76 protein-coding genes and 1 pseudogene (1 of these 77 only partly in view) are annotated in these 52,170 nt (G+C 59.0%); 63 read left to right on the top strand and 14 right to left on the bottom strand.

Features of this window, described 5'->3' with window-relative positions:
* Positions 1-89: 89 nt before the first annotated feature.
* Positions 90-266 (top strand): annotated as a pseudogene (locus AM590_RS00165) (Rz1 protein precursor-related protein); the annotation flags it as partial.
* Positions 267-342: 76 nt separating this feature from the next.
* Entirely contained in the window at positions 343-1,701 is a 1,359-nt protein-coding gene (locus AM590_RS00170; RefSeq protein WP_058825676.1) for a serpin family protein, read from the top strand.
* A 27-nt stretch (positions 1,702-1,728) separates the two neighbouring features.
* Here the strand turns inward: AM590_RS00170 and uppS are convergent, their stop codons facing one another.
* Complete coding sequence (uppS, locus tag AM590_RS00175; protein ID WP_058825677.1) at positions 1,729-2,658, bottom strand: polyprenyl diphosphate synthase; 930 nt, start codon at positions 2,656-2,658, stop codon at positions 1,729-1,731.
* Between the two features lie 147 nt (positions 2,659-2,805).
* On the opposite strand from uppS, the gene AM590_RS00180 reads away from it, so the two are divergent.
* The 4 genes from AM590_RS00180 to hemA all read left to right on the top strand — a co-directional run bounded on the left by AM590_RS00180 (position 2,806) and on the right by hemA (position 6,470).
* The gene (locus AM590_RS00180) at positions 2,806-3,204 is read left to right on the top strand and encodes a DUF5778 family protein (protein ID WP_058825678.1); all 399 of its coding nucleotides are present in this window, start codon (positions 2,806-2,808) and stop codon (positions 3,202-3,204) included.
* Between the two features lie 164 nt (positions 3,205-3,368).
* Positions 3,369-4,430 carry an Lrp/AsnC family transcriptional regulator gene (locus AM590_RS00185; RefSeq protein WP_058825679.1) on the top strand — a complete coding sequence of 354 codons (1,062 nt, stop codon included), beginning with the start codon at positions 3,369-3,371 and terminating at the stop codon, positions 4,428-4,430.
* A 1-nt stretch (position 4,431) separates the two neighbouring features.
* Positions 4,432-5,079: a bifunctional precorrin-2 dehydrogenase/sirohydrochlorin ferrochelatase gene (locus AM590_RS00190; RefSeq protein ID WP_058825680.1), complete on the top strand. Its 648-nt coding sequence runs from the start codon at positions 4,432-4,434 to the stop codon at positions 5,077-5,079.
* On the top strand, positions 5,076-6,470 hold the full coding sequence (gene hemA / locus AM590_RS00195; protein ID WP_058825681.1) for a glutamyl-tRNA reductase: 1,395 nt from the start codon (positions 5,076-5,078) through the stop codon (positions 6,468-6,470). The genes AM590_RS00190 and hemA overlap by 4 nt, the downstream gene beginning before the upstream one ends.
* A gap of 81 nt (positions 6,471-6,551) precedes the next feature.
* Here the strand turns inward: hemA and AM590_RS20200 are convergent, their stop codons facing one another.
* On the bottom strand, positions 6,552-7,082 hold the full coding sequence (locus AM590_RS20200; RefSeq protein WP_058825682.1) for a hypothetical protein: 531 nt from the start codon (positions 7,080-7,082) through the stop codon (positions 6,552-6,554).
* Positions 7,083-7,124: 42 nt separating this feature from the next.
* On the opposite strand from AM590_RS20200, the gene AM590_RS00205 reads away from it, so the two are divergent.
* Genes AM590_RS00205 through AM590_RS00215 form a run of 3 tightly spaced genes read left to right on the top strand, consistent with a single transcriptional unit; the run spans position 7,125 to position 8,507 of the window.
* Entirely contained in the window at positions 7,125-7,400 is a 276-nt protein-coding gene (locus AM590_RS00205; protein ID WP_058825764.1) for a 4a-hydroxytetrahydrobiopterin dehydratase, read from the top strand.
* Entirely contained in the window at positions 7,397-7,792 is a 396-nt protein-coding gene (gene lwrS / locus AM590_RS00210) for an LWR-salt protein (protein ID WP_058825683.1), read from the top strand. Before AM590_RS00205 ends, lwrS begins: the two co-directional genes overlap by 4 nt.
* Before the next feature lie 46 nt (positions 7,793-7,838).
* Positions 7,839-8,507, top strand: a complete 669-nt coding sequence (locus tag AM590_RS00215; RefSeq protein WP_058825684.1) for an HAD family hydrolase — start codon at positions 7,839-7,841, stop codon at positions 8,505-8,507.
* 89 nt (positions 8,508-8,596) lie between these two features.
* Here the strand turns inward: AM590_RS00215 and AM590_RS00220 are convergent, their stop codons facing one another.
* The 3 genes from AM590_RS00220 to glp all read right to left on the bottom strand — a co-directional run bounded on the left by AM590_RS00220 (position 8,597) and on the right by glp (position 12,567).
* Entirely contained in the window at positions 8,597-9,343 is a 747-nt protein-coding gene (locus AM590_RS00220) for a response regulator (RefSeq protein ID WP_008095760.1), read from the bottom strand.
* 111 nt (positions 9,344-9,454) lie between these two features.
* The gene (locus tag AM590_RS00225; protein WP_058825685.1) at positions 9,455-11,350 is read right to left on the bottom strand and encodes a molybdopterin biosynthesis protein; all 1,896 of its coding nucleotides are present in this window, start codon (positions 11,348-11,350) and stop codon (positions 9,455-9,457) included.
* Positions 11,347-12,567: a gephyrin-like molybdotransferase Glp gene (glp, locus tag AM590_RS00230; protein ID WP_058825686.1), complete on the bottom strand. Its 1,221-nt coding sequence runs from the start codon at positions 12,565-12,567 to the stop codon at positions 11,347-11,349. The genes AM590_RS00225 and glp overlap by 4 nt, the downstream gene beginning before the upstream one ends.
* Positions 12,568-12,711: 144 nt before the next feature.
* On the opposite strand from glp, the gene AM590_RS00235 reads away from it, so the two are divergent.
* From AM590_RS00235 to AM590_RS00260, 6 genes are all read left to right on the top strand, one after another.
* The gene (locus AM590_RS00235) at positions 12,712-13,080 is read left to right on the top strand and encodes an Hsp20/alpha crystallin family protein (protein ID WP_004975518.1); all 369 of its coding nucleotides are present in this window, start codon (positions 12,712-12,714) and stop codon (positions 13,078-13,080) included.
* A gap of 8 nt (positions 13,081-13,088) precedes the next feature.
* On the top strand, positions 13,089-14,765 hold the full coding sequence (locus tag AM590_RS00240) for an AarF/ABC1/UbiB kinase family protein (RefSeq protein ID WP_058825687.1): 1,677 nt from the start codon (positions 13,089-13,091) through the stop codon (positions 14,763-14,765).
* 57 nt (positions 14,766-14,822) lie between these two features.
* Complete coding sequence (locus tag AM590_RS00245; protein ID WP_058825688.1) at positions 14,823-15,251, top strand: DUF5518 domain-containing protein; 429 nt, start codon at positions 14,823-14,825, stop codon at positions 15,249-15,251.
* 95 nt (positions 15,252-15,346) lie between these two features.
* On the top strand, positions 15,347-15,721 hold the full coding sequence (locus tag AM590_RS00250; RefSeq protein ID WP_058825689.1) for a translation initiation factor IF-5A: 375 nt from the start codon (positions 15,347-15,349) through the stop codon (positions 15,719-15,721).
* A 15-nt stretch (positions 15,722-15,736) separates the two neighbouring features.
* Positions 15,737-16,558, top strand: coding sequence for an agmatinase (gene speB / locus AM590_RS00255; protein WP_058825690.1), 822 nt, complete (start codon positions 15,737-15,739; stop codon positions 16,556-16,558).
* 54 nt (positions 16,559-16,612) lie between these two features.
* Complete coding sequence (locus tag AM590_RS00260; RefSeq protein WP_058825691.1) at positions 16,613-17,374, top strand: Nif3-like dinuclear metal center hexameric protein; 762 nt, start codon at positions 16,613-16,615, stop codon at positions 17,372-17,374.
* A 24-nt stretch (positions 17,375-17,398) separates the two neighbouring features.
* Here AM590_RS00260 and AM590_RS00265 read toward each other — a convergent pair whose 3' ends face one another.
* Complete coding sequence (locus tag AM590_RS00265) at positions 17,399-18,448, bottom strand: methyltransferase (RefSeq protein ID WP_058825692.1); 1,050 nt, start codon at positions 18,446-18,448, stop codon at positions 17,399-17,401.
* A 147-nt stretch (positions 18,449-18,595) separates the two neighbouring features.
* On the opposite strand from AM590_RS00265, the gene AM590_RS00270 reads away from it, so the two are divergent.
* From AM590_RS00270 to AM590_RS20230, 24 genes are all read left to right on the top strand, one after another.
* Positions 18,596-19,675 (top strand): deoxyhypusine synthase, encoded by a 1,080-nt coding sequence (locus AM590_RS00270; protein WP_058825693.1) that lies wholly within the window; start codon positions 18,596-18,598, stop codon positions 19,673-19,675.
* Positions 19,676-19,789: 114 nt separating this feature from the next.
* Positions 19,790-20,479, top strand: a complete 690-nt coding sequence (locus AM590_RS00275; protein WP_058825694.1) for a helix-turn-helix domain-containing protein — start codon at positions 19,790-19,792, stop codon at positions 20,477-20,479.
* 102 nt (positions 20,480-20,581) lie between these two features.
* Positions 20,582-21,982: an APC family permease gene (locus tag AM590_RS00280; RefSeq protein WP_058825695.1), complete on the top strand. Its 1,401-nt coding sequence runs from the start codon at positions 20,582-20,584 to the stop codon at positions 21,980-21,982.
* A complete protein-coding gene (locus AM590_RS00285; protein WP_058825696.1) occupies positions 21,975-23,225 on the top strand; it encodes a M20 family metallopeptidase in 1,251 nt (416 codons plus the stop codon). Before AM590_RS00280 ends, AM590_RS00285 begins: the two co-directional genes overlap by 8 nt.
* Positions 23,226-23,318: 93 nt before the next feature.
* Complete coding sequence (locus tag AM590_RS00290; RefSeq protein ID WP_058825697.1) at positions 23,319-24,416, top strand: hypothetical protein; 1,098 nt, start codon at positions 23,319-23,321, stop codon at positions 24,414-24,416.
* Positions 24,417-25,083: 667 nt separating this feature from the next.
* Positions 25,084-25,446: a hypothetical protein gene (locus AM590_RS20205; RefSeq protein ID WP_157575371.1), complete on the top strand. Its 363-nt coding sequence runs from the start codon at positions 25,084-25,086 to the stop codon at positions 25,444-25,446.
* A gap of 28 nt (positions 25,447-25,474) precedes the next feature.
* Positions 25,475-25,678: a DUF4314 domain-containing protein gene (locus AM590_RS21410; protein WP_394329089.1), complete on the top strand. Its 204-nt coding sequence runs from the start codon at positions 25,475-25,477 to the stop codon at positions 25,676-25,678.
* On the top strand, positions 25,675-26,160 hold the full coding sequence (locus AM590_RS00295) for a hypothetical protein (protein ID WP_058825698.1): 486 nt from the start codon (positions 25,675-25,677) through the stop codon (positions 26,158-26,160). The genes AM590_RS21410 and AM590_RS00295 overlap by 4 nt, the downstream gene beginning before the upstream one ends.
* Positions 26,157-26,801, top strand: coding sequence for a hypothetical protein (locus tag AM590_RS00300; RefSeq protein ID WP_058825699.1), 645 nt, complete (start codon positions 26,157-26,159; stop codon positions 26,799-26,801). Before AM590_RS00295 ends, AM590_RS00300 begins: the two co-directional genes overlap by 4 nt.
* Positions 26,802-26,838: 37 nt before the next feature.
* On the top strand, positions 26,839-27,312 hold the full coding sequence (locus AM590_RS00305; RefSeq protein WP_216635659.1) for a hypothetical protein: 474 nt from the start codon (positions 26,839-26,841) through the stop codon (positions 27,310-27,312).
* A gap of 7 nt (positions 27,313-27,319) precedes the next feature.
* Positions 27,320-27,700 (top strand): hypothetical protein, encoded by a 381-nt coding sequence (locus AM590_RS00310; protein WP_058825700.1) that lies wholly within the window; start codon positions 27,320-27,322, stop codon positions 27,698-27,700.
* Positions 27,697-27,954, top strand: coding sequence for a hypothetical protein (locus tag AM590_RS00315; RefSeq protein WP_058825701.1), 258 nt, complete (start codon positions 27,697-27,699; stop codon positions 27,952-27,954). Before AM590_RS00310 ends, AM590_RS00315 begins: the two co-directional genes overlap by 4 nt.
* 230 nt (positions 27,955-28,184) lie before the next feature.
* Positions 28,185-28,376: a hypothetical protein gene (locus AM590_RS00320; RefSeq protein ID WP_058825702.1), complete on the top strand. Its 192-nt coding sequence runs from the start codon at positions 28,185-28,187 to the stop codon at positions 28,374-28,376.
* A complete protein-coding gene (locus tag AM590_RS00325) occupies positions 28,369-28,806 on the top strand; it encodes a hypothetical protein (protein WP_058825703.1) in 438 nt (145 codons plus the stop codon). Before AM590_RS00320 ends, AM590_RS00325 begins: the two co-directional genes overlap by 8 nt.
* Before the next feature lie 82 nt (positions 28,807-28,888).
* Positions 28,889-29,638 carry a zinc ribbon domain-containing protein gene (locus AM590_RS00330; RefSeq protein ID WP_082677616.1) on the top strand — a complete coding sequence of 250 codons (750 nt, stop codon included), beginning with the start codon at positions 28,889-28,891 and terminating at the stop codon, positions 29,636-29,638.
* A 73-nt stretch (positions 29,639-29,711) separates the two neighbouring features.
* The gene (locus tag AM590_RS00335; protein ID WP_058825705.1) at positions 29,712-30,380 is read left to right on the top strand and encodes a metallophosphoesterase; all 669 of its coding nucleotides are present in this window, start codon (positions 29,712-29,714) and stop codon (positions 30,378-30,380) included.
* The gene (locus AM590_RS00340) at positions 30,377-31,012 is read left to right on the top strand and encodes a hypothetical protein (RefSeq protein WP_157575372.1); all 636 of its coding nucleotides are present in this window, start codon (positions 30,377-30,379) and stop codon (positions 31,010-31,012) included. The genes AM590_RS00335 and AM590_RS00340 overlap by 4 nt, the downstream gene beginning before the upstream one ends.
* Before the next feature lie 6 nt (positions 31,013-31,018).
* Positions 31,019-31,600 (top strand): hypothetical protein, encoded by a 582-nt coding sequence (locus tag AM590_RS00345; protein ID WP_058825707.1) that lies wholly within the window; start codon positions 31,019-31,021, stop codon positions 31,598-31,600.
* Positions 31,601-31,639: 39 nt separating this feature from the next.
* On the top strand, positions 31,640-32,080 hold the full coding sequence (locus AM590_RS20210; RefSeq protein ID WP_157575373.1) for an HNH endonuclease signature motif containing protein: 441 nt from the start codon (positions 31,640-31,642) through the stop codon (positions 32,078-32,080).
* A 6-nt stretch (positions 32,081-32,086) separates the two neighbouring features.
* Positions 32,087-32,293, top strand: a complete 207-nt coding sequence (locus tag AM590_RS20215) for a hypothetical protein (RefSeq protein ID WP_157575374.1) — start codon at positions 32,087-32,089, stop codon at positions 32,291-32,293.
* On the top strand, positions 32,290-32,511 hold the full coding sequence (locus AM590_RS20220) for a hypothetical protein (protein WP_157575375.1): 222 nt from the start codon (positions 32,290-32,292) through the stop codon (positions 32,509-32,511). The genes AM590_RS20215 and AM590_RS20220 overlap by 4 nt, the downstream gene beginning before the upstream one ends.
* Entirely contained in the window at positions 32,508-32,945 is a 438-nt protein-coding gene (locus tag AM590_RS20225; RefSeq protein ID WP_157575376.1) for a hypothetical protein, read from the top strand. Before AM590_RS20220 ends, AM590_RS20225 begins: the two co-directional genes overlap by 4 nt.
* Complete coding sequence (locus AM590_RS00350) at positions 32,938-33,240, top strand: hypothetical protein (RefSeq protein ID WP_058825708.1); 303 nt, start codon at positions 32,938-32,940, stop codon at positions 33,238-33,240. The genes AM590_RS20225 and AM590_RS00350 overlap by 8 nt, the downstream gene beginning before the upstream one ends.
* A complete protein-coding gene (locus AM590_RS20230; protein ID WP_157575377.1) occupies positions 33,230-33,670 on the top strand; it encodes a hypothetical protein in 441 nt (146 codons plus the stop codon). Before AM590_RS00350 ends, AM590_RS20230 begins: the two co-directional genes overlap by 11 nt.
* Here AM590_RS20230 and AM590_RS20235 read toward each other — a convergent pair.
* Positions 33,661-33,798, bottom strand: a complete 138-nt coding sequence (locus AM590_RS20235; protein WP_157575378.1) for a hypothetical protein — start codon at positions 33,796-33,798, stop codon at positions 33,661-33,663. The genes AM590_RS20230 and AM590_RS20235 overlap by 10 nt on opposite strands.
* 21 nt (positions 33,799-33,819) lie before the next feature.
* Positions 33,820-34,002, bottom strand: coding sequence for a hypothetical protein (locus tag AM590_RS00355; protein ID WP_058825709.1), 183 nt, complete (start codon positions 34,000-34,002; stop codon positions 33,820-33,822).
* A 165-nt stretch (positions 34,003-34,167) separates the two neighbouring features.
* On the opposite strand from AM590_RS00355, the gene AM590_RS00360 reads away from it, so the two are divergent.
* The 4 genes from AM590_RS00360 to AM590_RS20245 are packed head-to-tail and all read left to right on the top strand — an operon-like array spanning position 34,168 to position 35,072.
* Positions 34,168-34,389 (top strand): hypothetical protein, encoded by a 222-nt coding sequence (locus AM590_RS00360; RefSeq protein ID WP_058825710.1) that lies wholly within the window; start codon positions 34,168-34,170, stop codon positions 34,387-34,389.
* Entirely contained in the window at positions 34,386-34,610 is a 225-nt protein-coding gene (locus tag AM590_RS00365; RefSeq protein ID WP_058825711.1) for a hypothetical protein, read from the top strand. Before AM590_RS00360 ends, AM590_RS00365 begins: the two co-directional genes overlap by 4 nt.
* Positions 34,607-34,852 carry a hypothetical protein gene (locus AM590_RS20240; protein WP_157575379.1) on the top strand — a complete coding sequence of 82 codons (246 nt, stop codon included), beginning with the start codon at positions 34,607-34,609 and terminating at the stop codon, positions 34,850-34,852. Before AM590_RS00365 ends, AM590_RS20240 begins: the two co-directional genes overlap by 4 nt.
* Positions 34,845-35,072: a hypothetical protein gene (locus AM590_RS20245; protein WP_157575380.1), complete on the top strand. Its 228-nt coding sequence runs from the start codon at positions 34,845-34,847 to the stop codon at positions 35,070-35,072. Before AM590_RS20240 ends, AM590_RS20245 begins: the two co-directional genes overlap by 8 nt.
* Here AM590_RS20245 and AM590_RS00370 read toward each other — a convergent pair.
* Together AM590_RS00370 and AM590_RS00375 are read right to left on the bottom strand one after the other, a co-directional pair.
* Positions 35,069-35,872 carry a hypothetical protein gene (locus AM590_RS00370; protein WP_157575381.1) on the bottom strand — a complete coding sequence of 268 codons (804 nt, stop codon included), beginning with the start codon at positions 35,870-35,872 and terminating at the stop codon, positions 35,069-35,071. The two genes, AM590_RS20245 and AM590_RS00370, sit on opposite strands and share 4 nt — an antisense overlap.
* On the bottom strand, positions 35,869-36,216 hold the full coding sequence (locus AM590_RS00375; protein ID WP_058825713.1) for a hypothetical protein: 348 nt from the start codon (positions 36,214-36,216) through the stop codon (positions 35,869-35,871). The genes AM590_RS00370 and AM590_RS00375 overlap by 4 nt, the downstream gene beginning before the upstream one ends.
* 105 nt (positions 36,217-36,321) lie before the next feature.
* On the opposite strand from AM590_RS00375, the gene AM590_RS00380 reads away from it, so the two are divergent.
* Positions 36,322-36,708 (top strand): hypothetical protein, encoded by a 387-nt coding sequence (locus AM590_RS00380; RefSeq protein WP_058825714.1) that lies wholly within the window; start codon positions 36,322-36,324, stop codon positions 36,706-36,708.
* Here AM590_RS00380 and AM590_RS00385 read toward each other — a convergent pair.
* Complete coding sequence (locus AM590_RS00385) at positions 36,705-37,037, bottom strand: hypothetical protein (RefSeq protein ID WP_058825715.1); 333 nt, start codon at positions 37,035-37,037, stop codon at positions 36,705-36,707. The two genes, AM590_RS00380 and AM590_RS00385, sit on opposite strands and share 4 nt — an antisense overlap.
* Positions 37,038-37,453: 416 nt before the next feature.
* Positions 37,454-38,233 (bottom strand): hypothetical protein, encoded by a 780-nt coding sequence (locus tag AM590_RS00390; protein ID WP_058825716.1) that lies wholly within the window; start codon positions 38,231-38,233, stop codon positions 37,454-37,456.
* A gap of 105 nt (positions 38,234-38,338) precedes the next feature.
* Between AM590_RS00390 and AM590_RS00395 the strand changes: the two genes are divergently transcribed.
* From AM590_RS00395 to AM590_RS00430, 8 genes are all read left to right on the top strand, one after another.
* Positions 38,339-38,701 carry a hypothetical protein gene (locus AM590_RS00395; protein WP_157575382.1) on the top strand — a complete coding sequence of 121 codons (363 nt, stop codon included), beginning with the start codon at positions 38,339-38,341 and terminating at the stop codon, positions 38,699-38,701.
* Complete coding sequence (locus tag AM590_RS00400) at positions 38,698-39,027, top strand: hypothetical protein (protein WP_058825718.1); 330 nt, start codon at positions 38,698-38,700, stop codon at positions 39,025-39,027. Before AM590_RS00395 ends, AM590_RS00400 begins: the two co-directional genes overlap by 4 nt.
* Positions 39,024-39,698, top strand: coding sequence for a hypothetical protein (locus tag AM590_RS00405; RefSeq protein ID WP_058825719.1), 675 nt, complete (start codon positions 39,024-39,026; stop codon positions 39,696-39,698). The genes AM590_RS00400 and AM590_RS00405 overlap by 4 nt, the downstream gene beginning before the upstream one ends.
* 5 nt (positions 39,699-39,703) lie before the next feature.
* The gene (locus AM590_RS00410; protein ID WP_058825720.1) at positions 39,704-40,393 is read left to right on the top strand and encodes a hypothetical protein; all 690 of its coding nucleotides are present in this window, start codon (positions 39,704-39,706) and stop codon (positions 40,391-40,393) included.
* Between the two features lie 563 nt (positions 40,394-40,956).
* Positions 40,957-41,580 carry a hypothetical protein gene (locus AM590_RS20250; protein WP_157575383.1) on the top strand — a complete coding sequence of 208 codons (624 nt, stop codon included), beginning with the start codon at positions 40,957-40,959 and terminating at the stop codon, positions 41,578-41,580.
* A complete protein-coding gene (locus AM590_RS00420; RefSeq protein WP_058825722.1) occupies positions 41,573-42,172 on the top strand; it encodes a hypothetical protein in 600 nt (199 codons plus the stop codon). Before AM590_RS20250 ends, AM590_RS00420 begins: the two co-directional genes overlap by 8 nt.
* A gap of 247 nt (positions 42,173-42,419) precedes the next feature.
* A complete protein-coding gene (locus AM590_RS00425; RefSeq protein ID WP_058825723.1) occupies positions 42,420-43,460 on the top strand; it encodes a hypothetical protein in 1,041 nt (346 codons plus the stop codon).
* A 94-nt stretch (positions 43,461-43,554) separates the two neighbouring features.
* Complete coding sequence (locus AM590_RS00430; protein WP_157575384.1) at positions 43,555-44,229, top strand: hypothetical protein; 675 nt, start codon at positions 43,555-43,557, stop codon at positions 44,227-44,229.
* A 228-nt stretch (positions 44,230-44,457) separates the two neighbouring features.
* Here the strand turns inward: AM590_RS00430 and AM590_RS00435 are convergent, their stop codons facing one another.
* Together AM590_RS00435 and AM590_RS00440 are read right to left on the bottom strand one after the other, a co-directional pair.
* Positions 44,458-45,252 (bottom strand): hypothetical protein, encoded by a 795-nt coding sequence (locus tag AM590_RS00435; RefSeq protein ID WP_058825725.1) that lies wholly within the window; start codon positions 45,250-45,252, stop codon positions 44,458-44,460.
* Positions 45,245-45,595 (bottom strand): hypothetical protein, encoded by a 351-nt coding sequence (locus tag AM590_RS00440; protein ID WP_058825726.1) that lies wholly within the window; start codon positions 45,593-45,595, stop codon positions 45,245-45,247. The genes AM590_RS00435 and AM590_RS00440 overlap by 8 nt, the downstream gene beginning before the upstream one ends.
* A gap of 105 nt (positions 45,596-45,700) precedes the next feature.
* On the opposite strand from AM590_RS00440, the gene AM590_RS00445 reads away from it, so the two are divergent.
* The 11 genes from AM590_RS00445 to AM590_RS00485 form a co-directional block, all read left to right on the top strand.
* Positions 45,701-46,087 (top strand): hypothetical protein, encoded by a 387-nt coding sequence (locus tag AM590_RS00445; protein ID WP_058825727.1) that lies wholly within the window; start codon positions 45,701-45,703, stop codon positions 46,085-46,087.
* 153 nt (positions 46,088-46,240) lie between these two features.
* Entirely contained in the window at positions 46,241-46,687 is a 447-nt protein-coding gene (locus AM590_RS00450) for a hypothetical protein (RefSeq protein ID WP_058825728.1), read from the top strand.
* A 56-nt stretch (positions 46,688-46,743) separates the two neighbouring features.
* The gene (locus tag AM590_RS00455) at positions 46,744-47,388 is read left to right on the top strand and encodes a hypothetical protein (protein WP_058825729.1); all 645 of its coding nucleotides are present in this window, start codon (positions 46,744-46,746) and stop codon (positions 47,386-47,388) included.
* 184 nt (positions 47,389-47,572) lie between these two features.
* Positions 47,573-49,333, top strand: a complete 1,761-nt coding sequence (locus tag AM590_RS00460) for a hypothetical protein (protein WP_157575385.1) — start codon at positions 47,573-47,575, stop codon at positions 49,331-49,333.
* A gap of 47 nt (positions 49,334-49,380) precedes the next feature.
* A complete protein-coding gene (locus AM590_RS00465; protein ID WP_172795727.1) occupies positions 49,381-49,527 on the top strand; it encodes a hypothetical protein in 147 nt (48 codons plus the stop codon).
* A gap of 92 nt (positions 49,528-49,619) precedes the next feature.
* Entirely contained in the window at positions 49,620-49,928 is a 309-nt protein-coding gene (locus tag AM590_RS00470) for a hypothetical protein (RefSeq protein ID WP_058825732.1), read from the top strand.
* A gap of 123 nt (positions 49,929-50,051) precedes the next feature.
* Entirely contained in the window at positions 50,052-50,315 is a 264-nt protein-coding gene (locus tag AM590_RS20255; RefSeq protein WP_157575386.1) for a hypothetical protein, read from the top strand.
* 114 nt (positions 50,316-50,429) lie between these two features.
* Positions 50,430-50,750, top strand: coding sequence for a hypothetical protein (locus tag AM590_RS00475; protein ID WP_058825733.1), 321 nt, complete (start codon positions 50,430-50,432; stop codon positions 50,748-50,750).
* Positions 50,751-50,877: 127 nt separating this feature from the next.
* Positions 50,878-51,240 (top strand): hypothetical protein, encoded by a 363-nt coding sequence (locus AM590_RS00480; protein WP_058825734.1) that lies wholly within the window; start codon positions 50,878-50,880, stop codon positions 51,238-51,240.
* Complete coding sequence (locus AM590_RS20260; protein WP_157575387.1) at positions 51,233-51,544, top strand: hypothetical protein; 312 nt, start codon at positions 51,233-51,235, stop codon at positions 51,542-51,544. Before AM590_RS00480 ends, AM590_RS20260 begins: the two co-directional genes overlap by 8 nt.
* 326 nt (positions 51,545-51,870) lie before the next feature.
* Positions 51,871-52,170 carry the start of an RNA-guided endonuclease TnpB family protein gene (locus AM590_RS00485; protein ID WP_058825735.1) on the top strand. 987 nt of this gene lie beyond the right edge of the window, so 300 of the gene's 1,287 nt are visible here — the first part of the coding sequence; its start codon is at positions 51,871-51,873; its stop codon lies off the right edge, out of view.

Raw genomic sequence — 52,170 nt, forward strand, 5'->3', positions numbered from 1 at the left:
CGAAGGATCATCTTGCAGGGTCGCTGAGCTCATTCCACCTCAGCATTCACCCTGCTCTTTGGTGTGCTAATCGTTCTATGACACCCTCCCTCGAATCGCGTTACGAGGGCTGGCGCTCGTGGGTTCCGACCGCCGCCTACGGCGGGGCGGTGCTACTGTTGGGGCCGCGGTACGAAGCCGAGTTCGTCGCCATCGTCCTCGGGCAGAGCGCCGCGTTTCTGGGATGGTTCTGCTGGCGGACGTTCCAGCGGCGGGTTCGCCGGTAGGGTGACTCGCCGCAGTCTCTCAAACGGCTGTTTGTGCGTACAGAAGATATATTGTTAGACCGCTGAACCTTCCGACATGAACCGCCGCGAGATGTTGGCACTGTCGGGGGCGCTCGCCGCCTCGACGATAGCCGGCTGTACGGGCGACGAGCAGTCGGCCGCGGAGACCGAGACCGAGACGACGACCACCGCGACTGCGACCACGGACGCGCCGACAGAGACCCCGAACGACGAACCGCCGACCGGCGAACCGAGCGTGGACGACGAGCAACTGGCCGCGCTCGCGGCCGGCAACGCCGAGTTCGCCCTCGACCTGCACCGACAGGTCGCGTCCGAACAGGGCGGCAACCAGTTCCTCTCGCCGTACAGCATCTCCGTCGCGTTGGCGATGACCTACGCGGGCGCTCGCGGGACGACTCGCGAACAGATGGAAGCGACGCTCAACTACACGCTCGGGGAGGACGTTCACCCGGCGTTCGCGGACCTACGGGCGGCGCTCGAAGAGCGGGAGACGACTCGGGACTGGGATGGCGGCGAAGCCGACGCCTTCCGACTGGCCGTGGCGAACGCGCTGTGGGGCCGCGAGGGGTTCGCGTTCTCGGACGCATTCCTCGACCGTCTCGAATCGAACTACGGGGCGGGGCTTCGACGGGCCGACTTCGCCGGCGACCCGGACAGAGAGCGAGCACGAATCAACGAGTGGGTCGCCGACCAGACGGAGGGTCGAATCGAGGACCTGCTTCCGGCTGGCTCCGTCACACCCGACACGGTGCTCGTCCTCACCAACGCCATCTATTTCATGGCGCAGTGGGCGCACACGTTCGACTCCGAGGACACCGAAGACGGGACGTTCACCGCACTAGACGGTTCCAAGTCGACCGTGCCGCTCATGCGGCAGGAACTCAAGGCGAACTACGCCGACCTCCCGAACGCGAAGGCCGTCGAATTCCCGTACCTGGGCCAGGAGGTGTCGATGGTGCTACTGCTTCCCGACGAAGGCGAATTCGAGTCGTTCGAGCAGAGTCTGACCGCGAGTCGGCTGTTCGGCGTCTTCGAGGAGATGCGAGAGCGAATCGGCGACGTCGTGCTCCCGCGGTTCGAGTTCGAGACCGAGGTCCAACTCTCGGAGGCGCTGTCGAATCTCGGGATGCCCGCCGCGTTCGACTCGAATGCAGACTTCGGCGGAATGGCCGAGGGCGATGGGGCAAACCTCGCCATCGACGAGGTGTTCCACAAGTCGTTCGTCTCCGTGGACGAGGAGGGGACGGAGGCCGCGGCGGCCACGGGCGTTCCAGTCGCGACCTCGCTGCCGCCGAGTTGGGGCGAACTCCGGTTCGACCGGCCGTTCCTGTTTTGCATCCGCGACCGGCCGACGGACGCGATTCTGTTCTACGGTCGCGTCGTCGACGCCGGGGTTGCGCAGGGCGGCGAATAGCCGCGAAAACAGCTCGGGGCGACCGACTCAGTCGGCCGTCTCGTCGGTCCGCTTGGCCAACTCGGCGGACACCTCGTCGGCCCCCGACGAGGGGAGTTGCTCGCGGAGGCGACCGGCGACGGTGCGGGCGTCCTCTAACTCGACTTCGGCGACGGCCCGGACGAGCGTGACGGCGCGTTCGGTGCGGGTGCGCTGCCACGACTGCTCTCTGGACTCGTAGGTGCGGATGCCTCGCAGGAAGTCGACTTTCGAGAACTCCGGCCAGTAGGGCGCACAGAAGTAGACGGCGGCCTCGTTGCCGTTGGCGTGCCACGGCAGGAAGTTCGAGGTGCGCTCGTCGCCGCCGGGGCGGATGATGAGGTCCACGTCGCGGACGGGCTTTCTGGACAGGCGGCGGTCGACCGCCGACACGTCCACCTCGTCGGGCGAGAGGTCGCCGCGCTCGACCGCCCGACAGACGTCGCGTGCGGCCCCGAGGAGTTCCGCCCGGCCGCCGTACGCGAGGGCGATGTTGAGCGTGAAGCTGTCGTAGTCGGCGGTCCGCGACTCCGCGTACTCGACGGCGTCGCGGACGCGGTCGGGGAGCATGTGGACCTCGCCGATGGCGCGGACGGCGACCTCGCGCTCGTGGACGCGGTCGGCGTCGGCGAACTCGTAGAGCTTGTCCTCAATGAGGTCGAAGAGGGGCTGGCGCTCGTGTTCCGGCCGATCGAAGTTCTCGGTCGAGAACGTGTACAGCGTCAGTTCCTCGATGCCGAGTTCCTCACACCACGTCAGCACGTCCTCGGTCGTCTGCGCGCCCGCCTTGTGGCCGTCGGGGGCGTCGTCGCCGTTCTTCCGGGCGTACCGGCGGTTGCCGTCCTGGATGATGGCGACGTGGGTCGGCCCGTCGCCTATCTCCCGGTCGAGCACCCGCTCGTAGGCGCGCCGAAAGCCGCGTTGGACCCACCCGAACATGTACCGTCGGTTGCATTCCGGGGCTATGTGTCTTGTGGGTTACACCGTCACACGGTGTCCCGAGGCCGGAGGCTGCCACAAAATGACGGGCCATCACGCCGGGCGACGAATCGCCATCCGTTTGTACCTCCCCGAGAAGACTCGGGTATGAGCGAGACCATCGACGAGGACCTCTACCAGCGGACCCTCGCGCTGCTCGAACCCGGCGATATCGAACTCGTCGGGGCCATCGTCCACACCGACCTCACCAGCCGCGAGGACCTGGAGATGCAGGAGTTGACCGTCGAAATCAACGAAGTCATCGCCGAGCACGCGGGGAAGGGCGACGCGTGGATTTACGCCGGCAACGATGACACCGACTTCTCGTCCAACCAGTTCCAAGGGCTCTCGGTCGAGGACGACGAGTTCGTCTGGGAGTGCCAACAGCTCGTCCGCGACGGCACGTTCGACCTCGTGTTCTACTACGAAGCCATCGCCGACCACGACGCCATCGTCGAGGGCCTCGAAGCGCTCGACGACGTCGACCGCGTCACGCCGGTTCCCTGAGCGCGGCGGCGACTCGACGACGAGACACCTCTTTTACTTCGTGAGCGAGGGCACTCGCTCCGCCCGTGTCGGCCGTTCACCGGCGGCTCGCCGGGCGTTCACCTCGGTTCATCGCAGTGAGAACAAGCGAGGCGTTTATCCGCCTCGCATCCCGAGTGACGCGCATGATACAGGCGGACGCGGACCTCTCTCGTCTCGACCGCGCCATCGTCAACGCCTTCCAGGGCGGCTTCCCCGTCGTCGAACGTCCCTTCGAGCCCGCGGCGGCCGCACTGCGCGAGCGGGGCGTGGACGTGTCGGCGGCCGACCTCTGCGAGCGGGTGCGGACGCTCGACGAGGAAGGCGTTCTCTCCCGGTTCGGCGCGCTCGTCAACGCCGAGGAAATCGGCGGCACGGCGACGCTCGTCGCCATGCACGCGCCACCGGAGCGGTTCGACGAGGTGGCCGAGCAGGTGAACGCCCACCGCGAGGTCGCGCACAACTACGAGCGCGAGCATCCCCACCTGAACATGTGGTTCGTCGTCTCGGTCGCCGAGGCGTCGCGGGTTGACGAGGTGCTCGGCGACATCGAGGACGAGACGGGCCAAGCGACGTACAACATGCCCAAGCGCCGCGAGTTCCACGTCGGCGCGAAGTTCCTCCTCGACGGACCCATCTCGGACGGCGACCTCGACCTCTCGCAGCTCGGCCCCGACGTGGAGCCGACAGACGCGCGCACCCTGACGCCCGACGAGCGCGACCTCGTCATGGAGATTCAGGGCGGCCTACCGATTACGGAGACGCCCTACGCCGACGTGGCCGAGGCCATCGGACAGAAGCCGGCGTGGGTCGTCGAGACCATCAAGCGGTTCAATCTTGAGGGGAAGGTTCGCCGCGTCGGCGTCATCCCGAACCACTACGCGCTCGGCTACTCGGAAAACGGGATGACCGTCTGGAACGTCCCCGACGACCTCGTGACGGAGGTCGGCCCCGAAATCGCCTCGCTGGACTTCGTCACCCACTGTTACCGCCGGCCGCGACACGAGGGCGTCTGGCCGTACAACTTCTTCGCGATGACCCACGGCCGCTCCGAGGAGGAGAGCGAGGCCCGCATCGAACAGGTGCGCGAGGTCATGGGCGACTACTGGGACGTGGGTGACGACGACTGGGACACCCTGTTCTCGACGCGCATCCTGAAGAAGACGGGAATCAGACTGGACGAACGAGCCGAGGCGAACACGGAGTGAGATGATTCCGCTTGTCCACGACCTCTCCGACGAGACGGTCGTCGTCTTCGGAGGCGGCCCCGTCGGCGCGCGGAAGGCCCGCCGGTTCGCCCGCGAGGCGCGGACCGTCGTCGTCAGCCCCGAGTTCGCCGACCGTGATTTCGGTGACTCAGAACTCGTTCGGGCGGCCCCCGCACCCGACGAGGTTCCTGACTGGGTCGAGCGGTTCACTCCGGCGCTCGTCGTCGCGGCGACCGACGACGAGGCGGTGAACGACGCCGTCGTCGCGGCGGCCCGAGAGGCCGGCGCGCTGGTCAACCGGGCCGACCGGAGCGGCGAGCGCGACGCGGGGAGCGTGGTCGTCCCGGCCACCATCGAGGACGGCGACGTGTCGGTCGCGATTACGACCGGCGGCGCGAGCCCCGCCCTCTCGAAGCACCTCCGAGAGCGCGTCGAAGCCGAGTTGGAGGGAGCAGGCGAGATGGCCGCGCTGACCGCGGAGCTTCGCGCGGAGCTCAAGGCGTCCGACCGGTCACCAACAGAGCGCCGTGATGCGATTCGCGCGGTCGTGCGAAACCCGTCAGTTTGGAAGGCTTTACGTACCGGCGATGCAAACCCCCGCCAAGAGGCAGCGCGCGTGATACGAGACACACAGCGAGGTGATTCATGAGAGATTCGGGCGTCATCTCCGGTGTAAGCGTCGCCCACGACCGGGCCAGCGTTCGCGAGATAGAAGCCGCTTCGAGCGACGACGTTCAGACCGTCGTCGAGCGACTCCTCGCCTGCGACGGCGTCTCCGAGGCGTTCTCGCTCCAGACGTGTAACCGCGCCGAGGCGTACGTCGTCACCGACGACGCGACCGACGGCCGCCGCGCGCTCGACGACTTCGCTCCCGACGTTCGAGACGGAAGCGTCCGCCACATGGACCACGAAGAGACCCTCCGCCACCTCATGCGGGTGGCGTCGGGGCTCGAATCGCTCGTCCTCGGCGAGGACCAGATTCTCGGACAGGTCAAAGCCGGCATCGAGGCCGCCCGCGAGCAGGACGCCATCGGCCCGATGCTGGAAGACGCGCTCATGAAGGCCGTCCACGTCGGCGAACGCGCCCGCGAGGAGACGGCCATCAACGAGGGTGCCGTCTCGCTCGGGAGCGCCGCCGTCAGGCTCGCACGGGCCGAACTTGCCGCCCCCATCGGCGAGGTCGACGCCCTCGTCGTCGGGGCCGGCGAGATGGGCACGCTCGCGACGAAGGCGCTCGCGTCGGTCGACGTGGGCGACCTCGTCGTCGCGAACCGGACGGTCGCCAACGCCCGCCACCTCGCCCGCGAGGTTCCGGGCGTCTCGACCGCAACCGGACTGGGCGACCTCCGCGGTCGCCTCCGCGACGCCGACCTCGTCATCACGGCCACGAGCAGCCCCGAGTACGTCGTCACGCCGGAGGAGTTGGTTGACGCCTCCGAGACGATGCTCATCGACATCGCCCAACCGCGCGACGTGGACCCCGCCGCCGACGACCTCGACGGCGTCCGCGTCCGCGATATCGACGACCTCGAAACGGTGACCGACCGGACCGCGGAGCGCCGAGAACACGCCGCCCGCGAGGTCGAGACGATGATAGACGAGGAGTTCGACCGCCTGCTCGCCGCCTACAAGCGCAAGCGCGCCGACGAGGCCATCAGTTCGATGTACGAGGCCGCAGAGCACGTCAAGCGCCGCGAGGTGTCGACGGCGCTGTCGAAGCTCGAAGCGCAGGGCGACCTCACCGACGAACAGCGCGAGACGGTCGAATCGCTCGCGGACGCGCTCATCGGCCAGATCCTCGCCGCGCCGACCAAGAGCCTCCGCGACGCCGCCGGCGACGACGACTGGACGACCATCCAGACCGCCATGCGGCTGTTCGACCCCGGATTCGACGACCTCGGCGCGTCGGACTCGGCCGACCCGTCCGAGCCGTCCGGGCCGTCCATCGAGTTCTCCGGCGAGCCGCCGGAGGACCTCGACCGCGAGGCGCTCGAAGGCGAGGTGCCCCGGCGCGTCCTCGAACAGCTCTCGGACGACTGACGGGCCGCCGACGCGGCCGACTGGCCGAACCTTCTTATCCGAACACGGGGCCACTCCGCGACGATGTCACCGCCCAGACCGTCAGCGACGGGCTTCGTGCGTCGTTCCCGTACCGACGCCGGCCACCGAGAAGCCGCCTGCCACGCGCTCCCGGCGGTCGGCCGCCGCCTCGTGAACCGCCTCCGAGCGCGAGCGCGTCGCCGCCTCGTCGATTCGACACCGAAACGACGGGTTCGCGACCTCGCCGGCGTCGTTCGGGCGACCGTCGTCGGCACGGTCGCGGGAGTCGCGGGCGACGGGCCGGCGGTCGAGGTCTGGCGGGAAGACGAGCGCACGGACGACGACCGGCGAGGTGAGGGCGGGCGCATCGTCGTCGGCCGCGCGACCCGCCCGTTCGTCCTCCGGGACGCCACCGGCGAGGTTCGGGTCCGCGTCCCGCCGGCCGGACACGTGGTGTTCGGCGGCGACGGAGACGACGAAGACGACGGAGAGACCGGCGTCGTCGCCCGCGGCGACGAGGTCGCGGTCACGGGACGAGTCGCTCGCGACCGCGATGGGCGGCGACTCCTGACCGGGCCGCGGTTCGTCGTCCGCGCGGACACGACTTGACAATCCGGCAGAATCCTTATCGGGATGCCACCCGACGGGTTCGGCATGGCAGACCTGCTCTCGGACGACGAAATCGACGCACAACTCGGGTCGGATTGGGAACGCGACGGCGACGAAATCGTCCGCGTCTACGAGTTCGACGACTACCTCGACGGGGTGGCGTTCGCCGCCAGCGTGGGCGAGGTCGCAGAAGAGGAGTTCCACCACCCCGAGATAACGATTCGGTACCAGGAGGTCGAGGTCCGCCTCACGAGCCACGAGGAGGGCGGCATCACCGACAAGGACCTCCGGCTCGCCGACCTGTTCGACGACGAACTGTGAGCGACGAGGGGACCGCGACGCTCACCTACGTCTTCCGGGTCCGCTTCCGCCTCGATTCGGCCGGGGGCGTCGAGACCGACCCGCGGGAGTTCGAGACCACTGTCCGCGTCACGCCCCCACCGCCCGGCGAGGAGGGCTGGCTGCTGTTCCGTGACGCGCTCTGGCGGGGCGAGGTGAACGACGAACGCCACGCCCGCGACCTCGCGGCGTCGTGGCTCGACGTGCCCGTCGTCTCGTGTTCGTTCTCCGAACTCCGGGCCGACGAGGCGTCGCTGGACGCGTTCCGCGAGGCCGTCGCCGCGGACCTCGGCGCGTTCAACGCCGAGTCGGTCCGCGAGGTGCTCCACAAGTACTTCGGGAGCGCGATTCGCGTCGAATCGGGCGGTTCCTGACGCGGGGGAAGACATTTATCCACGCCTGACGTACTGTATTGTCCGAATGGTCGCCGATGACTACGATTTCTGGCTGTTCGACCTCGATGGGACCCTCGTCGATGCCGAGTGGTCGTACACGCGTGACGTGTTCGACCGGGTCGGCGACCGACTGGGTCGTCAGTTCACGGACCGCGAAGCCGAGACCATCTGGCACGGTCTCGGCGGCGCGCGCGACCCGATGCTCCGCGAGTGGGGCATCGACCCCGCCGAGTTCTGGCCCGCGTTCCACCGCGAGGAAGACCCCGCAAAGCGAGCCGAAGTGACGTACCTCCACGACGACGCCGAGCGCCTCATCGAAGAGATTCACGCCGCCGGCCGGCCGGTCGGCATCGTCACGCACTGCCAGCAGTTCCTGACCGACCCCGTGTTGGACCACCTCGACGTGCGCGACTGGTTCGACGCCGTCGTCTGCTGTACCGAGGAAACTGGGTGGAAACCCGACGCCGCGCCGGTGCGACGCGCTATCGGCGAACTGGGACTCGACGACCGGGTCCTGACCGACGGCGGCACCGCGGGCGTCCTCGCCGGTGACGGCGAAAGCGACATCGGGGCCGCGTGGAACGCCGGCTTGGACGGCATCCACGTCGAGCGCCACGGACCCGAACACCGCGGACGGTGCGTGCTCGGCGAGTACCGCGTCGAGAGCTTCGACGACCTCGTTCGGTCCCGCTGAACGGGGCGATTCCGCTCGAAGCGGTGCTGCGACGGGAGCGGCGGTCCACAGAGAAGAACAGAGAAATCGACGCTCGGGGGGGAGAGCGCTCAGGACAGCGTCTGCTCGGGCGTCGGCCGAGCGAAGATATCGCCGGTGCTCGTGACGGCGACCTGAATGTCCTCGTAGGGGAACCGGACTTCGATGCCGGGACGCTCTTCGGCCTCGACGACGGGTCGAAGCAGTTCTTCGAGCGCGTCGGTGTCGATGTACTCGTACAGTGGGGTTTCGATGGCCGAAAGCCCGCCGTAGGACTCGACGGCCTCGACGACGACGATACCGAGTTCCTCGTCGCCGAGCCACTGCCCGACGAGCTCCCAGTTGTCGTCGAGGCTGAACGTGGCTTCGGCGGCTGCGTCGGCGTGTTCTTCGAGCGCCTGCGTGACCGCGGACGCGCCAACCGCGAGCGCGGAGTCGACGCTGTCGTCGTCGACGAGGCTCCGGACACGCTGGAGGACCGTCGCGAGGTCGCCGGGGCCCGCTTTCTGGACGTACTCGGTGACGCCGGCGGTCGAGGCGACGTCGGCGACCTCGGGCCACGATTTCGCCGTGAACAGGAGGATTGGGATATCGGCGTGTTCTTGCCGAACGGCTTTGACGAGCGGCACCCCGTTGGGGAGCACGAGCGAGTCGCTCACGACGCAGTCGACCGACTCAGCCGAGATGACACCGAGCGCCTCGGTCGCCGACTCGGCAGTCAGAAGAGAGACGGCGTCGAGTTGGCGGAACGCGGCTTCCGAGAGGGCGAGCATCTCGGGGTCGTCGTCGACGTGAAGGACCTTCAGAGGGCGGTTCATATACCAATTGTACACGCTACGCGGATAAAAACGTTCTACTTATTTTATACTTCAGCGGGAGATGAATATCTAAACGGACTACGGCCGGTTTCTAAAGGGTTACGGCGGCGTTCAGGCCCTCTCGAACCCTGTGAGGCCGGCAATCGCGTCGTCGCTCGTCGCGAGCGCGTCGCGAAGCGAGGCGACGCCGAGTTTATCGATTCGGGCCGGGTTCGCGAGGACGGCGACCCGCTGTTTGCCGAGCGAGACGAAACCGAGCCCGAGCGAGTCGGCGGTGGCCCGAAGGCCGAGACCGGCGTCAGCGCGGCCGGCGGCGACCGCTCGCGCCGGACTCTCGAACGCTTTCGTCCCGCGGTCGAATCCCTCGATGGCCTCGACGAGTTCGTGTCTGGTCGTCCCGCGCTCATTCGCGAGGGCGGCGACGGCGTTCCCGAGGTCGGTCCGCAGCCCGGAGTTCGAATCGCGGTTGACGAAGCTGAGGTCGTCGTCGTCGACGAGGTCCGCGAGCCCGGACACCTCGTCCGGGTTGCCGTCGGGGACGACGAGGCCCCATTCGCGCGTCCACGAGCCGAGTTCGACCGCGTCGATTTCCTCGACTGCGCCGCCCTGGTCGCCCGCGACGACGGCCACGTCAGCGATTTCGTCCCTGAGTCGTCGCAGGCCCTCGCGGGAGCCGAACGGGAGATACCGCGGCGACGACACGCGGTCGAGCAGGCGCGAGAGCGCGGGGTCGTCCTCGCCGACGCCGAGCAGTTCCGGCGCGCGAACGTCGGGCGAGAACAGGTGGACCGTCACCGACTCGCCCTCGGCGAGGTACTCCACGTCGGCCGGAACCTCGACGACGCCGTCGGCCTCGACGAGGCTCGTCGTCGCTCCCGAGCCCTTGTCGACGGGGTAAACGAGCGTCTTTCCGTCGCCGTCGGCGACCAGTCCGACCGGCATGAGCCGCGTCCGGCCCTCGGCGTACCGCTCGCGGGTGGCCATCGTCCCCTCGACCGTCGCGGTCCGAGGCTCCGGGAGGCCGGCGGCGTCGCGGATTGCCGGCGCGACGAACGTCCGGAAGATGGTGAGCGCGGAGACCGGGTAGCCGGGGAGGCCGACGTAGGCGCTCCCCTCGCCGAGCGTGCCGACGAGCATGGGTTTCCCGGGCTTGACGGAGACGCCGTGCAGCAGGAGTTCGCCGCGCTCTTCGACGACGCGGTAGATGACGTCGACCGCGCTCGCGGACGTGGAGCCCGACGAGAGCACGAGATCGCACTCGTCGGCCGCCCGTCGGAGCAGGCGCTCCAGCTCCTCGTAGTCGTCGCCTGCGTGGGGGTAGAGCTTCGGGACGCCGCCGGCCTCTTCGACCCCCGCGGCGATGGTGTAGGAGTTCACGTCGTAGATTTCGCCCGCCTCCGGGCGGAGCTCTTCGCCCGGCCGGACGAGCTCGTCGCCGGTCGAGACGATGCCCACGGTCGGCGTCCCGCGGACCGGCACCTCGTCGACGCCGAGCGCCGACAGCAGACCGATTTCGCGCGGCGTCAGTCGTGTTCCGGGGCCGAGGGCGCGAGCGCCGGCGGCGATGTCGGTCCCGGCGGGCATCACGCTGTCGCCGGGGGCGACCGACGAGTAGACGACGAGCGAGCCGTCTCGCTCCTCGGTTCGCTCCACGATGACGACGGCGTCCGCGCCCGGCGGCATCACCGCGCCGGTGGAGATTTCGACGGCGGTTCCGGGATCGACCGCCACGTCCGGTTCGTTGCCGGCGTGGACCGCCCCGGCGAGGTCGAGTTCGACCGGCTCGGCCTCGTTCGCACCGAAGGTGTCGCGGGCGCGGACCGCGTAGCCGTCCATGCTCGCGCGGTCGAAGCCGGGCACGTCGAGTTCGGCGTCGATTCGCTCGGCGAGGACGCGGCCGCGGGCGTCTTCGAGCGCCACCGTCTCGGCGTCGGGCGTCAGGTCGAGCGACGCGATGGCCTCGCGCGCTTCCTCCGGAGAGGCGAGGTCGCGGAACTGCTTTCTCATGCAGACCACTCCCAGCCCTCGACGGCGACCGTGTCGCCCTCGTCGTAGCCCTCTATCTCCTCCGGGACGACGACCCACCCGTCCGCGAGCGCGACGCTGGAGAGGATGCCCGACCCGCTCGTCCGGGTCGGCTCGGCGGTCGCCTCGTCGCCCGACGTGTCGAGTTTGACGCGGGCGAACGTCCGCGTACCCGGCGAACTCGGGATTTTCCTGGTGAGCGTCGCCTCCTGCGTCGGCAGGGGACGCTCGGGGAGCGAGCCGACGTGCTTCAACACCGGCCGGAGGAACTGGAAGGCGTTGACGACGCAGGCGACCGGGTAGCCGGGGAGCATCACGACCGGCGTGTCCTCGACGACGCCGACCGCGACCGGGTGGCCGGGTTTGAGTGCGACGCCGTGGACCAGCACCTCACCGATGTCGTCGATGACCTCGGGGATGAGGTCGCGCTCGCCGACAGAGGACCCGCCGGTGGTGACGACCACGTCGTGGTCGAGGTCCGATTCGACGGCCTCGCGGAGCAGGTCGGCGTCGTCGACGACGATGTCGCGGTAGCTCGCCTCGCCGCCCCAGCGTTCGACCAGTCGGGAGACGGTCAGGCCGTTGGTCTCGATGACCTCGCCGGGGCCGGGGTCGGATTCGACGAGTTCCTCGCCGGTCGGGATGACCGAGACGTGGGGGCGTTCGAACACCGTCACCGCCTCGACGCCGACGGAGCGAAGCAGGCCGATGTCCGACGGGCGAAGCTCGTGGCCGGCCTCGAACAGCGGCGTTCCCTCGCGCACGTCCTCGCCGCGCTCGCCGACGTTCTCGCCCTCCGCGAGCGCGTCGAACACTTCGAGTTCGTCGCCGAGTCGTTCGGTGTGTTCGACCATCACGACGGCGTCGGCCCCGTCGGGCACGTCGCTGCCGGTGTGGACGCGGGCGGCCGTCCCCGGCTCGACCGGCCCGTCGACGATTCGGAGAACGTTCGGCGAGCGGCCGCTCGCGCCGAAGGTGTCCGACGCGCGGACGGCGTAGCCGTCCATGGCTGCGCGGTCGTAGCCGGGCACGTCCGCGGGCGCGACCGCGTCTTCCGCGAGCGCCCGGCCGTCGGCATCGGCGAGCGGTCGGCGCACGGTTCGGTCGTGCGGCGTCGCCGCCGCGAGGAGCGCCTCGCGGGCGTCCGACAACCGTGTTCGTTGCTTGAACCCGGCCGTGCGTCGGTCGTCGTGGTTCATACCGACCCTTCGGTTCGGGGGGCAAAAAGCGTCGGCCTCGGACGCGTCGGCGGGCGATTCCCGAGCCACATCGTTTGCGTCTTCGCGCCCGCGCGCTCGCGCGAGACCGCCGGGTTTTTCGACCCCGACTCCCTATGAGCGTTCATGTCAGCACTGCGCGACGCGCTGTCCGACCTCCCGGACGCGGTGTTCGCCGACCTGTTGGAGTCCGAGACGTCCTACCTCTTGGTCCTCGACCTCCCGGGCGTGACCGCTGAGACGGCGGAACTCCGGGTCGAGAAGGGCAGATTGGTCGTCGAAGCGCGACGCGACAAGCGGCTTCCCGCCGAGTTCGACTACGTCCGCGAGGAACGACCGCTGTTCCTCGACGCCGAAGTCCCCCTTCCACCTGACGCTGTGGCCGACGAGGCCGAGGCGTCGATGGAGCGCGGGACGCTGGAAATCCGGCTCCCCAAGCGCGAAGCCGCCTCCGAGCGGACCATCCCCATTACCACCGGCGACGAAGACGCCTGACGAGGCGGGTGGTCACGCTGGTCAACCTCCGCGCCTATTGGCGGTTCCTCGTCGTCCTGTACCAGTTCTTCCCGCTCATCGTCGCGTACACCCGTGACAAGCGGAAATACCTCCTGTTCGGCGGCGGCCGACGCGTCACGACCGAGATGCGCGTCAAGCGCGCCGACGTCCTCTTGGAGTCGCTACTGACGCTCGGGCCGACGTTCATCAAGCTCGGACAACTGCTGTCGACGCGCCCCGACATCCTCCCGCCGGAGTACATCGAGGTGCTCGGAAGCCTCCAAGACGACGTACCGGCCGCGCCGTGGGACGAGTCGAAAGCCGTCCTCGAAGCGGAACTCGGTCCCGTCGAGGAAGCGTTCGACGCGTTCGACACCGAGCCGATAAGCGGCGCGAGCCTCGGGCAGGTGTACGTCGCCGAGTACGAAGGCGAGAAGGTCGCCGTCAAGGTCCGCCGGCCCGGCATCGAGGACCTCGTCGAGGCCGACCTCCGGGTCATCCGGTGGTCGATGCCGCTCCTCATGCGCTTTATCGGCGAGGGGCGGGCGTTCTCGCTGGAGAACCTCGCGGACGAGTTCGCCAAGACCATCCGCGAGGAGATGGACTACGACGAGGAGGCCGAGACGCTCGTCGAGATTCAGGAGAACTTCGCGGACGACGACACGCTCGTCATCCCCGAACCGATTCCCGAGCGCTCCGACGACCGTGTGCTCACGATGGAGTACCTCCCCGGGACCAAGATAAACAACATCGACGCGTTGGACGACCTCGGCGTCGACCGGACCGAACTGGCGACGAATCTCCAGCGAATCTACCTCCAGATGATCGTCGAGGACGGCGTCTTCCACGCCGACCCCCACCCGGGGAATCTCTCCGTGACCGACGACGGCCGCATCATCTTCTACGACTTCGGGATGCACGGCGAGGTCGACCCGTTCATCCAGGACAAAATCGTGGAGTTCTACATCGCCGTCGCCAACCAGGACGTCGACGGCATCCTCGACACGCTCATCGAGATGGGGACGCTCAGCCCGAACGTCGACCGGCAGGTGATGGGCGACGTGATGGAACTCGCCATCGCCGACGCCCGCGGCGACGACATCGAGCAGTACCGCGTCAACCAGATCCTCGAACAGGTGGAATCGACCATCTACGAGTTCCCGCTTCGACTCCCACGGAATCTCGCGCTCGTGCTCCGGGTCGCCGGCGTCGTCGAGGGGGTCTGCGTCACGCTCGACCCCGAGTTCGACTTCATCTCGGTGGCGACCGACTACCTGACGGAGGAGGGGTACCGGGAAGAGAGCGTCCAGAAAATCATCGAGGGCGTCGGCCAGCAGGGTCAAAAGACCGCCCAGTCGCTGTTCCGCGTGCCGCCCAAACTCGAACGCGTCCTCGACCGGGCCGACCGTGACAACCTGACACTCAACGTTCGGCTGGAGGACAACCGCGGCATCCTCGACAAACTGGCCAAGCGGCTCATCTACGGCATCTTCCTGTCGTTCGGCTTCGTCTCGACGGTCATCATCTACGCGCTGAACCCGGAGAATCTCGTCGCGGTCGGCGCGGCGGGCGCGCCGACGGGCGTCGTCGCCCTGCTCCTCTGGCGGTCGTTCCGCTCGCGGAAGGGGCTCCGGGCGACGCCGCAGTTCACCCGGCAGAACCTCAAAGAGCGCCGCAGAGAGTAATCAAAGCTGAGAATCGAACGCGTAATTTTATCGGTTCCCGCCGATACACTCTCGCTCATGACGGAGTGGCGACCGGTGTTCGTGGGGGTGTGTCTCGCCGCATGCACCGAATCGCTCGTCTACGCGATGACGGGCCAGTTCACCCTCGTCGGGGGGGTCACGGGGAGCGCGCTCGCCGGCTACGTCGTCGGCACCGACCCCGCCGACGGCGGCTGGCACGGCCTCATGGCCGGCGTCGTCTGGGGCTGTCTGCTCATGCCGGTCTCCGTGCTTCTCACCTTCCTCGAACGGACGCCGATTCTCTTTCCGTTCCAGTACCTTATTCCGATGTTCGAGACGGCGGGTGAGCTGACGACCGCCATCATGCTGGCGCTCTCGCTCCCGAACGTCGCGTCCGGGGCGCTCGGGAGCCTCGCCAGACGGGACGCGGCGGGGACGTGGTTCGACCCCGAGATGGCCGAGGCCGACGCGGTCGAAGACGCGTGACTGTTCGGGCCACCCGCTCGCGACGTTCACGGCAAGGATTCGCGTGCGAAGACGGTTCCAAACCGTTTATACCCTCCATCCGATAACGGAGAGACATGGCGAAAGAGCAGAAGCAGGTGCGCGAGCTCCAAGAAGGGAGCTACGTCATGATGGAAGAAAAGCCGTGCAAAATCTACGCCTACAGTACCGCAAAGCCCGGTAAGCACGGCAGCGCGAAGGCGCGCGTCGAAGCGCGCGGTGTCTTCGACAGCAAGAAGCGCTCGCTCTCCCAGCCTGTCGACGCGAAGGTGTGGGTCCCCATCATCGAGCGGAAGCAGGGTCAGGTCGTCTCCGTCACCGGCGAGGACGCCCAGATCATGGACCTCGAGACCTACCAGACGTTCACGATGCGCATCCCCGAGGAAGAAGACCTCAACCCCGAAGACGAGATCGAGTACCTCGAATACGAAGGCCAGCGAAAAATCGTCTAAACGGGGGCCACAGAGATGTTTCCCGGAGCAATCGCAGACCGCGAGGTCGCCGACTACGTGCTTCTCGGCGCTCCGCTCGACATCTCGACGTCCTTCCAACCCGGAACCCGTTTCGGACCGAATCGAATCCGTCGGTTCGCCGAGTCGTTCGACGACTACGACCGGCGCACCGACCAGTTTTTCACTGACTTACGCGTCCACGACGCGGGCGACGTCCGCGCGTGGGACGACGCACCTGAGTACGTCGAATGGCTCGCCGGGAGCGCCCGCGACGCCGTCTGGGACGACGCCGTCCCAATCGTCCTCGGCGGCGAACACACCGTCACCGCCGCCGGCGTCACCGGCGTCGAACCCGACGTGTTCGTCTGTCTCGACGCCCACCTCGACCTCCGTCGCGAGTACGACGGCAACGAGTGGAGCCACGCCACCGTCACCCGCCGCGTCCTCGACGAACTCGACGTCGACGAGGCCGTGATTCTCGGCGCGCGAACCGGCTCACCCGGCGAGTGGAAGCGCGCCGAGGCCGACGACGTGACCGTGGTCGAACCCGAGGCAGTCGCCGACTGGGAGCCCGAGTTCGACGACGACCAGTCGGTCTACCTGAGCGTCGACATCGACGCCGCGGACCCGGCGTTCGCGCCCGGCACGGGAACCAAAGAGCCGTTCGGGCTCACCTCCCGGGAGATACGAGACGCGGTCCGAGCGGTCGCGCCCCACGCCGACGGCTTCGACGTGGTCGAGGTCAACGACCGCGACGACGGACAGGCCGCGTCGCTGGCGGCGAAGCTCCTCCGGGAGTTCGTCTTCTCACACGCCGCCGGGCGGGCAGACGAGTAACCGTCCCGAAGCGAACCCCGTTCCTTACAAGTCCCCGAGTCACGACTCCCCGGTATGCAGCTCTCCGACATCGTCGCCCGACTCGACGAGACGCTCGCGACCGACGAGTTCGCCGACGTGGACGCCAGCGCAAACGGCCTGCAGGTCGGCCCCGCCGAGAAATCGGTCGAGAACGTCGCCTTCGCGGTCGACGCCGCGGAAGCGACTATCGACGCCGCGCTCGCCGCCGACGCCGACCTCCTCGTCGTCCACCACGGCCTCGTCTGGGGTGGCCTCGACCGAGTGACGGGTCGCGACTTCGACCGCATCGAGCCGCTGCTTCGCGGCGACCTCGCGCTCTACGTCTCGCACCTTCCGCTGGACGGCCATCAGGAAGTCGGCAACGCCGCCGGCGTCGCGGACCACCTCGGACTAACTGACACCGAGCCGTTCGGGTCGCTCGGGCCGATTCACATCGGGCAGGCGGGGACCTTCGAGTCGCCGAAGACGGCCGACGAGGTCCGGGCGGCGCTCGACGAACTGGACGGCAGCGCGGGCACGACCGTCCTCGACTTCGGCCCCGACGAGCTTTCGTCGGTCGCAGTCGTCACCGGCTCCGGCGTCGACTGGCTGGACGAGGCCATCGACCGCGGCGTCGACGCGCTCGTCACCGGCGAGGGGAAACAGAAGGTGTACCACGAGGCGCGCGAGGCCGGAATCTCGGTGTTCCTCGCTGGCCACTACGCGACCGAGACGTTCGGAGTGCGGAGCCTGCGCGACCTCGCCGACGAGTGGGGGCTGGAGACCGAGTACGTCAGTCACCCGACTGGGCTATAATCCGCGGCAGCGGGTCGGCGGCGGTCACTTCGTCGCCTCCAGAATCGCCACGCCGGGGAGCGGGCCGACACCGCGTTGCTCGACGCCTGAGAACCCGGCGGCGCGGAGCCACGAGCGAACCTCGTCGGTCGAGTACACCGTCGCGCCGAGCGTCGTCAGGTAGGTCAAGGCGACGAACCGCAGGCCCGCCCGGCTGACCGGGGTGCGCCCGCTTCCCTCCCACTGGTCGAGCACGACGAGCCGTCCCCCGGGGGCGAGCGCGTCGGCGACGCGCTCGAAGAGCGCGCGGTTCTCCGCGGGGTCGTGAGCGTGTATCACGTTGAACAGCAGCGCGACATCGTACTCGTCGCCGAGGTCGTCAGTTCGGTAGTCGCCCGCCCGCGTGTCGATGGAGTCCACCACGTCGGGCGGGACGTCGTTTCGAAGCGTCTCGACCGCGCCGGGAACGTCGAAGACGGTCGCCGAGAGGTTCGGGTGTCGCCGACAGAGCTCGAACGCGTACAGCCCGTGGCCGCCACCGATGTCGACGAGCCGGGTCGCTCCCGGTGGAACGGTCATCGCCTCGACGACGTCGTCGACGAGCAGCGACGCCGTGGCCCGAAAGCCGTCCTGTGCGGTTTCCCATCGGGCGGGCTCCTCGTCGAACCACTCGTAAATCGTCTGGCTCGGTTCACCTTCCCTGACCGCGGTTTCGAGCTCCCTCTCCCAGAAGGGAAAGACGAGTTCGTCCCAGAACGTGAACCACGGCCCCATGTTCGTCTCGGACCGCGCGAGGAGCCACGACTCGGTCATCGCCGTGAGCCCGTATCCGTCGTCCGCGGTCGAGAGATAGCCCTCGGTCACGAGGAAATCACACAGCATCGCGAGCCCGTCCGGGTGGGCGTTGACGCGGGCGGCCAGCGCGCTCGCCGAGAGCGGCTCATCGGCGTCGGCGAGCGCCTCGAAAACGCCGATATCCAGCGCGAGGGCGAGTGACTCGAACCCCGCCGCCCCGAACAGGTCCAGAAGCGGTGCCGGCCCCCTGTTGAGTCGGTGGAGCACGAGCCGTTCGAGGAAATTCGGGCGTACTGGCATGCTAATAGATGGCACGACAGACAGGATAACCTTGCGGGGGATGTCCGCCAACACCGAGAGAGGGACCGAGTGCGCAGCGACCGGCAACGCCCGGCACGGTCCCGTCGGACCGGGGCGTTCAAACGCTCGGCCGACGCACTCCTTGGCATGAGCGACCACGACGATGACGGCTACGAGATGCCGGACCGCGAGGAGTTCCAACACGACCCGCTGGGCCACGCCGAGGTCCGCGGCGGCATGACCGTCGGCGAGTTAGTCGAGCAGTACGGCCACGCGGGCATCGGCGCGGCCGACGTGCACGAGGCCGCCGACATCTACGCCGAGATGCTGGCCGACGACGACTGCACGGTGTTCATGTCGCTTGCCGGCGCGATGGTCCCGACGGGGATGCGCAAGGTCGTCTCCGACCTTATCCGCGACGGCTACGTGGACGCCCTCGTGACGACCGGTGCGAACCTCACCCACGACGCCATCGAAGCCATCGGCGGCAAACACCACCACGGACGGGCCCATCCGGACCCGTCCAGTTCCCTCTCGCACGGTTCGCGGGAACACGGGGCCGAGCACCACGGCGAGAAGACCGAACGCGAGCACGACGAGACGCTCCGCGACGAGGAGGTCGACCGCATCTACAACGTCTATCTCCCGCAGGAGCATTTCGCGCTGTTCGAGTCGCACCTACGCGACGAGGTGTTCCCGGCGCTGGAGGAAGAGGGAACCGTCAGCATCGCCGACCTCTGCCGCGAACTCGGCCGCGCTAACAGCGAGGTCAACGACCGCGAGGGAATCGAGGAAGACGCCGGCGTCGCCGCCGCGGCCTACGAGGCCGACGTGCCCATCTACTGTCCGGCAGTTCAGGACTCCGTCCTCGGCCTACAGGCGTGGATGTACTCGCAGACCTCGTCGTTCTCGCTGGACGCGCTGGCCGACATGACGCCGCTGACCGACCTCGCGTACGACGCCGACACGGCCGGCTGTCTCCTCGTCGGCGGCGGCGTCCCGAAGAACTTCACGCTCCAGACGATGCTCGTCACGCCCGGCGCGTACGACTACGGCGTCCAGATTACGATGGACCCCGCCGCGACCGGCGGCCTCTCGGGCGCGACGCTCGACGAGGCGCGCTCGTGGGGCAAACTGGAGAAGGACGCCCGCAACACGACGGTCCTCGGCGACGCGACCATCATGCTCCCGCTGCTCGTCGCCGCGGCGCGCGAGCGAATCGAGTAACGCCGCGAGGCCCGCAGACGGCCGCGTCGGTCCGCGCTACCGGCCGTTGCGTCGCATCGAATCGCGTCAGGTGGGATACTTTTTTGCCCGGTGAGCACCCTTCCACGCCAACGAATGGCACGAGAGGGTGCACAGGGCGTTCGCGTCTGCCTCGACATCTGGCACCCGGACTGCTGGACGCTACAGGTGACGAAAGAGACGAGCGGCGGCCTGCTCGGCCACGGCGTCCACGAGATAGACGGCCTCGCCAACGGGCGTTTCACCGCCTACGCCGACACGGCCGAGGAGGTCGACGAACTACTCGCGGCCATCCGCGCGTCCCCGCTGACCGAGTCGGTGTGGGAGACCGACGAACACGACGGCGACGTCGGGGTCCCGGGGAGCGCGGCCCGCGGCATCGTCGTTCGCTACGACCTCGAGAACTCCATCAACGACGCCCTCGTCTCCCGGGGGTTCATCCCCGACGAGCCGGTTCGGATGCAGGGCGGCCGCGAGCGCTGGACCGTGCTCGTCCACGAGACGCGACAGACCGTCCACGAGCGGTTAGAAGAGATTCGCGAGGAGCGGAACGCGGACATCGACGTGGAACTCATCACCGCCCCCGAGGACGGCGGCGGCATGTTCCGGACCGACGCGCTCTCCGAGCGCCAGCGCGAGGTGTACGAACTGGCCCGCCGCCGCGACTACTACACGTGGCCCCGCGAAGTGAGCGCCGCGTCGCTGGCGGCCGAATTGGACATCTCGAAGGCGACGCTCCTCGAACACCTCCGGAAAGCCGAATCGAAACTGCTCGGCGACTACTGACTCCGTTCTTCGGGTTCTCGGGGTCGAAATCCGGCGGGTTCGCCGTCCACCCACTCATGAGAGGGAGGGGTACTTTACGCGACAACTAACCCATGTGATAGCATGTCATCGATAGACGTGAACGACGGGCGGAGCCTCTCGCGGGACATCGGACTGTTCGGCGCGGTGAGCACCGTGGTCGCGGGCACTCTCGGCGCGGGGCTGTTCGTCACCCTCGGCACGGCGAGTTCGACGACGGGACCGAGCGTCATCCTCGTCGTCGTCCTCTCGGGGCTGCTCGCGATGAGCATCGCGCTCAACTACGGCTGGATGGCGACTATCTTCCCCGGCGCGGCGGGGTCGTACGCCTACGTCTCACGGACGTTCGACAGCCGCCTCCCCGGGTTCGTGGTGACGTGGTCGAAGTGGCTCGGCTACATGGCCGCCGACGCGGTCCTCGCCATCGGGTTCGGGAGCTACTTACAGGTGTTCTATCCCTCGGTCGACCCGACGCTGGCCGGATTCGGCCTGCTGACGGTTCTCTTTCTGGTCAACCTCGTCGGCGCGAAGAGTTACAGCGTCTCCCAGAACGCCATCTTCGGCTTCCTCATCCTGTCGATACTCGTGCTCGTCGGCCCCGGGTTGCTGAACATCGACGCCGCGAACTACCAGCCGTTCTTCACCGGCGGCTTCGACGGCTTCGTCGCCGCCGCGGTCCCGCTGTTCTACGCCTACATCGGCATCGCCGTCGCCGGGCAGATGGGCGCGGAGGTGAAGAACCCCTCGCGGAACCTCCCGTTGGCGATGGCCGGCGGGACGGCCATCCTCATCTTCCTGTACGTGCTGACCGCCGGCGTCATCTACGGCGTCGTCGGGGATTACACGGTCCTCGCGAACTCGGCGCGACCGCTCTCGACGGCCGCCGAAGTGTTCCTCGGCGACATCGGCACCGCCATCGTCGGCATCGGCGGCCTGCTCGCCACCGCGTCGTCGGTCCACGCGGTCATGGCCGCGGGCATCAAGATGCCCTACTCGTGGGCGTGGGACGAGGTGTTCCCGAAGAAGTTCTCGGCGGTCTCCGACCGCTTCGGGACCCCCCACTGGTCGCTGTTGACGCTCTACGTCGTCGCCTCTGGGCTCACCTTCTGGAGCACCGGCCTCAGTCAGGCCATCGCCATCGCGACGTTCAGCTACCTCATCGCCTACGCCGCGGTGTCGATAACGGTGCTGTACGTGCTCTACAGCCGCACCGACCTCCGCGCGGAGGCGGGCTTTTCGCGCCCGTCGCTCCTCACGGTGACGGGACTCATCGGCTCGCTCGGCGCGGTCGGCCTCCTGACCGAGGCGTACAAGGGCTCGCTGTCGATTTACGTCCCGTGGGTCGCCGTCGGGCTCGTCGTCTTCGGCGTCTACTGGTACCGCGGCCAACAGAAGGACCACGACGTGGAGGCCATCCTCGGGACGCTCCCCGGCGTGCCCTCCGACGAGTACAACCCCTCGGTTCGCGGGGTAAGCGATGACTGACGCGACGCCGCGCGGTGACCGCTCGGACGCCACCAACTGCGACCGCGACGCCGCCCCCCGCGTCGACCCCGACGAGACCATCGACCTCTTGCAGGAACTCGTGCGGATTCCGAGCCCCTACTTCGAGGAGGCTGAGATAAGCGAGTTCGTCTACGACTGGTTGGACGCCCGCGGGCACGACCCCGAGTACCACCACGTGAGCGAACCGGACATTACGGCGTACGAGGGCGACAACGTCGTCGCCCGGCTGGCGGGCTCTGACCCGGACGCGCCGACGCTCCTGTTGAACGCCCACATGGACACCGTGAGACTGGTCGAAGACTGGGACGAAGACCCGTGTTCGGGCCGCATCGAGGACGGGAAACTGTACGGACAGGGCGCGTGCGACATGAAAGGCGGCCTCGCGGCCGTCATGACCGCCTTCGACGCCCTCGCCGACTGCGACCTCGCCGGCGACGTGCTCCTCACGGCCGTCGTGGACGAGGAGGGGCCCTACGGACTCGGCACCGACCGACTCATCCGAGACGGCCTCGTCGACGACTGCGACGCCGCCATCGTCACCGAACCCGGCCCGATTCTCGCACAGGAGGACATCGAGAACCCGGCGCTCCTGCTCGGTGCGCGCGGCCGCTACTTCTACGACATCGAAGTGCGCGGGCAGGCCGCACACGGGTCGAAACCGGACACCGGCGTCAACGCGGTCGTCGAGGCCGGCAAACTCGCGGCCGCGCTCGACGACCTCGACGTGGGCGACCACCCGAAACTCGGTTCGGGGTCGACCTGCCCGTTGAAAATCGAGGGCGGGAGCCAGACGCTTTCTGTCCCCGAGCGCGCTCGCCTCATGGTCGACCGCCACGTCGTCGTCGGCGAGACGCTCGAAGACGCCCGCACCGACGCCGAGCGCGCCGTCGCGGAACTCGGGTTGGAGAGCGAAGTTGATGTCGGCTTCCGGGAAGCCCCCGACGAGGGCATCCGGTACGGCCCCTACGTGACCGACGAAGACCACCCGCTCGTTTCGGCCCTCACAGACTCCACCCGCGCCGTCGCCGACACCGACCCCGCCTACGGCTACTTCTCCAGCGTCGGCGACTTCAACTACCTCGGCGACCGCGCCGACCTCCCGACGGTCATCGTCGGTCCCGACGGCGAGAACATCCACGCCGCCGGCGAGTTCGTCTTCACGGACGACGTGGTCGAGGTGGCCGACATCGTCGCCGACGCCGCCGTCCGGTACCTCGGCTGACGCGGCGTTCGTTCCCGCTCCCGAGGCCGCGCGTTCTCAGCGCCGAGAACCGGGCGCAAACACCTAACAGCCCCGGCCGGTACCTCGGACGCAATGACAGCGCCCCCGCTCACGTCGGTCGTTTCGGCCCGCACCGACGTGGAACTCGCCGCCGTCTTCGAGCGCGTCTGGGAGGCGCGTGGCTACGAGACGCGCGTCCGGTTCCGCGGCCCGGACGTGCACGTTGAAGCCGCCGGGGAGACGCCCGAGGGCGCGACGCGCGAACTTCGAATCTGGATTACGACCACCGGAACCGTCACCGCGGACAAGACGAGCGCGTTCGTCCGAGGGTGCGAGCGCGCCGGTATCGAACCCTACGTGGCGGCGGTCGGCGGCGGCCGCGTCGCCCCGGACGCCCACCGCCGAGGGCTCGTCGTTCTCGACGCGCCGGCTATCGCCGTCGAAATCCGCGAGACCGGCGTCGAGTCGTTCGTCCGCGACCTCGCTGCCCGAGAGGAACAGGCGGCGACGAACTGGCTGGGCGAGCGGATCGAAGGCCGCGGAGGCGATGACGACGACACAGAAGGCGAGCGCGACGAGTCTGAAGGCGACGATGCCGGCCGACTCACCCGCCGCGAGGCGCTAAAAAAGGCCGGAACCTACGTCGCCGGTGGCCTCGTCACGTATCTCGCCGTCGAGCAAATCTCCGACGCCGTCCAGCGGTCGCCGAAGCTCCGCGCCGCGGTCGCCCGCCACGCGGCGTGGCTCGACGCTCGCCTCCCGAACGTGCGCCTTCCGACCGTCGAATGGTCGATTCCGACGCCACAACCCCTCCCGGAGGAGTCGACGCTCCCGAACCGAACGACCACAGTCGCGACGCCGGCGAACGCGACGACGATTCCCTACGCCGACCTCCGGACGAACCCGGAGTCGTATGCGGGGACGACCGTCACGTACGCTGGTCGCATCGAGGAGACGATGGAGCGCGGCGAGGTCCGACTGGCGCTCGTCGCCGTCGAGGACGACCGGGGGCGACTCAGCGGCGACGTAGTCGCTCGATGGCCGACCGGGCGCTTTTTCGACGGCGACATCGGCTTTCGACTGCTCGTCGACGAGCGCGTCCGGCTCTGGGGCGTCGCCGCCGGTGAGAGCTCGATTTCGGGTGGCGTGCAGTACCCACGTATCGACGTGTCCGTGTTGGAGCAGACCTGAGCGTGTCGGTTGCGGGACGAACGAGACCGATGGAGATTACTCGGTTGCGGGGCGAGAGCGAGGTGGCCGATGACGACGGCACCGTTCCGAACCGAACTAGGCACTCGGTGATGCGGAGCCCTATGAGTGCCGAGGCCTCTTCTCCTACATAGGAGATTAGCACCCGTCTACTAGAATTTAACGCAAAGAGCGTGGAGAACTGGACATTTGAAAGCCGATTTTGTCGTAAATGTGTGGCGAGAAATGCCGAGGTGCGAGCGAAATATTCTCTGGTTTGAGCAGGGCAGGAACTGTTCTCTAAAGGACGACTTGTATATCTAATCCTGTCAGGGGGAGTTTTGGAAGGCCTTGTTACAGGCCTTTCCGTTGTGGTCGGTGTTTAGAGGCCTCGCCCTTTGTCCACTCTCTCGCTTCTCGCTCTCTTCTCTTTTCGGTAGTACCGTATATTATAGTCGTTAGGGGTTTGAGACCTGTTTCAAGGCCTTTGTTCTGGGCTGTGTTTTTGTGTGTGGCCTGTTTCTGGGCTGTTTTTCGGGCCTGGTGATTCTGTTCTGGCCTGTTTGATGGGCTGGTTTTCGGGGCTGTTGGGTGGCTGTTCCTTCTCCTCTTTATAATAGTGACAGTATACTGTCACCTTTAAAAGAGTTGAGGCCTGTGTATATGATAGGTGAAAACAATTTCAGACGACGCAAGCAACGTAGAACTTCCAAAAAACGAGAAAATCCTACTAATCCAAGGCATCAGCGGAGTATTCCACACACCAGAAATCGTAGAAGGCAAGACCTCAAGCACAGGGAAAACAATCAAAGTAGAGCACAAGCACAAGGACAAGACCTACCAGCTTGATACAGAGCAGATTCTAACCGGAGGCCTCGAAGTCAGGAGAGCCACGACCTTCCAGCTCTACACACCGGAGAAGTACCATAGGAAGCAGAAATCCAACAAGAACCCCGGGCCACGCTCAGGAGTCAACAAAGTCAAAGAAAAATCCGAACTCCCAGAGCCGACACACGAACCAGTAGAAGGGTGAACCGGCGATTATCGAAGAAGGAGACCGTATCAAGCTGATTCACACCGAGGACGAGTATACAGAACTTGAGAAGGGAGACAAGGGGACAGTTACAGGAACATCAGAAATCCCGCCAGCGGTAGCAGGCCAGCCAGAAAAACAGATACATGTTGACTGGGACAACGGAAGCACCCTCTCCCTTATCCAGAGAAAAGACGAGTACGAAATCATCAACGACGGTGAGGAGCAGTGAGTGAAGAAGTACGCAGTCAAATCTACGAAGAGATCGAAGACATAGCACCGGAGAAGGCCGAGAGATACAAGCGGATAGCAGAGGAGTACAGAGAAGGCCAGCTAATGCTTCCAGAGGAGGCTGTCAGCGTACCCACGAATATCAAGGAAACCGCAGAGTGTTACGGCCTTGATTTTGAGGAAGAGAACACGAGAGAAATAGCCGAGCGTACGGTCCTCATCTACTTCTTAAACGAGGGAGTCTTGACAGAGAAGATGTCCGGCGAAGAAGTAGGGGGAGAGCCTCGAAGCTTTGTAGAGCATCTACAGCTAAACGCCTCTGAAGAGCTTCAGAGAATAATCTGTAAGCTGTACGAGGAGGTCCATCCTCACGAGTGGAAAGACATAGAGAAGGACGTAAAGGAGGCCCTCGAGATTCCCAGAGACTCAGACTTTCCTGAAAACTCCGAAGCATCAGCTACAGAGGAAGGCCTTGAAGGGTGATTACGATAGAGAGAATAATCACACCAGACGGCTTCAACCCAGACGCAAACCTGACGAGCGAAGGCCATATCATCCACATCTGCCGGACAGAGTACGCCGAGAAGCAATACGGACTGAGAAACAAGGGAACTGTCGGCGAACCGGATTACGAACTCAAAGAGAAAGACACCGTAGACGGCGAGACGGAGACCGGCGCTGTCGCATGTACCTGTAGAGAATCTCTCGATTCAGAGGACGAAGCCCTTCAACACCTCAAAGAGGTAGAGAACCAGCACAAAGGCAGTCTCAACCAGAAGGTAGCCCGTCGACAGCTTGACGGCGTCAAACTTCACGGCTTCGAGTACGCAGGCCTTGAGGCCCACGGTGGTTCCATTTCCTTCTCCCATGAAGAGTTAGGTCTGAAACTGTACGCAACACCGAACTGGGAGAACAACGACGGCAAGATCCATATAGAGCTACACGGGATGCACAGTACTATTCTGGAAGGCCCGCTTCAAGGCAGGGTTGTCGAGTTGGTAGATGCTTCAAAGCATTTGACTGTCGGAGAGTACCTTCAGCACCTACGAGACTTCATCGAGGAAAATCTTCTCAGCAAAAACAGGAGGGAGGAACTCCGGGGAGGTAAGGAGCAGGAGGGATAGCCTATCCCCTTTCTCCTATTTTTGGTGAAAACCACTTATGTCACAACTTGAAGAACTTGAGACTACAGATAGCGGAAGCGTCCGGAAAAAGGACGCATTGAGTTGGCTTGAAAGCCTTGAAAACCCTGAAATCCCCGAAGCGTTGGAGGACCAGCTTATCCAGTCGGTTACTCCGAAGCCTCAGAGCCACAGCGGTTCAGCATTCCCGACACCTATCAGCCAGGTCAGAGTGACCGGCAGACCCGAGTTTGTCGAACAGGTCGCTAAGTTGTTCCAGTGGTTCAACGTCTTCGAGTCCTCAGCAACTCGATTACAGATTAATCTCCAGCAGATAGAAGATCGAGAGACAGAAGAATTTACAGAGAATTACGCATTGTACCTGTCCAGCGCTGTAAGAGGCAAAGAGAAGGTTGTCCAACAGGTCGTGATGGGAGGCAACAGCGAGGAAGATGAGAGGCTGTCTAAGGCCTTGGAAAAAGCTCAGGAAGAAACAGGACTGGTGGAGCAGTGATAGAGAGGTGACAGCGCTAGATCTTGAATATGGAGATATAGCCTTCCAAGTCGAGAAGTGGGAGGATGAACTGGCCGAGGAAACCTGTTCAGCTCTAAGGGATATGGCCGAGGTAGAGGACAAAGATATAGAGGCGGAAGCAGCAGCTTTCACAGGTAAACTCCTGTTCCTGGTCACGGAAGGTGACTGGAAGGATGCGGAGGGAATCGCCTCCGTCCTTGAATCTTTTTTCAGCGAACAAGCGGGTGACGACGTCGAACCTGAAGACTCCGAAGAGGAGACTGAAACCGGTGATGAGGAGCAAGAAGAGGCCTCAGAAGAACAGTCGGACTCCCCAGACGAAGACGAACAAGACGATGAGGACGGTGAAGGGGTGATCATCAAATGACGAATAAAACGATTGAGCGACAGAGCGCAGCAAAGGCCGTAGCCGAGATATTCCACGGTCAAGGCCCCCTCACCGACGAAGAGAAACAGCAGTATAAGGAATTGACTGAGGATGTCGCCAATTTCAACAAGACAGGGAGTTTCAAAGAACTACGTTCGCCGGATCAGGATCAGGAGCCGCAGAAGGTGGAAATAGAGATAGCCACCGACGACGCAGGAAAATCAGAACAAAACAGCGATGAGGACGAGGAGTAGAATCCTCTTCTCCTCTTTTTTCAGGTGATGCCCTTATCGCTACGCTACACGAGGTTACAGCGTCGAACACGGTCAAGGTCACTGACCCGGAAAAGGTCGAAAATCTGCTTACGGACAGACGAAGTCTCTCCTGCAAATTCCATTTAGAAGATAGCAAGCTGTATTTCCACGGTTACGACGGTTTCAGAGTCTACAGAGAAGATAGGGAAGAGGTAGGCCGGTATCACGGAGTGGAAGGCCTTCTCCACGAACTCAAGGATTACTTCGAGGAGGGGGAGGAGTTGATCATCCAAGGAATTGGAAACGAGAAAACTCGGTTCCCTCTTTGTGCCTATCAGTTCAGGGCGACACCCGAGGCCGTCTACTACTCTGACTTGGGTACGGACGAGGAAGAGATCGAGGTGGAAGCTGGGAGTGAGTGAGGTCGATTTTGCTGAGGAGGCCCGCAGGGTCGAAGAGGAAGCTGAAACACATCAGGAGGTAGTGAGCGAACTAATGGGTTCCAGAGAGTATCAGGAGGCGCTCCTGATGCAGGGATGGCACAAGGAAAACTATGGAATCTCTGTGATGAAGGTGTCTTACTGGAAGGAGCAGAGGAAGGAAGCGACCGACACCCATCACTTCGATTATCTTCTCCGGGAGATCATGGAGGCAGAGCTGGTTTTCTGGAAGCACTACCACGATTTTGACTCTGACGAGGCCTTCGTAGAAGCAGTATACGAGGAAGATCTTAGCACTGCCAGTGAGTCCGTTCCGAATATCGTCAAGACGTGGCGGTGGTTGACTGAGGAGATCGACGCGCCTGAAGAACTGGAAAGCCGACAGGAGGGCCTCAATAGTTTCGCAGGATAAGCCTCACCTCTTCTTTTCCATTTTTCCTAATTTAGGTGTTTGCCTAAAGAGTTATTGAGCTGGAGTTCTTTCTGGACAGTGTATGGTGAGTGTTACCTGTAGCAGTTGTAGCGCTGAGGTAGAGGATCCAAGCAGTTACTGCCCGGAGTGCGGAAAACGGCTTGATTACAATTTGTGTCCCAGCTGCGAAGAATTGCTTCCTGAGGATGCGGATTCGTGTCCTGAGTGTGGGTATCAGCTTGTGATCACGGCAGACGATGTGGAGGAAGGGCCTTTCCGAGGCCCTGAAACAGGGGATGTTGTGGAGGCCGTCGAGAGTGTCGACGACGATACTCAGGAGATCATCCGGGAATTGTTAGCCCGTGATCCGGACCTGTTCAGAGCCTACGCTTACCTTCTGCAACTGGAGGAGACAGGGTACGGTATCCCGAAGGACGCGCCGGAGCACCTACACACATTGTACGATCTTGTCGAGGATACGGGTTTGAAGAAATGTGTGGGCCGGGTTACCCGAGAGTTCAACGAGGACGTCGACGACGAAGATGAGGTCAGTGAGAAATGGGTTCAGGACCAGTTGGAGGAACTGGTCGAGTATGGAGTGATTGGCAGATACAATGCGAGGGAGGGAGTGGAGTACGGCGATATCGGCCAGATCCTGACTGATACATTGTCGCCGAGCTCTATCAGCTTGGAGGATGTCGACGAGTGCGTGGCTGAGACCGGGATGCCCCGAGACCTCGTCCTGTACCGTATCTTGAAGGCCTCCATGAGCTATCTCGATTTCTCCGACTACCAGAGGATCGAAGAGGAGAAAGAAGCCGCCGAAGCCTGAGACACGTTTTTAGGAGTTGGGTTAATTTAGGCGATAGCATAAAGTTGGTGCTTGTATTATCGTTATTTCATAGATGAAGCTGAGCCTGCTTTCGGATATCCACGGTAACTTGCCTGCGTTCGAAGCTGTCCTCAGGGATATGCCGGAGGACGTCGAGGAGATAGTCTGCCTGGGGGACGTAGTCGGTTATGGGCCGTGGCCTCGTGAGTGCGTGGAACTGGTGCAGAAGCACTGTTCTATTGTTGTCCAGGGGAACCATGATAGAGAGGCGGTGCAGGATCCGAGTGTCTATAAGAGGAATAGTCAGGCGTATAGAGGCCTTTTGCACGCCGAGGAGGAGTTGATCAACGCAGATCTGGCGTGGTTGGGAAGTCGACCTCAGAAAACGGAGTACAACGAGGACATCTTACTGGTTCACAGTCATCCGGAGAAAGTTGATTACCATGTTTATCCCAGGGATTTTGCCGAGGTTGCACGGTACATCGATGGGTATAGGGCTTGTTTCCTCGGTCACAGCCATATTCAGCATTTTGAGGTGTTGAATGCAAAGCTGATTTTGAATCCGGGTAGTGTCGGCCAGCCTCGAGACGGCGACAGTCGGGCAGGGTATGCGGTTGTTGGTACTGAGTCGTGGGATCTAGATCTGCGCCGTGTCGAGTACGATATCGGAAGGGTGCGGGACAAGGTGGATGAGGTTGGGTTTCCGCCGGAAGTGGGGGAGCGTCTGGAGGAAGGACGATGAAGGGTGAACCTGAAATCCTCCATGAGGTTCCTGTGGATAGGATAGAGTCAAGAGATCTACCGGAGGATGCCCGTAGTTTACTATTGGAGGTAGGTCTTCAGGACTTCTCGCCGCAGAGAACCAGCGAAATGGTTCAGACACTGGAGACATCTGGTTTATCTCCTTCCCGTGTCAAGGCTTTGCGGGTGGAGTCCCGGCTTCTGGGCAGGTTTCCTACTGGTTCGGAGGACGTTTTCAATCGGGCGGCGCAGCTCCAAAGGCAGAAACACGGGGATGAGGGTGTCAAGAAGGGTGTTGAGCCAGAGTACATCATCGTTGCAGCTCCGTTAAAACAAGGTGTCGGAGGGCAAGCGTCTGTTAAGGATACTGTCGAGCAGCTGCGGGCGGTGCAGGAAACAATCGAGGAAGTTGAGGAGCCGGTGGACTTCACGGGTACAGTCCTCCTTGAGAACAGGTCTGACTCCGTCTTTTCCAATGTGGAGGATCTTCACTGTTTCAGAGATGAGGCCTCGGACCAGGGTTTTGATCTTCTGTATTCGTTGAATCTTGCGGTTGAAGGCGGTAGAGAATTGCTGGGAGAGGCGTCCTCTTCGGAGGTTGAACTGATGAGGATGAGCAGGTTGGGGGACTGATTCAGGATGAGTTTGGATCTTGTTGTCCCTGAACTGGTGGAGCAGCTATGGAGTGAGGAAAGTTTTCCAGCTGCGAACAGTCTCCAGGCTATCGCAGCGACCGATACCGAGGAAGGTAGTCGGGCGTGGAACGTGCTTGTAGAGGCCTTGATGGAGGGTGGTCTGGGTCCTTCGTTGAAGAGCAGTCAGGCCCTGGCCTACTACGGAGCGACTGGTGGAGAGGATAGGCTGGATGAGGTTCTACAGGTTTACAGGCGGGCACTCGAGTCCGGGGGCGAGGAGACTCGTTTTGCTGTGGTGGATGGATCGAGGATGATCTTACAGCTCGATCCAGGTGCTACAGAGAAGGTTGTACCTGTCCTGGGCGAGGCCTTAGAACACGGGTTCGGTGAGTTGGTGGAGAAATCGGAGGAAGCGGGTTCTGTAGCAGAGTTATCTCGTAGGGACGTCTGGTCCGATCGTTCGCTGCGGGATGTCTTCAATACCTTAGTGGAGGCAGCTGATCACGACGTCGAGGCCGTGAAGCAGGTTATCGGTGATGAGGAGGTCGCGTTTTTCATCGATGCGTGTTTCGAGGACGGGGCGTAGGATTAGGTATAAAAAAGTCATTTATCCATCTATGGATATATGGTAAAGCAGATTAACTTTCACGTAGACGACGACGTTTTCGATAAAGCTGACCAGGTCAAGGAAGATCAGGATTTGACTTGGCCTGAGTTCTTGGAAAAAGCAGCAGACGAACTAGAGAAGGAATGTGCAGTTTGCGGGTCAGAAGAGAATATTCACAGTCATCATATCGATGGAGATAGGGATAACAATTCGCCTGATAATTTGATTACCCTCTGTGCTTCTTGCCATAGAGAGGTTCACTCAGACTCCCAACTTTCACACTTGAAAGACGACAGAATACACGAGCTCAAGCAAAAGTTGCCATCGGTAGACCCGAAGACTGTAACTTGCGATCACTGTGGATATGAGTGGGAAACAGAATCCGTAGTGGATAGAGTGACATGTCCCAACTGCAGTCGCAAAACCCCGAACACAGCAGAAACACAGGCAGAGGCCTGATAATCAGTGAGTGCTTTTGATGAAGATTCTATTGAAGAGGTCATAGAAGAGGCTGATCCAGAACTGAGGGAGGAAATTGACCAGCATCTTCGAGAGGCCTACGATGAGTTGAGAAAAGCAGGATTCGATCATCAGAGTAGGACGCAGAAGCATCTCAAGGAACTTCAGCGAAAAATCGACGAGAAAAGAGACTACGAGAGTGATGAAGAGTGACTTGTGAGGAATGTAGAAACCAGATCACGGTTCAGCATCCCGGCGATGAGCCTGTTAATGCTTTCCGGGAGTTGATGGAGAAGCTGGCCGATGAGATCGGCAATAGGAAAGAAGCCCGGAGTGTAGTAGATGGACTTGTCGAGGAGGTTTATCACGGCAGTGCTGAAAATCTGGATTTCATCGAAGCCCTCGAGGAAGCAGGTGAGAATACTCAGTGAGCGACGACGATGTACTGAACAAGATTTCTCATCTTCAGGCAGCGATCCGCCAGTTAGCAGACCAAGGAGAGATCAAACCAGAAACTAAGGAAAAGCTATTCGATCATTTAGGTCACAGAGAAGACGGAGAATCAGCGTCGACTGATGAAGGCCTTCTAACCGCTATCACATATCTAAAGGACGGAGCAATAGGGAGGTATCGAAAGGCTCCTAATGTAGTTCTGGAAGACGGGGATGAGTTCGTTTTGAGAAACGGATACGAAGAAAGGATTGAGAGTATAGCATATGATCTGAGGAAAATCGAGGGTAAAGCCAGGAGAGGCAAGAAGGAGAAAGCTCCTCAGACCCGTGAACAAGCTATAGAAGAGGCAGCAGACGAACTTGAAAAGCTCTCAGAACAGCTTTTGAAAGAGGCGAGAACCAGTAGTGAGTGATTCCCGGTTTACTGAGGAATCTCTGTTCACGTATATCGGTGATCCCGAAGATCAGAACATGGTACGGCTGGAGAAGGGTGATGTCGTCCGTTATGAGAAGTATGGGAAGGAGATGGAGGCCTTCTTCGTAGCGGCTGAACCGGATACGAATGCGGTTAAGATCCGGAAGGCTTCGGATACCTTCGATTACATCACGTTAGAGAGTATCAAGGAGAAGGTCGAAGACCCGGAGATCAGTGAAGGCTTCATCGACGAACAAGACCTGGAAGAGGTGAGAATCAGTAGTGGGCGATGAAGAGGTTGGCACTTTTGGTACAGTAACTGTTCTCCTCTTAGTAGGAGCAGCTATTTTCGGCGCAGGATATCTGACAGGAGAACAAGCTGGAAGGGACTCCGTTGATGGGTTCAAGAAGTGCATTCAAGTCGAGAGAAGTGCTGAGCTTGTCCATTTCAGAAACACGGGTCAGGAGACCAGTGTAGAGATTATCCAAGAAGATAGAATAGTTAGAAAAATCGATGATTTTGGCCGGGGAGATCGGCTACAAATTCACCCGTCCCGTACCGTAGAAGTATGTCTTGAAACCTTCTACAACGTCTCTGCTGGCGAGGTACAGGTAGGAACTTGGAAATCAGGGATGAAGAGTGGACTGGAGGTCGAGACCAGAGAGTTTAACGAGAAGATTAGGGCAGAGAACAAGGACTCAGGAGGTGAGAATCAGCACTGACTGACAACGGATACCAGCAAACTCTCGTAGGCGACTCTCCGGTCCTCGACGAGGAACTGATTGTTGAGAAGTATTGGGATGGCGGTCATCGCCAGGTCATCGACGAGCTCCCCGGCGAGGATTCGCATCTAGATCTGCAGGAGACCTCGTCAAAGATCGGTGCGCCAGAGGTCGAGTATCCGAGAAGCAGAGATCATTACGACGTCTCCAAGTTCACCGGTTACTACGACGGGAGAAGCCGGTCGGAGTACAAGGTCTTCGACATCCAGGTCGACCGGGAGGAGCACCCGGAGGACGCGGAGAGGATCGAGGAACTGCTGGAACAGTTCCACACGATACCCGAGCTCGAGGAAGAGATCGGCCAGTACGACAGCTTCCAGGAGCTCGAAGAGAACAGTGACACGGTCAGGGAGTACGAGTCTCTGTACGGCGCACTGAGATCGGCGTGGGACAAAGACAGTTTAGCCAGTTACGCCACAGGAAATCGGAGGCCTCGCATGTTCGAGGTCGACCAGTTCCCACAAGGATTCTACGGCGTACCCCGGTTGTTCCACAGCCATGCCGACCAGCTGATCGGAGACAAACTGCAGGAGGAAGATCTCGGCAGTCACTCCGTGGCCTGGGGCAGTTTCATCGTCGAGCCTGAGGATTTCTCGCAGCTCCACGACGTCTTGGAACCGTTCTACCACACGCCGGGCGACGAGGTGATGTCAAAGTGAGGGAAGAAGTCAGAATTGAGTTCAAGATTATCGAGGGAGACAACACGTCGATTGTAGAACGAGACGAAGAAGTCCATTTCATCTACGTCGAGAACGAGGAGCAGAAGAGGTACGGCCAGTATCTGAGAGATGAGGAAGGCCTCGGTACAACGACTATCAATACGTTTCTACGCGGGATGAAGAGATACAAAGAATGGAGGGACGAGGTGATGTCTCGGTGAGTTTGCGTGAGGCTGTGAGAAGTTATGAGCAGGATCTTGATGAGGTGAGGAAGAAGACGGAGGTATCCGAGGATAAAATCAGTCATTGTAGGGAATGCGGAGAGCCTGTCGAAGACGGTGTTGTACTTATTTCGCCTATTAAGCCGAATTGTGTGACGGTTCAGTGCTTCTCCTGCGGTACCGTGTACGATGAGTGGACCGCGAATATGAACAGAAACGGGGTGAGGCCTCTAAATGACTGAGCCTGAATGTAGGGAAGTTTTCGATGACTTTGATGGCAGGCTGTATCAGCAGTCGCAGCTTGAGGGTATAGCGGTTAGGTGTCCTCACTGTGAGATGCCTACTCAGCTTGTTTCCATTCTTGGTTCAAGGCCTGGAAGATGTTTGAGTTGCGGCCTACCCATCGAGGTCGAGGTGCAGGTGACGTATCCTGAGGGAAAATCGAAAGACGACAGCCTCTAATCTTCTTTTTTCCGGGAGAAGAAGCTGCTCTCTCGTATGTTCACACTCTCGCTATCTTGTCCGAGGTTTTGGTCCTCTGTTTCTTTCCAGTCTAGGTTTTCTTCGAGGCCTTGGTAGGTGACGAAGTGCTTGAAGTGAGGGGTTCCTGTGTATCGGGGGTGGATTCTTTGATCCCAGAGCACGTTGACGTCGTCAGGAAAGCTGTATTCCTCGAGTTTGGAATGAATCTTTTCCGTCGACTGTTTTTCTCCGCTGCACAGGAACAGTAGGACGGATTCAGGGTTTTCGCAGTTTCTGAGCGAGGTAAGTGGGTACGGACTTTTGTTTCGAGGGGTGTCGATGAACAGCTCCGAAACCAGTCCTTTGCCGGCGAAGATTTTGATGTCACCGTGGCCGAGATCGTGGACTGTCATCGGCATCATTGACTCGAAGACATCGGCTATGGCAGCTGAGATGAATCCCTGGAACAGGTAATCTACTTCGACGGGAACTAACAGGTTTACCTCGTCGACGAGCTCGGGTAATTGTGTAAGGCCTTCAGCGAAGAGTATGGAGATTCCTTGGTTGCGGTGGAGAAGTTCTCGGATCTGGTTCTCTGCGTCAGGTTCGGATAGGTCTGCGGATAGGAAGAAGAAGTCGTTTTCCTGGACGTCTTTGAAGCAGGCTGCGAGCTGTGGCTCTGTTCGTGCAGTGTAGCAATTGGCCTTGGTCTCTGTGTCGATGTTCCGGACTGCTTTCACCCCTGTCTCTCCTACTCCGATTACGGAGACACTGGGAGCCCACGAAGGTTTACCCGTCATTTGTAAACGGTTTTCCGGGAGAGGACGAGAACGTATCTTCCGCCTTCATCGGGTTCCTGCCTGTTTTCCGGTGTGTAGGCCTTTCTCTCGATGTCACTGGGTAGTTCGTCGTGGAGTTTCGCTCCTTTCTCCGCCAGGTCTTGGAACTGGCTGTGGGTGAGGACGTAAGGAGTTCCGTCGACGGGCGTGGCTACGAAGAAGAATTTGACCGAGTCCTGCCCTCTTTGTTCGTCTTCATCGAATTGTGCGGTGAGCCAGGTCTCTTCCTCGTCGACGTACCCGTACTTCTCCTCGACGGCAAGTAGTTGTGAGAGTTTTCTGACGTCAGCGACTTCGTCTTCCATACCTACCAGTACGTTTAGGCAGACGCATAAATTCTGAGGTTCCCTCAACAGCGAATCCGGGCCTCTGAAATACAATTAAAAAGACGGCGAGGAAATACTGAAGCAGTGACTGACGAGTTCTCTTTCGATGCGGCAAGAAGGATTCTCGAGTCTGAAGACGTCTACAGCACCAACGATCTTGATGTCAGTGAGCGCCGTTTCTATACAGGTCTTGGCAGTACTCGTTTGGAGATCCAGTATTTCTACGGCGATGAATTGGCGGTAGGTGAGTACCACGAGAAGACTCACGGTAGGGAGTACGTGGTGAAAACCCGTTTCTGTGTTTCAGAGGATCTGGAGGAATGGACGCCGTATCAGTTGAAAACGGAGGACGGCAGTGTGTACGAGATCAGTGAGGATGAAGAATTGCTGGACGCGACTTTTGAGCAGATGAGGGAGTGGGATAACCGTCTTCAGGACGAGTTTCCTTCAGGCATAGTTACCAGGGTTTAGTTTGAGGGTTTGTCTTTGTCTGGTGTCCAGTTGTCGAGTTCTTCGGCGGGTACGGTGTTTCTCACTGAGGTTTCCCAGTGCTGGTCGAGGAGGTCGTAGACCTGTTCAAACTCTTTGTTCAGAAGCAGGTCCTGAATGACCTTGGCCTGGTTGATACCGAGGTACACTGCGAGCTCTTCTCGGATGTTCGCGGTGATGTTGAAGTACGGGGCTGCCCCGGATTCTCCTTTGTCTGTACTGGCGTTCATATCGTCCTCGACTTTTTTCAGACGTTCGATTATGGTGTAGGCCTTGGGAATATCATGGTCGTCGTACAGTTCTTCATTCATGCTTGATTTCGACTTCCGGGTTCGGTTTTGAGTGTGACGGGTTTCCCGCAGTCTGTGCAGAACAGGTCGTGGTCGAACTCTTCCCGGCACCACGGACAGTAAGGCATAGAAGTGTTTTAGGCTTTCTCAGTCTTTATGGTTTTGCATAAATTCGGGGTTTGGGTGTAATCGATTTGATTAAACAGAAAGCTGAAGGGTTCTTTGAGAACTATCGGTAGACAGAGTAAGTGCTTCCCATAGCCCCTTTCTTTTAAAAATGCTAATTCCTCACCAGTCATTATGCCAGCGGTCTACTGCGATTACTGCGATCAAGGATTCGAGCAGAAAACAGCAGCAGCTGAACACGAGGAGAAAGAGCACTCAGATGGCGAAGAAAAACTGCTACACGCCAGAATCCCTGGAGTCGCCGGTCTCTATCACATGTTCTCTTGGATTCGGAAAAGGACTTGAGCAGAGTGTTGGGCTTGTTCTCGGTAGTCTTCCATCTCTTCCTCGGTAATACTGGTTTCTATGGAGTGGGCCTCTGCGTTCGCATCCTGTCGGAAAGAATCCAGTTCGTCGATGAAATCGCTGTCAAGGCCTGAAGACAGATGTTCGAAGTCGCCTAAGTTTTTCTCGAAGTTGCTGATGAGTGTGCTGAAGTTCTGAAACCGTCTGTTGTCCGGGAGGTAGTACAGATCTATCTCTTGTTTCCCGTACTCCTTCCGGAGGATGTCGATGATCAGGTTTTCCAGTAGTTTCCGTGTCAAGACGAGCGTGGCGTCGTTAACCCCGAGGCTGTAGCACTGGTTGATGTCGTCGACGAGATCTGGATAGAATGTACCTGGGACGTTGTTGATGTCGATAAACTGTTCGGAGCGGAATGCGGTGTGGAGAACTTCTGTACCGGGATTCTGGTTTTCCAAGATTTCTAGAGCCGGGTATTTTTCCAGGGTATCCGTGTCGGTGTCGGCCAATGTGTAGATCCGTTTCATGACTCCGACTGCTTTGTCTTCGTCTTCCTCGGCTACTTCTCTGAGAAACTGGGTTGTGTTGGCTTGTTGGTCGTTGTCCCTGTGGTCCCAGCTGGCGTGGAACCGGTCGATATCTTTCAGGGTGTCGTTGACGCCGAACTCTGTAGCAGCCATCACCCAGTCGTTAGTATCTAAGTCTGTACTAACGGCAAACCGGGAGAACTGACCGATAAGAGCCTCCATAGGATTCTGAGACATAAGCGGTTGTAGAGTAGTTGGTAACCTGAAGGCATCGGACCAGTCAGGATTAGGTATAAAAATATTGATGAGTTCTGTTAATGTAGGAAAATGTCAGAAACATCTGAAGCGGTCGAAATGGTTGACCCGGAAAAAATGGAGAAACTGATAGAAGGCCTGCAAAAAGCAGGGTTCAAAAACGCGATGTCGGTCCCAGCAGACACATTCTTAGACATTATGACGCCGAAGAAGCTGGAGTTGATCGACCAGTTGAGAGAGGATAGTTACGAGTCGATCAGGGATCTAGCTGAGAGTGTCGGTAGAGAGTCAAGTGCTGTAAAACGAGATCTTAATGTTCTCAGCAAGTACGGGATTATAGGCTTGGAGCCGCAGGGTAACAGGAAAATCCCGAAGTTGGAAAGCAGCTACCTTGTAGTCCGGCCTATCGAACTCAAGGGTGAAAAACAGCAGTGAGTGAGGCCGATTTAGCTGAAGAGATCTGCGAAGAACTGGGACTGGACTATAACAGGGTTTTCGCTGAACTTGAGGTGAAGGTCAGTACTGCTTTCCTCGAAGCAGTTCACGAAGAAATCGTCGAAAACGAGGACGAGACTCGGGATGTCGGTGAGGCCGTGGACTATGAAGAAGCGTATGATGGTCCTCTCGACTTGATTAGCGGGATGAAGGCGCAGGTTCGAGGTACTGACCTGAACTCGGTTGGTTGGAGCATCTTCGAATCAGAATTTCTGCAGGATCTGGACGCCTTGGAAGAGATGATCGAGGAGCGTGATAGCCAGTGAGTGATGTAACGCTGGATCAGGATAACCTCCTGTGCAAAGAGGAGGTCGTAGAGGCCAAGGAAGATCTGGATGAGGAAAGCACTGAAGTCTTGGAGAAGTACATCAGCAAACTTGCCAGCTACTCTAAGCAGGAAATGTCTGGGAAGCCTCGACTCAGCACGCCTGAGTACTACCAGTTGAGAAAGGAGGTTCTCCCAGAGATGTTCCCTGACAGGGACGTGAGTCTCCAAGATCTCCGCAGGGCCATTCGCGTTCATTTCCACGATGGCCGTGTTCCTGACGAGGCACTCAACAAGGACGCAGGCAGAGGTGAAAACCTGAGAACGGCCCAAGGTTTGGAAGCTAGATCTACAGAGGAAGACGACATTGATCTCGGAGGCCTTCCTGAAGAAGTGCAGGAACAGTTGGAGGACATTGATTTTGAATCGGGTGAGGAGCTGTTGGGACGGTTCCACCTGTACTTGACCAACGAGACCGGATTGTCTCCCGGCGATACCGTTGACTACGTCCGGGAGATGGACTACCAGCTCGGATTAAACCCTGACGACCACCCCTCGAAGCAGTATACTCACGAGGACGAGCTCACTTCCTCCGCCCGAGACCAGTTCAGCAAGTTCCTTGACTCCAGCTACGCAGAAAAAACAGAGAAAGACTCAGAAGAAGGTGTATAGATGCTATGGAATTACCAGGATCAGAAGACAAGACGTATGATGATATCTTAGAGCTCATCGACGAGTGTCGAGAGCAGGACAAACTTCTCAAAATCAAGGTTGACGCCACCAAACACCAAGACGCTGAGTATCAGGACGTCTACGCCACGAAACTGTATGATATTCCTGAGAAAGACGGGGAGATGTTCATGACCTACGCCACAGGGAAAGTATTCAATAAAGAGGGTTTCTGGTCGGAGAAGGCGCTTCACGACATGATGAAGCACCAGTACGAAGCTGAGGTCATCGACATCACCGACATTGAAGACGACGATGTGAAGTCCAGGTTGAAGAGCTGGATGCTGAAGGGAAACCCTCTGCAGGAGGTCCACGTCTTCGTGAAGCACAGGGACGACGGCAGGTATAAAGACGAGTGGCAGTACCAGCGAGGTCCTGACGAGGAGACTATAAGGGAAAACGAAGGTCTTCCAGAGCCAGGTTCAGGTCAAGAACCGGTCTACATCCATCTCGGCTCCTACCGTGAAGTCAGGGAAAACGCTGAAGAACTTGCTGAGGAGCATGACTTCGACTACAGGAAAGAGGCCGAAGGAGCTCGTAAACTTGTAGAGCAGGCAGGCCTTCAGCTTGGCACTCACGGTATTCAGATCCTCAAAGATGAACTGGAAGACGAGGATGCAGAGGGTGATAAGAACTGATTTCTGACGATGAGAAGATCCGGCGTATTGAGAACATAGAAGGCGTCTACTTCAACATTCACGCGAAGAACCGGGCAAAGCATCGTGTCGGACTCAACCCGTGGACGCCGAAAGAGTACGAGGAAAAGATCGTCAAGCAGGAACCCGACTTTTACTGGGATAGTGAGTACGAGAACTACCAGGCTGTTTTCGAGGAAGTGGTGTTCCCGTTTTCCTTGGAACTGCATGATGACCGGCCAGGGCTCTTGGCAAAAGCTGAGTCAGCACTGCCTCCTCAGGACGGTTACCGAGAGGAGAATGACCGTTTCACCTTGTTGAAGAGGGGGAGCGGTTCGAGTGCTCGCAGACCGAGAGATAAGGTCTCGTTGGAAGCAACAGCAGATATTGAACGGGAAAGCGTAGGAGGTGGTAGCTCTTGAAGCGGTTTCTGTTGGTGACGAATGCCGGTGCAAGCGGTTCTACCTGGCATATCTTTAGAAAAGGTGAGGAAGAGTGTATCTGCAGGACCCATTCGCATATCGGTCTGAATCGGAACACGCCGAAGAAGCAGGTGAGAATCCTCAGTGAGTGATTATGACGACCCGGTTGTCGGTGTTTTAGCTGATGTCTTCAGTGAGGCGGATGATGATAGACTGCCTGACGATACCCTGTGGTTCAGTGATGGCTGTACTTTGGCCGATGAACTTTCAGCCAGGATCAGAGATCTCCCGCAATGGAGAGAGACGGACGTAGATCTAGAGGATGTCCTGGACGAATTGGATGTGGAAGTCCCAACCGCCGCATTATTGGTAGAAACAGATAATGATGGTTACCATCTCTTCCATGGTACAAATCAGGCTGATAGTTACTACAGTAAGAAAAAAAGAGTAGCAAGAGATCTTAACAAACCTAATGGATGGATTCCTGATGAATTGAATAGAGATGAGCTTCATCGTTCCGAAGACGTTGAGGAGGCACTTGAAGAAGCCGTACAGCAGGCTCGGCAACAGGAACGCCGCCGCATCCTTGAGAAGATAGACAATCTTAGAGAATCTTATAAAGAGGAGATAGATAGAATTGAAAGGAAGCATCTTCTTTCTGATTCTGAGTTAGATCATAGCGATGCTAATCTTTTGAGAAAGTTTGAAGCAAAAAAGATAGATTCTCTTAGAGAGCTTGAGGAAGAGGTGAAGGCCTCCGATGAGTGATGCAGAAAACAGCTCCAAGTTTACTCAGGAGTCCTTGTTTACGTATATCGGTGATCCGGTAGAGCAGAACATGGTTTTCCTGGAGAAGGGTGATGTCGTCCGTTATGAGAAGTATGGGAAGGAGATGGAGGCCTTCTTCGTAGCCGCTGACCCGGATACGAACGAGGTCAAGATCCGGAAGACCGACGATTTCTATGATTACATCAAGTTAGAGAGTATCAAGGAGAAGGTCGAAGACCCGGACATCCAGGAAGGGTTCATCCCGGAACGAGACCTGGAAAAGAGGCCGGAGTTGAGCGATGAAATCAGTGTAGACTGGTTGGGAGGAGGCCTGGAGATCACTGTCTCGGAGTTCGAGATCCCGGAAGGTACTATCGAAATCTTGGTCGGGTACAACACACCGGTTATCGGGACGAGAAATTACGAGCACCTGCTTTCGGAGGCCCATCTGACACTTGCTGGTCCGAAAACTCTCAACCGGCGGTACAGATACAGCACGAGACTGGCAAACCTGAACGACCTATTGGAGGACAGTAACGAGGCCTACCCGTTGCATCCAGTAGCAGCTGCACGAGGTGACAAGCCAGAGTGAGAAGAAAGAAGACTCCACACGAGGAACGGCTGCAGAAACTGTACGGTTTAACCGATAAAGAAATCAGGGAGATCAGGAAGGCCTCAACAGTTTCGCAGCAGGAGGCGGTGGTTCGTGAGGCCTTGGCAAAAACTATCCATTAAGATCTGGGATTGAGGGTTCTCTATTCCCAGATTTTGAGAAAACGGTTTGGAGAAGGTATAAAAAAGACCATCGATGGTTATTTAGTATTGGTGATACTTTTTCGATGACTCAAAAAGGAGATCGTTGGTCGAAACGCGAAACTCAAAAACTCAAAGACAAATGGCCGGATCACACGGCAGAGGAGATCGCCGGCATGCTTCCTGGGAGGACTGTGGAAGCGGTCGAGTCCAAGGCCCAGCGCTTGAACGAGAAAGGCGAATTACCGGACAAGAACCGCAGCACGTCCTCACGGACCAGTCACTCAACCTCGCAGAAACAGGTCGAAAAAGGAGGCTCGCAGGTCAGGACAGTCTCCGGCGAGATTGAAGAGGTGAAGCGGGACGCTCCAAGGTCGATGGGGGTGTCGAATGCGATAGGCCTGAAGATCAACGGCGAATGGTTCTACGACACTTACAGCCCATCAAGATTTGAGGACACGGGGAAGGGAATCGCTTTCCAGGTCGGCGGCGAACTGTTCACGGTCAAAGGAGCACGTCTTTCTGGGGCTGACTACACTGTTGAGGATTCTGGCAGTGGACAGAACTATAACAGGCTGCAGAGCTACGGCACGATCCAGAAAGGAAACGCGACAGAGATCTCCCAGACCAAGGAAGTCGAGATCAAGAAGAGCCAACTATTCGAGGACTTCCATCAGGCGATGCTGTCTCGAGCTACTGGTAGAAGTGAGAGCTTTGTTCTGGAGGTGTGGGATCACAAGGACTCTGTCAAGGAGAAATGGAAGAGTAGTGGAGAGTACTACTCTGGAAAGGGGCCGGTTGCGACTTTAGGCTATAAAAACCTGTCCTCTGTCTCCCTTAGAGGTCGGAACTACCATTTGTCGAAACAAGATGTGGTCAACGATGTTGTTGATGCAACGTCAAAAACAGAAGATGAAGTTTCAGAGAGAGACATCGAAGTCAATTTTGAAGCCACAAACCACAGCACTCTTCAGGATCTTTGGAATGCCCGGAATGACGTACTTACTGAAGAGGAGCTGAAAAACCCACACGCGTTTGACAATAGCCAGTATGAGCAGATTGAGGTTGAATGGGTTGACGACACGTCGGCAGAGGCCTTCCTTGAGGAAAAGTTTGACTTCTACTGATGCTTTCCAGAGAATCCTCACCACATTTCACTTTCTTCATTTTTATGCATTTTCCTAAACACTATTCTGGTTGCAGTACGTGTATCATTACAGGATGACTGAGGCAGTCGTCAGTGAATCGCGCGGGATAGAAGACCGGAACCGCTGCAGTCTACCTACGCGCCTGGCCGAGGAGTTGGGGAAGGAGCCGGGGAGCCACGTCAAGGTAGAAGGCGAGTTGAAGGCCTACTTCGTCGTCGACGACGTCCACGAAAACAGTTCGGAAGAGGTCAGGGTGGCAGCTGAAGGCCTGGACAGGATCAAGTCCGAATCCGGGGAGCAGGTAGAGATCTCTGCGACGGTTCCGGACTCGAGTTATGCAGAGGCTTGGAAAACAGCTGGTTTCTACGAGTCACTGTTGGAGTCGGAGGGAAGCGAGGTTTTCATCTCTTGTCCTCACGGCGGGGATGCGGAGAAGAACACTGACGTGATGGGTCGCCACCTCTGCCAGATGCTACGGGAAAACAGTGTAGGTGCTTCGGCGTGGCTGTGCCAAGGATTTGATTCAGGATACGACGGTAAGGATTCGTACAGTCGCTGGCATTTGAAGAAGCCGGTGAAGGCCTTCGATGCGTACCCTAAACTGGAAGGTATCAAGGACCGGCGTTTCGATTATGTCGTCGGGTTCCACCTGCAACAGAAGGATAACAGCACGGTGATGGGTTGGTGGTCAGGCCTCAGACAGTCTACGAAGATCTGTGGCAGAATCGATTCAAGAGAAGTTGGGTAGTTATGCGGATGTCGCCTGGAAGTACAGCGAGTTTGCTTTGACCGGGAGAGGAGACAAAAACTCGGTGAATTACTTCACGAAAGACGGTCAGGGCCTTCAGATAGAGATGCCGCCGAAAGTGTGCCGAAACAAGTTCAAAACCGTGCCGAGGGCGGTCAGGAATGTTTTGACGGAGCTTGTTTAGAGAAGGCGATAGTAGAGGTCCTGAGACTGGATCCCGCAGCTGACCTAATCGTTTTTTCTCCGGAGGAAGTCGATATCGTCGACAGTGATCTCTCCACGGCCTCCGATTTCCTCCTTGTCTTCCCAGTTGAAGTTGTCTTCCTGGGCTTGGTATGTGACGATGTATTTGACGTGCGGTGTTCCGATGTACCGGGGCTCGATCCTTTGATCCCAGAGCAGGTCAACACTGTCCGGGAAGCTGTATTCCTCTATCTGGTTCCGGATCTTTCCTTGGTCTTGCTTTTCGCCGCTGCAGGCAAACAGTAGAATACTTTCCGGGTTCTCACAGTCCTTCAGTGTCGACAGGGGGTACGGTTGCTTGTTGTTTGGAGTATCGATGTACAGTTTTCCAACCCGGTTTTCCCCTGCAGTGATTCTCACATCGTTGTGTCCGAGGTCGTGGACGGTCAACGGCATCATGCACTCGAAGAGATCGGCGATGTAGGAGGAGATGATGCTCCGTGGCAGGAACTCGGCTTTGACCGGGATCAACAGGTTCAATTCACTGACCAAGTCCTCCGGTAGGCTGTGGACGCCTTCAGCGAAAAGCACGGAGACACCGGTGCAGTGTTGAAGCAGGGTCTGGACCTGGCTTTCAACTTTTTCTTCGTTGAGGTCGCCGGAGAGGAAGAGGAAGTCGCTTTCCTCGACGTCCTTGAAGCAGGCCTCCAGTTCTGGTGTAGAGTTGACGGTGTAAAGGTTGACGTCGGCTTCGGTGCCGATCATCTCGACGGTTTCCGAGCCTGTTTCTCCGAGGCCGATTACGGTGACGTCTTGCTTCCAGACAGGGCTGTCAGTCATTTCGGGTTCTGTACAGTGCTTTGGCGTGGACGTATGTGCTTTTTTCCTCGGTGGGTTCTGGGCTCTGTGTGAAGGCCTTTCTCTCGACGTCACCGGGTAGTTCTCCGTGGATTTCGACGCCTTTCTCAGCTAAGTCGGTGAATCGCTGGTAGCCGAGGATGTACGGCTCTCCATTTGTAGGAACGGCAGTGAAGAAGTATTTCTCAATGTTTTCCTGTTCCTGCTCTTCCTCGTTGAACCGTGGTATGATCCAGGTGTCCTCCTCGTTGACGTAGCCGTACCGGTCCTCGACGTCCTCGCATAAGGCCTGTGACAATGCTGTTCTGTCACTGACTTCCTCCATAGCACCTCCTTTGTTTTTAGGGAAATGCCTAAATTCTTCTGTATCCTTTCTTCTCCGCACAGCGAGGGGTTAGTTAGAAAAGACTCGAGTGAACGTTGTTACGTAGTGGCTGATAGGTTCTCGTTCGATACGGCAAGAAGTATTCTCGAGTCCGAAGATGTGTACAGCCGTGAGGACTTGGAGGTCAGTGAGCGACGTTTCTATACCGGTGTTGGCAGTACTCGTTTGGAGATCCAGTATTTCTACGACGATAGAATGGCAGTAGGAGAGTACCATGAAGAGGCGTTGGGCCGGGAATATGTGGTGAAGACCCGTTTCTATGTTTCAGAGGATCTGGAAGAGTGGACGCCGTACCAGTTGGAGACTGAGGACGGTAATGTGTCCGAGATCGATGACGATGAGGAGCTTTTGGAGGCTACGTTGGAGCAGATGAGAGAGTGGGATAACCGTCTTCAGGATGAGTTCCCTTCAGGGGCTGTAACTCGGATCTGATTATCCGAAGGACGAAGTCACGCACAGAGATAAATTAGGAGAATAATAGAGCGGTACAGAGAATACAAAAATATAGATGAAAATGGGTCTGAATCTACTTGTAAAAGTCGAGGGAAAGATTGTAGTTTCTCTAGATATAATGTTCGGGTAGATATGCCAGATTACATTGAGGATATGGAGAGGCTCAGGGATACCATTGAGGAAGGCCGTGAAGAGGAGTCAATTGAAAAGGCAGAGGAGATCAAGAAGAAGGTGAAGGAGACGGGAGATCCGGGGAAGATTACTCCGATTATAGAGTTATTGGATGATGTTATTGATCAGGTCCGGCATAATCCGTACTTGGCTAAGTTGAATGTTCAACGGCATTTAGCTACGATCAAATCCAACCTCAATGAGGATGGAGAGATCCAGAATAGATGCGGAGGCGGGGGTGCAAGTGATTTCAAGGTTGAGGGGCCGGTCGGCGGCAGTGATCGGGATACAGTGGAGTTTGAGGAGGGTCGTGATGAGGATATTGAGTTTTTGAAGGATGAGATTGAGCGTCTGCAGAAGGGCTTGGCGGAGCTGGAGAAAGATTTCTACTCCGAGAAGCGGGACTGAGTACGCGAGGTCCTCCCCACAAGGATTTAAAAGTGTAAGATATTATTAATATTATTATGTCTGAAGAGATGGTGAAAAAGAGTGTTGACATCACTCAAGACGACCAAGACTGGCTTGAAGAAAGCCCTATCAACTTTTCAAAATTCTGTAGAAGAAAGCTAGCTGAAAGAAGAGCTGAGGAAATAAATAAAAATACGAAAAAGCGGCTCTACGACCAAATTCAGCAAATGGTTGAAAAAGGCAGTGAGCTTAGGAAGCAGCATACCCAAAAACAAGAAGAACTTGAGGAAAAGTATAACTGCGAGGTAAAGGAGAGAAAAGCTGAGTACTGGATTTTTGAACACAAGGGTTCGGAGTACTACGGTCACTGGATGCCAGGACAAGTGTTCGAAGACACAGGAACAGAAGATATCCCAGAAGAGGCAGAAGAGTTCGGCAACAAGTTGGTTGAAGACTGGTACGACAAAGTGGATGCTTTTGGAGATTTTGTAGGAAATGAGACAGACTTTACTGGTGCAGGTGGAGATGAGTTAGGTCAAAATCTCCAAGGCCAACACTTTCTTTCAGACTTCACTCTCCTGTTGCCGTACGTGCCTACTGACATTAGTTCAATCAGCGTCAAATTCCTGGGCAGAGTTGTCTTCGATGCTGAAGACTTCCACGAAGACGAGATCTTCGATGAAGAAGGTGATATAGAGTGACGTGGACGTGCCAGAAATGCGGGAAGAATCACAGCGACCGGCATGTTGAAGAAGAGCTCAGTAAGGAAGAGATAGACGGCTGGCACTTCCCAAGTATACCAGACTCGGATACTGTTGAAGGCTGGATATGCGACAGATGCGGAAAACGCCACCCGACCCCAGAAAGAGCGCCAGGTGATATGGAGTGAGCAACGGGCAGATAGAGCTTGGAGAAGTATCCTTTAATCCTGCGGAGATTCAGGATTTCAGGCTTTCTGTGGAAGGAACGAGTGATACTGGAAAGACTAATTCGTTAGCCGTTATCCTTGAGGATCTGGCCGAGGTCAGCATACCGACGTTGATTGTGGAGCGTGTCGGCGCTCTCTCCACGGTCAGACACGAGGACGATGATATCGTTGTAGTCGGTGGGAAGGAAGAGGAGGCAGTTGATCTTGTAGTTCCTTTCCAGGAGCTGGACCAGATAGGTAACTGGGTCTTAGATAAGGGGATGAAAGTCCTTCTCGACGTCTCCACCTACTCGGACTACAGTCAAGAGGAAAGCCGGATTCACGAGGCAGCTGGGAAAGCCGTCCGCTCCTTGAATGACCGCGCCCATGAGAAGTACAGGGCAGGGAGCAGGACGAAGTCGCTGCTTGTTATCGATGAGGCCCATTACATGGCTCCGAAGGATAACGCTCCAGAACCGGATCTGGATGACAACGTGAAGATGTGCAGAGGCCAGATCATCAAGGCCTGTACCGAGGGAGGGAACAAAGGAATCTCAACGATTGTCTCCTACCAGAGAAGAGCCTTCCTTCACAACGGTGTTATCTCCCTGTGTAAGGACTGGATTGTCCACGGATTGGCGAACGAAGACGCCCAGAAGGTAGCGAAGAAGCTGAATATCGACAGAGACCTCATCGACCAACTTGGCGTCGGAGAGATCTTGGCTCGTGGAGATAACTTGACCGGTGGAGACTTGGTCGGGCCTACGAAGGTCCGGAAAAGACGCAGTCCTGATCCTCGTGAGGAAGAGTTCGAGATCCCTGAGACCAGTGCAGAGAAGCAGGAGGTTCTCAGTGAGATTCAGGAGTCGATCGAGGAGCGAGTAGAGGAGCGTGAAGAGAAGAAAAGCCGGGTAGAGCAGCTTGAGGAGAAGGTCGAGCAGCTCCAGGATGAGAAGGAGGAGATGCAGGAGGCCTTGGAGAACCGTGAGGAGCTCCGGAAGGCGTTGAAAGGCCTTGACGAACCTGATTCTTCTTCAAGTAGTGATGTAAAAGAGATCTCTGAAAGAGCTGAGGAATTGGAGGAAGAGAACGAGAAGCTCCGTAGGAAGCTCGATGAGAAAGAAGAGAGCTTGGAGATGCTGAAGCATGAGTACGAGAATTTGAAGGAGGAGTACGACGGCTTAGAGGAGAAGTACGAGTCCCGTCTTCAGGGTTTGAACTCGCTGCGTTCTGCGTTCCAGCAGTTGGGTCTTGCCTCTGAGGGTGAAGTCCCTGTGGAAGGCGGCGTTTCTGAGGATGATGTCGAGAATATTGTCGAGGACAAGCTCAGTGATTTCGACGCTGGTTCGACCGGAGGATCTGTTTCCGATATCGAGGATCTCGTGCTTTCAGATTTCCAGGAAGAGGCAGTGAACAGCTTGATGGATGAGGTCGAAGACCTGTCCGAGCGACAGAGGAAGCTGCTGTTGTTCATCGAGGCGAAAGGGAAGACCTTCTCCTCAAAAAAGGAGTGGGCTAATGGAGCTGTCGGCTACACAGATGGTGATGTCTACAGCGATATGAGTGATTTAGAGGATAGAGGCTTCGTCCAGAAGAATGCGGACGGTAGTATCAAACCTGCTACGGAGCAGAAAGTCAGAGACGAGTTGAGTCCTTACGATCCTGAGGACAGCGACGTTGAGGATGTGAAGAAACAGCTTCTGCAGAAAATCAACGGAGGAGGTGAAAATTCGGAGTGAGTCGTTTAGATGAGTTCTATGACTGGCTTGAGGACCAGAGTTACTGGGTGAAGAAGTCCGAGGTCAACGAGAAGTTCCCAGGAATCGAGTTCAAGGAATCGACCGGTGTCACAATGAAGAAAGACGATGAGGGAGACTGGTTGATACCACGTCGAGACCTTCGAGCTTTAGCCAAAGAGGGTGATAAGAACTGATTTCTGACGATGAGAAGATCCGGCGTATAGAGAATATCGAAGGTGTCTATTTCAATATTCACGCGAAGAATAGGGCGGAGCACCGTGTCGGGTTGAATCCGTGGACGCCGAAAGAATACGAGGAAAGGATCGTCGACCAGGAACCTGATTTCTACTGGGATAGTGAGTACGAGAACTACCAGGCTGTTTTCGAGGAAGTGGTGTTCCCGTTCTCCCTAGAGCTGCATGATGATCGGCCAGGGCTCATGGCCCGAGTCGAATCAGCGCTGCCGCCTCAGGACGGTTACCGAGAGGAGAATGACCGTTTCACCTTGTTGAAGAGGGGGGAGCGGTTCGAGTGCTCACAGACCGAGAAACAAGGTCTCGTTGGAAGCAACAGCAGATATCGAAAAGAAAACTGACGGAGGTGAGAGCTCTTGAAGCGGTTTCTGTTGGTGACGAATGCCGGTGCGAGCGGTTCCACCTGGCATATCTTTAGAAAAGGCGAGGAAGAGTGTATCTGTAGGACCCATTCACATATCGGTTTGAACCGGAACACGCCGAAGAAGAAGGTCAACGAGGAAAAGTTGGTGAACCTGCTTCAGAACGATGAAACTCCCGGCCTCGGAAAGTGGGCAGGGAAATGCCGTAGAAGGGCCTTGGAGGAGTTGACCGGGGAGAAACAGTTCTCCTGCAAGGTATGCGGACAAGGTATTTCGAATCGTTCAGGCCTGATCTCACATATCAACGGTAGGCACGGAAAATCGATGGATGTAGCTAAAGAAATAGCGGCGAAAGGTGGTGCCTGAATCGATTCACTTACTGATTTAATACCAGAGAAGCAGTTTGAGAAGTGTTCCTGTGCTGAGAAGGTAGTTGATTCTTCCGGATATGGAGATCTGATAGTCGCATTCTGTTGGGATATGGAGAAAGAACAGGTCTCGTACGTTTACGCCCGCCTCGACAGGTCTGGTATCTTAGCAGGCCTGAAACGCTTCCTTGGATTTGACGCAGTCGACACTGTGGAAGTCACTGAAGAGGACATAGAGGAGTGGAATCGCTATGGAAGCTGGGGAGAGAACCACGATAGGAGAAGCAGGGCCTTGACCCACGCCGAGCGCAGAGCCGAAGAGAAGTACGGCAGGAACTCCCCGATGCACCGGGCGATAGGCAGTTACCTGTTCAAAGATGCCTTCATCAGGGCCGGTAAAATCGACGAGCTAATCGAATCAGGATGCTTGTAGAGGTGATGTCCGAATCGATATCTACGACGCTGACATTGACTGGAAGAAGGATCTCGGCAACGATCCACGCCTCCACCTACAAGCCGAGGACATCCCGACTATAGACGAACTCGAGTACGAAGGTTCCGTGGAAGAAGGCCTGTGGTACGCCGAAAGCGACAACGGCTTCGTCTCATACTTTGCGTGGGACGGAGGACAGCAGGACGGGTATGGAGGCCGTCACTACGAGATCACAACTGTTGATGGCGAGGAAGTGACGTTGAAGGGGCCTTGGAGCAGCCGTGCTGGAGTGATGAACAAGGCTGGTTACGGTCCCTGCATGGATGTCCGATTCAACAGTACGGGTAGCGGTGCGATCACCGTGGATCGTGCGGAGGACGTCGTCGACGAGTATCTGGAAGACGTCGAGCTCGAACGAGTAGAGAAGTTCAGCAACGACGAGCCGTACTGGATACCTCAGAAAGTCGGAGGTGAGGATTTAGATGTTTGAGCATAAGCAGATCTCGAACACACCATTAGATGAGATTGAGGAGACACCTCAGAAATATCCCGAAGTTCCTGAGGAGTGGAGCAAGATCTGTGTTTACTGTGGTATTGGGGAAGTGAATCTGGAGGGCTACGCTAACTGGTACTCCCCGGTTTACAGATGCTGGTTTTGCGGAGAATCAATGACTTATGACCCACGTATGCAGCGTGAGCACTGGAGGCACCAGATTGACCCCTTGATGTTGAACTCTTTAGACCCGGATTTGCCGGTCAAATATCCTGAGAGAGGTGAGAATCAGCAGTCATAGTAGACGGCAGAGAAGTTGACGGCTACTACATCGCAAAGGCCTACGACGGCGCAGACCTGGAAGAGGAAGACATCTTCTACGCTTCCGCCGGCGTTCCAGACTACATCGAAGAACACGAAGCCCGAATCGACGAGGCCCTGGAACAGAACCCGGACAAGATGATCTTCCCGGCCACGCTGAAAGACGCTGGCGAGGCCTTGGATCCAGCCGAAGGAGGAGGTGAGAATCTGTAGTGGGGAAGAACATCATCTCGGAGGGTTCCAGAACTCTGTCTGAGATACAAATTAACCTAACAAATAAAAAAGTATAAGTAGAATTGTTAGAATATGAAGAAGTCTCTGCGGCAGAACCTGAGGGACCTTGACCGGGAGGAATATGAGATTCTTCGGAGGATGTCCAGGCTCTCCAAGAACCTGTACAACGTACATCTCTACGAGGTCAGGCAATACTTCTTCGACAACGGAGAGTATCTGAACTACTACAACACCTACGAGCGGATCAAGAATAACGAGAACTACGAGGAACTGCCTTCTCAGGTTGCTCAGCAGACGATGAAACAGGTAGACAAAGGCTTCAAGTCCTTCTTCAAACTAGTAGAGAAAACGCGGGAAGGAAAATACAACGAA

Origin of the sequence: Haloferax sp. Q22 (assembly GCF_001482285.1) — an archaeon.
In the GTDB taxonomy this organism is placed as follows: domain Archaea; phylum Halobacteriota; class Halobacteria; order Halobacteriales; family Haloferacaceae; genus Haloferax.

What these genes read in the sequence shown, in the direction of transcription:
- AM590_RS00170 (WP_058825676.1), top strand. Translation starts at nt 343, where the DNA reads ATGAACCGCCGCGAGATGTTGGCACTGTCGGGGGCGCTCGCCGCCTCG.
- uppS (WP_058825677.1), bottom strand. Translation starts at nt 2,658, where the DNA reads ATGTTCGGGTGGGTCCAACGCGGCTTTCGGCGCGCCTACGAGCGGGTG.
- AM590_RS00180 (WP_058825678.1), top strand. Translation starts at nt 2,806, where the DNA reads ATGAGCGAGACCATCGACGAGGACCTCTACCAGCGGACCCTCGCGCTG.
- AM590_RS00185 (WP_058825679.1), top strand. Translation starts at nt 3,369, where the DNA reads ATGATACAGGCGGACGCGGACCTCTCTCGTCTCGACCGCGCCATCGTC.
- AM590_RS00190 (WP_058825680.1), top strand. Translation starts at nt 4,432, where the DNA reads ATGATTCCGCTTGTCCACGACCTCTCCGACGAGACGGTCGTCGTCTTC.
- hemA (WP_058825681.1), top strand. Translation starts at nt 5,076, where the DNA reads ATGAGAGATTCGGGCGTCATCTCCGGTGTAAGCGTCGCCCACGACCGG.
- AM590_RS00205 (WP_058825764.1), top strand. Translation starts at nt 7,125, where the DNA reads ATGGCAGACCTGCTCTCGGACGACGAAATCGACGCACAACTCGGGTCG.
- AM590_RS00215 (WP_058825684.1), top strand. Translation starts at nt 7,839, where the DNA reads ATGGTCGCCGATGACTACGATTTCTGGCTGTTCGACCTCGATGGGACC.
- AM590_RS00220 (WP_008095760.1), bottom strand. Translation starts at nt 9,343, where the DNA reads ATGAACCGCCCTCTGAAGGTCCTTCACGTCGACGACGACCCCGAGATG.
- AM590_RS00225 (WP_058825685.1), bottom strand. Translation starts at nt 11,350, where the DNA reads ATGAGAAAGCAGTTCCGCGACCTCGCCTCTCCGGAGGAAGCGCGCGAG.
- glp (WP_058825686.1), bottom strand. Translation starts at nt 12,567, where the DNA reads ATGAACCACGACGACCGACGCACGGCCGGGTTCAAGCAACGAACACGG.
- AM590_RS00235 (WP_004975518.1), top strand. Translation starts at nt 12,712, where the DNA reads ATGTCAGCACTGCGCGACGCGCTGTCCGACCTCCCGGACGCGGTGTTC.
- AM590_RS00245 (WP_058825688.1), top strand. Translation starts at nt 14,823, where the DNA reads ATGACGGAGTGGCGACCGGTGTTCGTGGGGGTGTGTCTCGCCGCATGC.
- AM590_RS00250 (WP_058825689.1), top strand. Translation starts at nt 15,347, where the DNA reads ATGGCGAAAGAGCAGAAGCAGGTGCGCGAGCTCCAAGAAGGGAGCTAC.
- speB (WP_058825690.1), top strand. Translation starts at nt 15,737, where the DNA reads ATGTTTCCCGGAGCAATCGCAGACCGCGAGGTCGCCGACTACGTGCTT.
- AM590_RS00260 (WP_058825691.1), top strand. Translation starts at nt 16,613, where the DNA reads ATGCAGCTCTCCGACATCGTCGCCCGACTCGACGAGACGCTCGCGACC.
- AM590_RS00265 (WP_058825692.1), bottom strand. Translation starts at nt 18,448, where the DNA reads ATGCCAGTACGCCCGAATTTCCTCGAACGGCTCGTGCTCCACCGACTC.
- AM590_RS00270 (WP_058825693.1), top strand. Translation starts at nt 18,596, where the DNA reads ATGAGCGACCACGACGATGACGGCTACGAGATGCCGGACCGCGAGGAG.
- AM590_RS00275 (WP_058825694.1), top strand. Translation starts at nt 19,790, where the DNA reads ATGGCACGAGAGGGTGCACAGGGCGTTCGCGTCTGCCTCGACATCTGG.
- AM590_RS00280 (WP_058825695.1), top strand. Translation starts at nt 20,582, where the DNA reads ATGTCATCGATAGACGTGAACGACGGGCGGAGCCTCTCGCGGGACATC.
- AM590_RS00285 (WP_058825696.1), top strand. Translation starts at nt 21,975, where the DNA reads ATGACTGACGCGACGCCGCGCGGTGACCGCTCGGACGCCACCAACTGC.
- AM590_RS00290 (WP_058825697.1), top strand. Translation starts at nt 23,319, where the DNA reads ATGACAGCGCCCCCGCTCACGTCGGTCGTTTCGGCCCGCACCGACGTG.
- AM590_RS00305 (WP_216635659.1), top strand. Translation starts at nt 26,839, where the DNA reads ATGTCACAACTTGAAGAACTTGAGACTACAGATAGCGGAAGCGTCCGG.
- AM590_RS00315 (WP_058825701.1), top strand. Translation starts at nt 27,697, where the DNA reads ATGACGAATAAAACGATTGAGCGACAGAGCGCAGCAAAGGCCGTAGCC.
- AM590_RS00330 (WP_082677616.1), top strand. Translation starts at nt 28,889, where the DNA reads ATGGTGAGTGTTACCTGTAGCAGTTGTAGCGCTGAGGTAGAGGATCCA.
- AM590_RS00335 (WP_058825705.1), top strand. Translation starts at nt 29,712, where the DNA reads ATGAAGCTGAGCCTGCTTTCGGATATCCACGGTAACTTGCCTGCGTTC.
- AM590_RS00340 (WP_157575372.1), top strand. Translation starts at nt 30,377, where the DNA reads ATGAAGGGTGAACCTGAAATCCTCCATGAGGTTCCTGTGGATAGGATA.
- AM590_RS00345 (WP_058825707.1), top strand. Translation starts at nt 31,019, where the DNA reads ATGAGTTTGGATCTTGTTGTCCCTGAACTGGTGGAGCAGCTATGGAGT.
- AM590_RS20210 (WP_157575373.1), top strand. Translation starts at nt 31,640, where the DNA reads ATGGTAAAGCAGATTAACTTTCACGTAGACGACGACGTTTTCGATAAA.
- AM590_RS20235 (WP_157575378.1), bottom strand. Translation starts at nt 33,798, where the DNA reads ATGCGAATCCTCGCCGGGGAGCTCGTCGATGACCTGGCGATGACCGCC.
- AM590_RS00360 (WP_058825710.1), top strand. Translation starts at nt 34,168, where the DNA reads ATGTTCGAGGTCGACCAGTTCCCACAAGGATTCTACGGCGTACCCCGG.
- AM590_RS20245 (WP_157575380.1), top strand. Translation starts at nt 34,845, where the DNA reads ATGACTGAGCCTGAATGTAGGGAAGTTTTCGATGACTTTGATGGCAGG.
- AM590_RS00370 (WP_157575381.1), bottom strand. Translation starts at nt 35,872, where the DNA reads ATGACGGGTAAACCTTCGTGGGCTCCCAGTGTCTCCGTAATCGGAGTA.
- AM590_RS00375 (WP_058825713.1), bottom strand. Translation starts at nt 36,216, where the DNA reads ATGGAAGACGAAGTCGCTGACGTCAGAAAACTCTCACAACTACTTGCC.
- AM590_RS00385 (WP_058825715.1), bottom strand. Translation starts at nt 37,037, where the DNA reads ATGAATGAAGAACTGTACGACGACCATGATATTCCCAAGGCCTACACC.
- AM590_RS00390 (WP_058825716.1), bottom strand. Translation starts at nt 38,233, where the DNA reads ATGGAGGCTCTTATCGGTCAGTTCTCCCGGTTTGCCGTTAGTACAGAC.
- AM590_RS00395 (WP_157575382.1), top strand. Translation starts at nt 38,339, where the DNA reads ATGTCAGAAACATCTGAAGCGGTCGAAATGGTTGACCCGGAAAAAATG.
- AM590_RS00410 (WP_058825720.1), top strand. Translation starts at nt 39,704, where the DNA reads ATGGAATTACCAGGATCAGAAGACAAGACGTATGATGATATCTTAGAG.
- AM590_RS00420 (WP_058825722.1), top strand. Translation starts at nt 41,573, where the DNA reads ATGAGTGATGCAGAAAACAGCTCCAAGTTTACTCAGGAGTCCTTGTTT.
- AM590_RS00425 (WP_058825723.1), top strand. Translation starts at nt 42,420, where the DNA reads ATGACTCAAAAAGGAGATCGTTGGTCGAAACGCGAAACTCAAAAACTC.
- AM590_RS00430 (WP_157575384.1), top strand. Translation starts at nt 43,555, where the DNA reads ATGACTGAGGCAGTCGTCAGTGAATCGCGCGGGATAGAAGACCGGAAC.
- AM590_RS00435 (WP_058825725.1), bottom strand. Translation starts at nt 45,252, where the DNA reads ATGACTGACAGCCCTGTCTGGAAGCAAGACGTCACCGTAATCGGCCTC.
- AM590_RS00440 (WP_058825726.1), bottom strand. Translation starts at nt 45,595, where the DNA reads ATGGAGGAAGTCAGTGACAGAACAGCATTGTCACAGGCCTTATGCGAG.
- AM590_RS00450 (WP_058825728.1), top strand. Translation starts at nt 46,241, where the DNA reads ATGCCAGATTACATTGAGGATATGGAGAGGCTCAGGGATACCATTGAG.
- AM590_RS00455 (WP_058825729.1), top strand. Translation starts at nt 46,744, where the DNA reads ATGTCTGAAGAGATGGTGAAAAAGAGTGTTGACATCACTCAAGACGAC.
- AM590_RS00475 (WP_058825733.1), top strand. Translation starts at nt 50,430, where the DNA reads ATGGAGAAAGAACAGGTCTCGTACGTTTACGCCCGCCTCGACAGGTCT.
- AM590_RS20260 (WP_157575387.1), top strand. Translation starts at nt 51,233, where the DNA reads ATGTTTGAGCATAAGCAGATCTCGAACACACCATTAGATGAGATTGAG.